Genomic DNA, 56,566 nt, shown 5'->3' with positions numbered 1-56,566 from the left:
GAACTGCCGCCCCCGATCGCCGAGGAGGCGATCGAGGTCGGTCCGTCTGAGGCGAGGGAGCCGGAGCCGCCGCCGACCGCCGCCTTCTCCCCGGCGCCGGTCTCCCTCTCCACCCGCGCGTCGATGCCCACCCGCCCGCCGAAGCCGACTCCCCGCCCGGAGCCGGTCGCCCTGCACTGGCTGGACTACGACGGCCAGCGTCAGCAGTACGCCGTGCTGCAGTCGGGCCAGTCGTACCGGCAGCAGACCTACGTCGGCCATCCGTGAGTGGTCACCGACGCCCAGGGCAACGGACTGGTGTGTCTCCTTCCCGCGGACCAGACGCTCCGGGCGGTGGTCAGGTAGGGGACTGGAGCGCTTCGGCGCAACGGCGACCCTGGCCGGGGGATGCTCAGGCGACGGGGCGGGCGAGGGCGGCGATGATGCGCCGGATCTCGGCGACGGCGAACGCCGCGATGTCGCGCTGGGTGGCCTCGGCCTGCGGATCGGTCTCCTCCAGGTCGCCGAGGACGACGATGTTCTCGTCGTTGAGGGTGGTCGCGGGGCCGGTGTAGTTGAAGCTCCCCGCGATGACGATCCGCTCGTCGATCACCATCAGCTTGTGGTGCAGCTTGCGGACCCCGGTGCCGGGCTTGTTCTCCCACAACTGCACACCCGCTTCCCGCAGCCCCGTGGTCGCCGCCCACTTCTGTGCCCCCTGCCCGCGGTCGAGCACACCACGGATCGGCAGGTCGGCCCCGACGAGCCGGACCATGGTGTCGTCGATGCCGGAGGACTGCGCAAACGTGAACATGGCGAAATCGATGCTGACCTCGGCCTTCAGCATCTGCTTCATGATCTCCATCTCGGGCCCGTGCCGCGGCGCGAAGAGCGGCTTGATCCGCACCCCGGCCAGGCGGAACTCCGCCGGCCTCGACTCATGGCGTTCATGCAACTCGCCGAAGGTCCCGGCCCGCATCCGCAGGAACTCGGCACGGTACTGGCCGGCCGCCTTCTGCCCGTGCAGGACCAGGACGTGGTTGAGGTTGTTCCCGGCGCCCGGGCCGGCGCCGTCGTTGGTGCCGGTGTCCGTCCGGGTGAAGTTCGTCGACCCGGTCAGCACCGCCGCCGTGGGCTCGCCATGGTCCCGGACGATGAACTTCTGATGGAAGATCGCCGGATTCAGGTCCGTGATGACGTCGATCCCGGCGCGCAGGAACGCCGAGTGGATGCTCCGGTTGGTCTCGTTCTCGCCGCCGGCCGGCCACGGATCGACCGGAGGTTTCTCCTCACTCAGGTAACCGCCCTCCAGGATGATCTGCACCCGCACCTTGCGGACCTTCGCCGCCAGGATCGCCCGAGCGATCGACTCGGAGTCGATCTCCTGCACGGCGATCAGCAGCGACTCGACGGCACCGTCGATGAAGGATCGGATGACCCCATCCAGGTCGTCCGGGCCGCCCAGCACCGTCGGCCCCGCATACAACTCAAGCCCAGCGACCTGCACGCCCATGGCGAACCTTCCTGGAGCAACGCGAATCCCGGCGTAGGACGAGTCTGACTGGTAGCGGCCCCGAAGTGAGTCGTCATGCCGACGAATGCCGCCCCGAGCCCGGATCCGGACTCTGCCACTGCCCGCCTTCCCGCTGTCCGCACTGCGCTGGCTGCGAACCGAGATGGGGAACCCGCACCAGCGAACGCGGGCCGTGTCGTGCCAGGCCGGTGGGCAGGTGCCGCTATCAGTTGGTTCGCGTACGTACCTGAACGCCTTCGGGTTGAGGACACCTCACCGATGACTCATGCTGGTCGATGAGGGAGCGCCGTGGAAAGGGGCGGATCATGGGGGCCCGGACGAGCACACTCACTCGCATCGCGACATCCGTCACGCTCATCCTGGCGGCCACGCTCGCCGGCGCGTCACCGGCACGCGGCACGGAATCCGCCGGTTCGGCGATACCCCTGGACGTGGCGACGATCTGGACGATGGCGCAGACACCCGACAACTCCCGGGTCTTCCTCGCGGCCGGCGACGACGGACTGTTCGTCGTGGACGCCGACGCCACGGCCCCGCGCCACGTCGACGGCATCGGGCGGGCGATGGGTGTGGAAATGGGAGCCGACGGCCGCACGGTTTGGGTGGGGCTGCCACGGGACCGCCAGATCGCGGCGGTGGACACGACCACCCTGACCGTCCGCGCCCGGTACGACGTGGGATCCGACCTGTGCCCGGGTGACGTCGCCCAGACCGGGCCGTACGTTGCGTTCTCGTTCTCCTGCATTCTCTACAACGACGAGTCGACGCCGCTGCCCAGCGGCGTCGGCGTGCTGGACACGCGAACCGGCGTGGTGCTGCGGGCGCCGGGCGACCCTTGGAAGGCCATCGTCGCTGCCTCCTCCGCAGTACCGGGGCGGGTCTTCGTTACCCAGTACCTCATGCACGAGGTGACCCTGGACCTGCTCGACCTGAGTAGCGGCAGCCTCCAGTTGACGCACTACCGAAAGTTGGGCATGGCGGATCCGACGGACCTGGCTGTGTCGCCGGACGGCAGTCTCGTAGCGGTTTCCGGAGCCGAGCACGCGACCGTCGCGACGTTCGCCACCTCCGATCTCAGCCCGAGCACCAGCTACCAGGCCCCCTGCCCCACCCGGGCGGTCGCCTGGTCCGCTGACAGCAGCAGGCTCGCCGCCAGCTGCAACCTCCCCGACACCAAGGTGCTGCTGTACGACCGCGGCAATTCCGATCCGGTGACCACCGCGAGACTGGAACTCGGACCGCGGCGGGCCCCGGACTACCGCGACCTCGTCCTTGATAGCGACGCCGGACGCGCCATCGTCGCGAGCCGCGCCGAGGAGGAAGGGCCGATGCACTACGTGGACCGGGTCGGCCTGCGGCCGGCCGCGGCCACGGTGACCGGCCCCGCGACCGCCACCTGCACCCGCACCGCCTCGTTCACGGCCAAACTGCTGCTGGGCGGGGTGCCCGCGCCGGCCGGCACGCCCCTGTCCATCTACCGCGAGCAGCCGTACAACAGCACGCTCCTGGGCACCTTCCCCACCGACAGCACCGGCACGGTGATCTTCACCGACGCGCCGCCCAGCAGCGGCGCCTGGTCGTACCGGGCGCACTTCGCCGGTAATCAGAACTACACGTGGACCGACGGGGCGTACAGCCTGCAGGTCGACAAGTTGCCCACGTCGCTGTCGGTCACATACCAGACCGGCAAGACCCGGCGTCACACCAATTACGGGTCGGTGGTCGTCACGCTGGGGCCGACCGTCGGGCACCGGTTGGTGACCGTCACCGCCACCACAGGCGCGGGCACCGTGCCGGTGACCAGCGCGTCCGTACCGACGGACGGGCCGCTGGTGGTGTCGTACCCGATCACCGGGCCGACCACCTTCACCGCCACGTACGACGGGAACATCTGGCAGCAGGCGGCCAACGCCATGACCACCGCGTCCCCCTGACCAGGCATCGCGAGCAGGGCTATCAGGTACATCCCAGCCGAGAGCCGGCTTCGATCGCCTTGATCTCCACCCGGATCACCTTGATGCCCCAGGACGGGGTCCTCTCGTCGAGCACCTCGGTCAGATGCACGGTGATCTCGTCACGGCTGACGCGCGCCCGCACCAGATCCATGGCGCCCATACGGATGCGGTGACGGCAGTGCCGGAGAAGCTGGATCAGTGGCATGACTTTTCGCAAGAGCGTGGCACCGGTGTCGATGGTGCTGTTCTTCTTCTGCGTGGTCGGCCTGGGCTTCCTGATCTACCAACTGGCGATCGTCCGTGACGATCGGACCTTCAACGCTTGGTCGTTCTTCCGCGCCATGTCCGTGTCGATACCCCTGAGTGTGGCAGCGGTGACGGTCAGCGCCGCATCCGTAGCCCGGCGGTCAGGGCACCCCGCATGTCGACATACCGAATGATCTGCTGCTGGACGCGGGCCAGGTCGGCCCGGCGCTCCTCGGGCGCCCGGACGTCGTTTACAGCGCTGGCCAGGTCGACCACCCGGGCCGCCGGCTGGTACTGCATCCAGGTGGCGTGCACCTCGACGCCGCTCACCTCCCATCGGCCCGACGCCGAACGGGTGAAGGTGAACTCTGGCACCACCGCCTGCTGGGTGCTCTCCTCAGAGCCGTACGTGGTCAAGTTGCCCAGCCCGTACGCCACCCACTTCGTGCCGATCTTTTCAAACGGCTGTACCACGTGTACGTGGTGACCGACGATGAGGTCGATGTCGGGTGAGGCGAGGAGATCCCGGGCGAGCTGGAGCTGGTCGTCGTTCGGCTTGTTCTGGTACTCCGTGCCCCAGTGCATCGACAGGATGACAATCTCCGCACCCTGGTCGCGGGCCCGCCGTGCCTCGGCTAGGACGGCGTTGCGGTCGGTGAGGTTCGCGACCCAGTCCTGGCCGGCAGGCCGAGGGATGCCGTTGAAACCGAAGGTGTACGACAACTGGGCCACCTTCACCCCGGCCACGTCGAGGACGTTGGGCCGCGCTGCCTCCTGCGCGCTGCGCGCGGTCCCGGCATGGCGTAATCCGACCCGGTCCAGCCTGTCCAGGGTGCGGCGGATACCCGGTAGACCCGTGTCGAGGGAGTGGTTGGACGCTGTCGAGCAGGTGTCGAAACCAGCCCATGCTGCGGCATCGGCCAGTTCGGGGGGCACGCTGAAGATCGGGTAACCGGTGAACGGGCCGGACGGCTCCGCCAGTGGGGTCTCCATGTGGCAGATCGCCAGGTCGGCCCGGCTCACCACCGGCCGTACCGCGGCCAGGACCTGGGTGAAATCGTGGCCGGCGCGTCCGGCGGCGCGGGCGTCGGTCGCGGCCTGGGCCGTCAACTCGGGATGTACCAAGAGGTCACCGGCGGCGACGACGGTGATCTGGGTTTTCGGCGCAGGCGACTGGCTGGCGGTCGAAGCTCCCCCGGGCGGCTTGGTGTCCGCACGGCCGGGTGGGCCGCCACAGGCGGCCACGAGTACGACCGACAGAAGCAGGCCAGACGACATTCTCCTCATATGAACTATTTTCGCGTCATCACTCGAGGCCCGGGGCGAGAAATCGGCAGCTCCGCCCCCCTCGGGCGACAAACCGGTCGGCTCACGGCAGGCCGAGATTCTTACTTCCAGCGGTATTGATCGCGGGCCTATGCGTAGTCGATCAAACCGGACGAGAGGTGATGTGACCTGGGCCGGGACCGGTCATCGATGGCCATCGGTGGTCGCCGCTGGTTCACCTCGGACGGCCTGGAGACGGCCTGATCTTGTCGGCCAGCATCGGCCGTCGCTGGACCGACTCGTACGTGTTGCTGCCTCGCAACCTGCCACCGCGCAGCAGTCGAGAGCGGCCGGAACGCAGAGATCGCGGCGTCGCTGCCGGAGCCGGCGGCGACCGGCAAGGTCACGAAGCTGCCCTGGTCCATCGTCGGCAAGCACTGGTGCGATGCCAACCGGTCAGCCCCTTGTGGAATTCCGACCGGGTGACGTGTGAAATGTGCGGGGGCCAGCTCCACGCCATCGGGGATGGAACGCTCTGCGGTCTTTCACGAGACCATATGACGGTATACCGGCACCACTTCGACCCAGCCCGGCCGAACGCATGCACCGCCTGTGTCGCTACCGCCCAGAAGATCGACGCCCGCTGGCCACTAGAGAAGCGCTGAGAAGCATGGGCACGCGGGGAGCACGCGATGGCAAGGCCACGCGGGACTCGTGGACTGAACGACACAGGGTTTAGGAAGGAGCTAGCCCCTCACCCGCCGCCGGGCTCCGCTAGCTGCGCGAACGCCAGCTGGCATGCTCGCTCTGTCTGTGATCATTCCGCACATTTTCCGGATCTTGTCGTCACTCGTCGGTGGGCTCTCATGCGTTGGCCCGCCTCGGCCCACCCCCGACAGTGAGCCGACAAGTCCCGAACCCCCGTACGAGGCACCAGTCAGCGCTCGCCAGCCCCCGCCAGCGGATCAACCCTCGCCGTTCGGACGGCCACGCACTGCTCCCGCGCCTCTGATCACGGCGAATACGGCGAGACCGAGACTGAGAAGGGCGACGACGGCCACCCATTGCAGGCGCAAACCAAGCATCAGCGGCACGAGCCCAAGCATCGACGGGACCGCCAGCAGGCACGCGGTCCCCATCAGCGGACTCAACACCATCAGTCCCACCTTTTCGCCCCGGACTGACCAGCAACCGTTTGCAGTACGGCGCTTGAGCCGCGCAGCCTCGAACAGCATGAGCAGGCCGGAAACGGCAAACATCCCAAGGAACAGCGTCTGCAACCAGCCGCGGTGGCCCCAGGCCTCGGTTTCGACCCGATCGCCGGCCGGCAGTTCGATCGCGACCGGGCTGCCCTCCCACAGCAACGCCTCTGCCTCTTCGTCATCGCCGAGTTTGCGGCTGCCCGAGGAGGGGACGTCGGTCTCGGCAAAGAACACGAACTCACCGTCCTGCTCCACCATCAGGTGCCAGTCGCTGCCGGGGCCACGGCTATGCCAGGGGCCGGACAAGGTGACCGGGATCCGCTCGAGACAGCCCTTCGGCGGATCGACATCCGGCTCCACCCGCACGGTCCACGCGGGGCACTCCACGGCTCGCCGCATCGCGACCGCGTCGCGGATGCCGTCTGGGACGTCGGCCAGCGCCAACAGTCCGACCACGCCCGCCAGCAAGCCGTAAAGCACGAGGAGCGCCGGCCGTGTCCAGAACGCTCGGCGCCAGAACTGCCAGCCGCGAGGAGGTGCCTTCGTTCGCCTGGCCACAGCAACCACCTCCCTCCCGATTGTGGCGTGCCGTTGCCCAGAGTGGAGGGTGTCGCCCTGATCTGCGCATTACGAGTCGGTACCCCGGCGCTGGTCCACCGCCTGGTCCTCGTGCCCGGCGTGATGTCTGCGTCGCGGTCGTCCTCTCTTGCTCGCCTGTTTGGCTGCTCGCTGGCTGCTCGCGCCGAAAGAGCCTCGTGCTGATCATGGCCACGTCGGTATCGGCCACGCCGGAGCAACCCTCACCGTCGAAGCCACCGACACCACCTTCCGCGTCCACGACGGCGACCACCTCCTCATTGAGGTCGCGCGCACCACCACCAAGGACATCGCCCGGTTCAAGGTCCGTAAACCCGAGCCTCCCCTGAGGACGCCAGGATGACGTGTCCTGGCCATCGACCGCCCGCCGACCGGAAAGGCATCAGCCTCCTAGAGGAAGCCGAGCTGACGCGCCGCATCCTGGTGAACCGAAACGAGCTCGGCAAGCCGGATCGGCTTGCGGGACACCGCCGGGAGATCCTTGCCCTCCCTGGTCCACGGCGGTGGCCACGCGCTGATCCCCTGATCCAGGGCAACGCTGGCCACCTCGGCTTCCCACCCCGGCCAACGCAGGCCCTCATAAAACCCAGTCACTGCACCGGCAAGCATCGCCTCCAGCCAGTCGCCATAGCCAAGCTCAAGATCCTGCCAAGCGAGATCCTCCGGGCCGAAATAGTGCACAGTCGGCCTCGCGCCCGGCCCCGCCTGCAACCACACAAACTGCCCGCCCATCACATCGAAAGCGACGACCAGACGACCAGCCCCGGGGACCATCTCGGCAGTCACATCCGGCAGCCCGTCATGCCCACCGCCGAGCACCCGAAGCCAACCGTGGTCAATCACCAGCCCGCCGCTATTGGCGACCACCGCCCCGAGCCACGACCTGGTCGTGATTTCTAGTGCTGTCAAGCAGGCCGCCGCCCGCTCGGGATCGGCCGCCAGCACCTCCACCGGATACGGAGCCGCTGCCACCAACGCCGAAATCTCGGCCCACGCAGACTGTCCCACCCCGTCAGCCTCCCAGGGGCAGCAACCGTGCGACGCTGAGGGCCTGCTGCAAGGCAAACAAGATCAGCGGCTTGGGCGAGATGCGAACGTCCCGACTATCCGCTTGTAGGCGATGAGCGGGTCTCGCTTTTCGCGTGACGTTGGCGTGACGGCGGCTGTCCGCTGGCAATTCCAGCGCGACCTGACCGTCAACCCTGGCGACGGCGCTACTCACCTTCGCCCACTCAGGCTGGTGAGAAGACGACCTGCCAGGCTCCGGTGATGTGCTCGGGCACGATCTCGATGGTCACTGAGTCGCCGGGGTTCAGGTCGAGGCCGAACTCACGCTTCCACGCGCCTCTCCTGTCGCCGAACATGCCGACGGCGCTCATCTGGTAGTCCCACCACTCGCCGGTCGTGATCTCCACGCCGTTGACGCGGACGTGGAGGAGCCCCGGCGTCTGGGCGAGCATGTCGACCGAGTCGATCGTCTTCCAGGTCAGGGTCCGCTGGACCGGACGCGTCGGGTCGGCCGGATCCGATCGGACGATGACGGCGTCCGGGCAGAGCCTCTCGGTGCAGCCGGCCATGAGCGTCTGGTGCAACGGGTCGAGTGGTCCTGATGGCCGGGGCGGCAGCGGGTACTGGTCGAACGGGATCCGCACACCGATCGCGAGCCCGAACGTGCCGCTGTCCGGGATCGCCACCGGGACGTAGCCCGTCTCTTCGACCCGGTGGGCTCCGGTGATCGTCATGACGAACGTGGCGGGCTTGCCGACCGCCACCTCCAGGCGCTCCCAGCCGTGCTGTCGAGAAGCGCCGACGCCACTGCAGCTGCCCCCGCCGAGGTCATGGCCGTTGACACTCAGCTTCTCCCAGGGTTCGACCTTCTCTCCGGTGCCGTCGCAGCGGCTGAAGATGACGAGATCGAGCGTGGTGGGCACGATGGTCAGCTCGATGCGGCGCTCCGGCAGCGCGGCGGACTCCGCAGCCACGACACGCGCGCCGTTGGCGTACTCCGGAAACCCTTCGATGGTGCGTACCGGCGACGGGCTGTCCGCCGGGGTGGGGGTGACGTCCGTGCGGAGCCCGGGCACGACGGCGGCCGCGGCGATGCCGGCCAGGGCGACCACCGCGCAGGTGGCCCAGGTCGCGATCCGGCGGCGCCGGCGCGCCACCACCTTGGCCTGTACGCCCTGCAGCCGCATGTGGTGCACGAGCTGGTCGGCCGAGTCGCCGGAACGCTCGTCGAGCACCTGCTTGAGATCGCTCAGATTCATCCCAGCATCCCTTCCGGCGTCAGCGTCTCGTCGAGGCGGAGCTTTGCCACGGCCCGGCTGGCCTGGCTCTTGACCGTGCCGACCGAACAGTCCAGGACCTCGGAGATCTCGACCTCCGAGAGGTCCTCGAAGTAGCGCAGCACGAGCACGGCGCGCTGCCGGCGGGGCAGCCGGCCCAATGCCCGCCAGAGGCGGTCCCGGTCGTCGAGGCCGGCGTGCGGGTCAGCCTCGGCAGCCGCCTCGGGGAGATCGGCCGTGGGTAGCTCACCCCACCACCTGCGCCGCCACGACGAGGCGTACGCGTTGACGATGATCCGACGCACGTACGGCTCCGGGTCACCGTCAATGCGCCGCCACGCCTCCCACGCCCGCGCCAGCGCGGTCTGCAGCAGGTCCTCGGCCAACGCCCAATCGCGGGTGAGCAGGAACGCGGTGCGCAACAGCCGCGGTGACCGGGTCACGACGAAGTCGTCGAAGCCCTCCGGTGTGATCACGTGCTCGCCCTTCTGCCCAGTCGGTCACGAGGTAGTACCGGCTGTGACCCGAAAAGGTTGCATGACCAACCGCCGCTCGTCTCAGCGGGTGGAGCTGGGTGCCCAGCTGAGTGCCGCCGGGCCGCGCAGAGGGGCGAAAAGCTCACGCCTCAACGGTGGCGACACGTGAGGTGAGCCGGACTCCGCAACTGCTCCTCGGCCAGGTCGCCAACACCGGCCCGCACCGGTACCGCGCTGTCTGGCCCGACCGGGAGGGCGTCGAGTGGTCGGCCGAGTTCACCACCGAGCGGGAAGTGGTCGCCTGCGTGGCGGCCAAGGCCGTCGGCGGGATGCGCTTCCACGACCTGCGGCACGCCTACGCCACCTGGCTGGTCCCTGACGGTGTCCCGGTCAATCTGGTCCAGCGAATCATTGGCCACGAGCAGGCGTCAACGACGCTGGATCGTTATACGCACACTCCGGCTGACTATGCCGCTCGGATCTTGGATGCCTTCACGCTGCCTGCCGACGACCTGCTGACTCCAGCGGCCGAGCCGCCCGCCGAGAGCCTGTGCGTGGGAGACCTGCCGTGGCCTGCGGTGGAGCGCTCAGCCAGAGAAGAGACGACCCCCGTCGGGGGGAGCCTGGTCGATGTTGTCGGCCAGTGTCAGCGGGTGTCGTTGCCTGTGGTCCCACCCTCGGTGTCATGCCGGCTGTGACCATTGGAGTCGGTCGCGCACCACAGCGTTCGCTGATTTTCTGCTGACGCGGCGCCTTCTGGTCCATAGCTCATGGCAGAACGGTTGGACACGGGCTGGTACGTCCCTGCGTGTCAGGGTGTCCATCCGCCCCCCACATTTCCTCCATCGAGCCGCGCCGCGCCAAGTTCGAGCGATAGAGCTGCCCGTCAAGCGTTTTGTCGCATAAACGTCAGCAGTATGGACGTGTGTGCCCGGCGGCCTCGCCATGGTCACGTTGGCGGCGGATCCTCGGGGCGCAGGCAGGCGGGCTGGTCGCATGATTGATATGGTTATTGACCACCCACATATTGCAAGTTACTTGCGGAACGCAGGCTGGCGGCGCTCCGCCGGCAGTGAGCTTGCCGAATTCTGGGTCAAGGACCAAGTTGAGGTTTTGGTGCCGAGAAGCCCACGCGCTCCAGATTTCGGTAAGCGAATCGATATTCTTGCGAACGACTTGCAGCAAGTCGAAGAGCGGTCAACCGAGGAAATCGAAAACGAAATCAGCCGTCAATTCCTAGATATCACAGATGTCAGAGCGGATCACGAGTATGGGGAGCAATGCATACCGCTTGATGCCGGACACAAGTTGTTCACTACTGCGAAGGACTAGTCGTATCGGCTGCCGCGTCGACCTTGCACCGACGGGGATACTACGGGCGGTCGATCCCGAGGAAGGCTCGTGAGCAAGCCAAGAGGACCGTTGTCGGGCACACTCGACCTGGGTCGTACGTTATTCCTATCATCAACCAGGCTCGCCAGCCCGAAGCGCCCTGGGACTCAGATCAGCCGCGATTGGTGGAATCCGTGGAAGAGGCGGCTTTTGAGCGGCGCGTCACAACGAATCTCGCGCGTGCTCTAGGCGTGCTCGAAGCAATGGCTATACAGACGAACAGGCCGTCCGTCCGTGACATTAATGAGGCGGTTGGCGAAGGGCTTTCTTTTGAAATGTGTCGGGCGATGTCCCGGCCACTGCAGGACGAAGTGGTGCATGAGGTTTCGGTGCCGATCGCATGGGCCCCCGGCGTGTCGGCCCCAAGAGGCGTAGCGCACGCGTCCGACTTCCCAAGGGAATGCTCCGATAGGTTGAAGGAAATCGCTACAGTCCTCCGGCGGGACCGTGTCGACAGCCATGAGGTTATTTACGGCGTCGTGGTTGGACTGAGGAGTCGGAGCGGCGATGAAGGCGGTCGCGTTGAAATCGAAACACTCGTAGACGGCGCTAAGCGTCTTGTCCGCCTCGACTTGAACGAGAACGACTATGAGACGGCTAGATCGACCCATAAGCGAGGCCCGGTGGTGGTCCGTGGCACCCTCCATCGAAATCCTGGAAGAACCGCCACCATGGACGTATTATCGTTCGAACCTGACTTATCGCTTCCACTTGGGAATGTGTGAGTCGGTAAAGACATGGCCGGTCGGAAAGCCCGGCCATTTTTAAATTTGTGCGTTGGCTATCGCTCATGCCCTACCAAGCTGCATCTGCATGAGATGAGGCTACCGACCGCCGGTAGCGCCACTCGCACGTTGAAGCGGAACTTAGAGCCACTGCCCGTCAACCAACGGGAACGCCCCTGGACACCTGCTCAGGCGGCGTCTGGGACTGCCATGGCTGTTCGCTGTTTGACGACGTTTCACGGTGTCTTGTGCCCCCTGTGTGCCCCCGGGTTTCTCTTGATCCCGCGGATGCCGACGCCGAGAAGCCCTCCGCCGACGGGGCACAGCGGAAGGGCCCACGAGAGCCAAGCGGTCTCGACCACGTCCAGGACCACGACCAGAGCAGCGTCCCCCATCAGCGCGCCAACTATCGCCGAGAGAAGGTACCGCGAGTCGCTGCCAAGGCATGTCAGCCAGTAGAGCATGGGGCATCAAACCCCTCGTTTGTAAGTTCTAGGCGCTTCGTCCGGCGGGGTCCGCCGCAAAAGCTGCGCAGGTCCAGCCACCGCAGCCTCGCCGATCGAGAAGCTGACGTCCGGCAGTACCCGTAATGCCCCAGCGTGCGGAATTGTCAGCCGATCTCAGCCAAGCAGACCCGGATCAGGCGGGTCAGCCGTACGCTCCCGAGAGTGAAGTGGTCACGACTCCTCGTTGCGCTGGGGGCTATCCTGACGCTGACCGCGTGCGTTACCGCGTCAACACCGCCCGCCCACTCCGCCACGGTTGCGCCGTCCCGACCGCCGGCCGGACCTGCCGAGATCACGTTGGCCTTCGCGGGCGACGTGCAATTCGCCGACCGTACGGCTCGCCTCCTGAGTAACCCGGCGACCGCGTTCGGGTCGATCTCGTCGACGCTGTCCGCCGCAGACGTCGCGATGGTCAACCTGGAGACCGCGGTCACGACGCGCGGCACCCCGGAGCCGAAACGATTTCACTTTCGGGCGCCAGTGAGCGCGTACGACGCGCTGAAGGCGGCCGGGATCGACGTGGTGACGATCGCGAACAATCACACGCTGGACTACGGACGGGTCGGGCTGGCCGACACCGTGGATGCGGCCAAGGCCGCCCGGTTTCCGACCGTTGGAGCGGGCGACAACGCGGCAGCGGCGTTCGCTCCGTGGATCACCGAGATACGCGGTACGAAGATCGCGTTCCTCGGCTTCAGCCAGGTCTTCGAACTGTGGACGTCGTGGAAGGCAACCGACAACCAGGCCGGCATCGCGATGGCACGGGACCTACCACGCGCGGTCGCGGCAGTGCGGGCCGCGCGGAAGCAGGCCGACGTTGTCGTCGTCTACATGCACTGGGGCCAGGAGGGCGACTCGTGTCCGACCGACGAGGCGCGCGCACTCGCCGGTGAGTTGGCGAAGGCGGGCGCCAATATCATTGTCGGTGCCCATGCCCACCTGTTACTCGGCGACGGTCGGATCGGCAACACCTTCGTCCAGTATGGACTGGGCAACTTCCTGTGGCGCAGCGACGACGCGTACAGCAACGATACCGGCGTGCTAAGGGTGACCCTACACGGCTCGGCGGTCGAAAAGGCAGAACTGGCGCCGGCGCTGATCTCCCGACAAACCGGACAACCAGAGCTGGCCCATGGGAAAGACGCGACCCGGATCTCCCAGAAGTACAACAACCTACGCGCCTGCGCCGGACTCGCCGCGACGGGATCTGCCTCGGCCCAACCCGGCGGATGACCCACGGCTTCGCCGACTGGCTGATGTTCGGCCGGGAGATCCTGGCGCACAACGACCCGGTCCACCTCGAGAAAACCGTCAAGTTCAACGAGCTGCTGGCCAACAGCGCCGTGTAGAGCACCGCCCTGGACCTGATGGCAGAGGTCAACGCGCTGATCGCGGCTGGCCGCCGGGTCGACCCGGACGACTTGGCCGTGGTCACACCGATTATCACCAGCAAGATCCGCCGGTTCGGAAACTGGAAACTCGACCCGACCCGGCCGGCGTCCGGGCCGGTCGCGCTGGCCCTGCCGGACCGGTTGTGAGGCTTGGTGGCCATCACCGTGTGCGACCCTCGCCCACGTGATGAGCGCCGAGTACGCGGCGTCGACGTGGGGAGCGTCGACCCGGTACCAGATCAGGCCAGGGAGTCGAGCAGGGCGGTCAGGGCCTGCTGCTCGGTGGTCTGGTTGGGGTGGCGGGCGCGTACCGCCTTGAGAGCCGTGTCGATGCGGCCGTCGAGGAATTGCCAGGCGGTCGGGTCCTTGGGCTCGAGGGTGGGCTGGTCGTCGTCCCAGGCGGTCTCCAGGTCAGTGATCCGTTTGGTCGCGCCGGCCTGGTCGCCGGCGCGGACCTTGTCGAGGGTGTCCTGGGTGATGCTACGGAACTTGGCGATCTCCGACGGTGGGAAGTGTCGGGTGGCCTGCCCCGGGGCGAGTGAGACCGTGGACGCGGGTTCGGGCGCCTCCTCCTCCGCGCTGGTGCGCGTGTGTGGTTGGGCGGCCGCCCAGCCGAGCAGCAGCGCGGTGGCGAGCGCGACGATGGCGAAGTAGCCGAGCATGACGTGTTCCCTGCGCGGACGGGTGGTGACGGTCGGGGTGTGCGACGCGTCGTACTCCTCGATGACGTCCTTGTGCGTGACGGTCAGGTAGATCACGGTGGCCAGGATCGCGGCCAGGAAGATCACGCTTGTCGTCGCCGTACCGAGACCAAGTCCGCCGTCGGCGCTCGGCGATGCCAGCCAGTCGCCCAGGTTCGCGCCCAGCGGCCGGGTCAGGATGAAGGCCAGCCAGAACGACAGCACCGGGTTGGCCCCCAGGCGCCACCCGATGAAGATCAAGCCGATCAGCCCGGCGGGCAGCAGCACCGCGGTGCCCGGAGCCCATCCGGTCAGCTCGATCGTCCAGTCGCCGACCGCGGTGCCCAGCGCGAAGGTGACCAGAACAGCGAGCCAGTAGAACGCCTCCCGGCGCAGGGTGACGATACTGTGGATCGACAGGGTCCGTTCCCGGGCGTACCAGACACCGAACACCACGGCGAGGACCGCCGCGAACACGCTCGTGCTCAGCGCGAGCGGGACCTGCAGTTCGTCGGTGAGGAGGTCGGTATACAGCGTGCCCGTGACGCTGACCACCACGACCGTCAGCCAGTAGACCGGCGGCCGGTACCGGCTCAGCCGCAGCTGCCAGACCAGGACCGCGGCCAGGACAACGGTGAAGATCAGCGAGGTGGCTTTCAGGCCGACGCCGAGCTCGAAGTTGATCCAGTCCGCGAAGCTCTCACCCACCGTGGTGGACAGGACCTTGATGATCCAGAACCAGATGATGACCTCAGGGACCTTGTTCTGCAGCGTCCCCTCGGGCGCGCGCCCCGCCTTGGCCGTCCGTGATCTGTTCATAATGGGTCAATTTATTCCAGACCTGGCAGCCGTGGTGGCTAAACCAAGCGGTGAAGCACGCGCCCGGACCAGCCACCACCGCCGCCGCACCCAGCCGATCCATCAACCAGCATCTACATAACGAACCCGGGCTGCCGTACTAGGTGCAGGTCACACAGCACGAACAAACCACGACGTTCAACGAGTGGTCGGCCCGCCTTCCCTTATCGCCCCGCCGACGTCACCGGTAACAGAGGAGGCACGGCGCTAACCTCTTTGTTCCGATCCCCGCTTCCCCTAGCTAGGCGTCTGCCAGAACGCTGCGTCCGGCATCGTCGCGCAACAGAGCCAACGCGGGCGTTGAGCGTCTTCGCACCGGAGCTCTCCCCGGTCGGCCCTGCCATCCCTGACTGCCGTCACTCTTCCCTGGGAACGCGGCTGGCCGGGTCCCCGTGGTAGGGACCCGGCCAGCGGTCGGATGGTTATGAGGTCACCAGTTGTTGGCGACGATGTGGGCGGCCTGCTTCTCCCACTGGGCGTAGGCGAACGGGTACGCCGAGACCTGCACCGTCTGGGCGGCCTTGGTCAGCGGCATGTCCCGCCACCCGTCGACCTGCTTGAGGCCCTTCAGGAACGCGGTGGTCGCGTACTGCGGGTCGGTGATCTCGTCGGGGCTACCCCACCCCGCGGACGGGCGCTGCTGGAACAGGCCCAGCGAGTCGTGGTCGTTGGCGTCACCCAGGTTGCCCAGGTTCTTCAACTTCGACTCCTGCATCGGTAGCCACCGCGATCACTGCGGCCCGCTTGCCCATGCCGGACTTCTTCGTCGCCGCGATGATCTCCTGCGCGTTGGCCTCCTGCGCATTGCTCAGGGCGATCCGCGACTGCTTACCCTGCGTGCCGTGCGGGATCAGCTTCGCGCTGCTCTTACGCGGCTTGTGCGCGCCCGACTTGTCGGCCTGCACTGCGGCGGTGTGAGCGCCGGTGTGCGGCGCGGCCAGCGCGCTGGTGGCCGGACTGGCGGCTACTCCAGCGGCCACACCCAGCCCGGCAACGGCCAGGACACTCTTACGCAGAATCGTATTCAGGTTCATGATCTAGCTCCATTCGGGGTCGACGCCACCAACCCCGCAACGCGGGCAGGGCTGGAAGCGCGAGCACCGTTCGGCGCTCAACCGAAAATGGGGGAAGGACCTCACCGGGTCGCGGGGCCACCGCCTCGCACGCTGGCGGGACCATGTGTAACGACCGGCCGGCCAGGGTCATTCCACCGGGCGGCAGGCCATTCGGCCGTACGGATGTGCAACGCCCACCAGGCCGGCCCGCATTCCGGGCCCCTGGCGGGACCCTGTCTGACGACCGGCCGGCCGGGATCATTCCACCGGGCGGCAGGCCATTCGGCCGTATGGATGTGCAACGCCCACCAGGCCGGCCCGCATTCCGGCCCCGGCCTGCCCCGAAACCCGACAGCCGGCACCAAATCGCACCACTCTGCGGCCGAGAAGGCAGAGGAGGGGCCTTTGCCGGCTCAACGAAGATTGAGAGTCAGACCCGGACGGCAGTTTGGGACCCGCACCCCCCCGAATCCGAAAAGAAGCACTTCGGCTTCACGTTTGGCGACTCGAACCTGGTAGGCCGAATCGACCGCGTCAAGATTACTGTTTGCATTTATTCACCCGGCGCGCAATTGCGGTACGTCCGTCAATTACAAAAAGAGTGATGCATCTTAGTGGCACTTTGCCTTCAATGCACCGAGCTCTATGAGGCGCCGCACTGAGATTTGGGGGTCACTGACGCAATATAGCAGCCTGGCTTTTTGGGCTATCCCGATGCTCCTATGGAGGTCAAGTGGTCAGGGCGGTGAAGTCGGCGAGCAGGGCGGTGTAGATGTCGCGGACGATGTAGCGCTTGAGGCAGCGGAGGATCTCTTGCTTGCTGAGGCCTTCGGTGATGCGTCTGTGGACGTAGGCCTGTGTTCGCTGGTCGTAGCGCATGCGGCACAGTGCGATGGTGTGCAGGGCGTGGTTGGCGCCGCGGTCGCCTCCGCGGTGGAGGCGGTGGCGGCGCACGCGTCCTGAGCTGGCGGGGATGGGTGCTGCGCCGCAGAGGTGGGCGAGGGCGGCTTCGGAGTGCAGCCGGTCGGGGTTGTCGCCGGCGGTGGTGAGCAGTTGAGCGGCGACGTCGGGGCCGACGCCGAACAAGGCCGTGGTGCGGGGTGCCGCCTTGCGGACGATGGGTGTCAGCTGCCGGTCGAGGGTGGTGATCTCGTCGGTGAGGGCGGTGACGCGGCGGGCGAGTCCGGCCAGCGCGGCGGCGGTGGCGTGTTCCGGCTGGTGGAGTTTGGCCGGGTCGTAGGTCAGGCTCGTGCACCGGTTGACCAGCACGGCGGCGCTGAGCTTGGTCAGCTGCGCTCGCAGGGATTCGGGGGCGGCGGCGACCAGGCCGCGCATCTGATTCAGGGCGGCGGTGCGGGCCTTGACGGCTCCTCGTCGGGCGACCCGCAGGGCGCGGATGGCCTCGACCGGTCCGGTGCGGGTTTTCGGGGCGCCCTTGGCGGTTCCGGCGAGGGTTGCCCGGGCGGCGGCGATGCCGTCGATCGGGTCGGACTTGCCCTGTGCGCGGCGGGCGCGGCGATCGGGTCGGTCCACTTCCCTGACAGTGATCTTCTTGCTGGTCAGATAGCGGGCCAGGCCAGCGCCGTAACTTCCGGTGCCCTCCACGCCCACGGCCGTTACCCGGCCGAACGAGCGCATCCACGCCAGCAGATCCGCGTATCCCGCGGTGGTCGCCGGGAACTCGGCGTCGGCCAGGAGCCCGCCGGTGCTGTCGATTACGGCGGCGTGGTGCGTGTCGCGGTGGGTGTCTACACCACCCATAATTGATCGCTTCTTTGCTGCCATGCTGGTGAGGTCCGCCTTTCTCGTCTGCGTCGAGAATCTGTGGACACGTCACCGGTCAGGCAGACGGACAACACAGTGGTGGGCGCCTCTCGCACAGGCTCCTATCAGGTCACGACGCCTGACCGGTGACATGCAGCTCGCGAGGCCACCGAGCTGGCCGACGAATCGAGATGAGGACAGCAATCGTCGGTCTGCCGGTGAGTCAGACCAGCCCGGCGACCCACCCCACCATCCTCACTGTCTGCCATCGACCCGCCCTCCTGGGGAGCGGGCCGCCGCCCGGCCCGCCACGTCAAACGGACCTTGACAGCTCGTACGGGCGCTGGCGGGTCGGGCGGTGGTCTGCTCGGCTCGCCCGGGTCGACGGCAGGCGGGATGGCCTACCGCAACCACCCACGGACCGCGACCCGCCGGCGGAGCCCCGGCCATCCTGAAGCCGGAGCGCCCCCGCCGGAGGCGCCCTAACCGCAACCCTGCGACCGCCGCCAGCTCGCCGACGCGGCCGGCGTGCGCTCCCCTACGCCGCGCGGGCTCTTGGCCGCGCGGCCCGGCCGGCTGCCGGCCCACCACACCACCGGTCAACGGCCTGTCGTTCTGCGGCGGCCCTCCGGGCTCCCCCGCGCTTCGCGCCAGCCGCCGGGCGTCAGGCGTGACGGCCGCAGAGCGGCAGCGGCAGCGGCTGGCGCGCGCCCTGGCGACGGCGCGTGCGGCCCGTTGCGGGCCGCCTTGAAGACGTACAGAAACTTTGAACCAATTCGCCGGCGGCCGGCTGGCCGGTCTCAGGACCTGCATCGCAGATCGGTCTCAGGACGTGCGTGACACCCGCCCGGTTCTCAGGCCGTCACGAGTTCGACGGCATCATGCAGTCCGATACGACCAGGGCGTTCGACTGTTGCCCACACGCCGAACGTCAGGTCGTGGTGTTCGGCAACCGTCCTCAGGAGGTGGCCATGCTCCGGGGCGCCCTCTTGCGCAAGGTCGATCATGACGCATCGGGTTAGCCGGCCGCGTGGCCGCAACACCACGTCGGAACCGATGCGGACGGCTCGCCCGAGCCAGCCATCCTCTGGGAAGTCGCTGCCTGGAACGTCGACGAGCAGGTTGGCCCGGAACCGCACTGGGTCGACGGGTTCCCCCACCAGGTCATGGAGTCGCTGTAGGGCGGCGGTGCTGATCAGGCTTACCGGGCCCTCGTCGTGGTGCATGACCTCCGCTTCCCGCTCGATCGTCACGCGACGGGCCAGTACTTCGCTTACAGCCTCGTGCCCCGCGGGCTCATCCGCAGCGAAGCGACGTCCGTCGGGCAGCTCCACGACCGGCGCTGAATCGCCAGAATGCCCGCGCAGCGTGAACAGGCCAGGCATCCGACGGAAGCGACGCGTGTTCTTCCCGCTGCCCAACTTCCCGTCGGCGTCACGCACCGCCCACAAGCGGTCACCAACCAGTCCGCGCTCGTCGACCTCGACTGTTGCGAGCTGCTCACCGAGCAGTGACTTGATCGGATACCGGCGGATCTCGGCTAGCTTCATCGACCTCACTGTAGATCGCCCCGACCGAGCAAGATCTCTAGCCGGACCTGTCACCCACGTCCCGAGACAGATCTGTCACGGACGTCCTGAGACCCGACATCGCCGGCGGCCGGCCGGCTCAGTTCGCGTAGACCGCCGTGGCGTCGTCGCTGCCCTTGTTGCGGGGCCACTTGGTGCCGTTCGGGTCGGCTGCCTCTATCGCTCGGACCCGTCGAATCAGCCCGGTCGGGCCATGTTCGTCCAGGACGTCCAGCACTCCTCGCCAGTCGAGCAGGTCGAACATCGTGACCAGGCGTGCGGCGCCATCGGTCAACACCGCCACCCGCCGAACGGCCGCCAGCGGGATCTGCCCGGTGATCGCGTGCGTGACGACGGTGGGATCTGCGGCAGCGACCCAGAAGCCTCCTGGCTGGTTCCTCAGCGCCAGCTCGGCGTGCTTCATCCGCAGTAGGGCTGCCTGCTTCTGTGCGGAGCCGAACGGGTATCGGTTGGCCTCGGCTCGTTCGGCCTGGGCGGTGGTGTCGACCCGGTCATCGTTGAAGACCTCGATGCCATCGGTGGTCTCGACCACCACGGTCGTGTCGCCGAGCACGTGACGTCAAGCCGGTCACAATCAGCCGGAAGGACTTCTTCGGCAAGCTCCTCCCGGCCGTGCCAGCCCGCCACCGCGCGATCGTCTGCGCTGCCGCCGGGGCGGGCCTGCGCTGGGGAGAGTGCGCCGGGTTGGCCTGGTCGTCAGTTGACCTCGATCGCGCCCTGCTGCGCGTGGTCCAGGTCGCCGAGGAAACCCACGGCGGGATCCTGCTCCGCCCATACCCGAAGAGTCGGGCCGGAGTACGGACTGTTCCGCTGCCGAGCTTCCTGGTGTCCGCGCTGCGCCAGCTGCGCACCGAGACCAGCGACCAGGACCCGCGAACGCTGGTCTTCCGCGACCGGGTCGGGCGCCCGCTGCGCCGGTCGAACTTCCGCCGACGCGTCTGGCTGCCCTCGCTGGTCCGCGCCGGCATGCTCGGCCAAGTCGTCAACACCGGCCCGCACCGGTTCCGCGTTGTCTGGCCGGATCGGGAGGGCGTCGAGAGGTCGGCCGAGTTCACCACCGAGCGAGAGGCAGTTGCCTACGTGGCGGCCAAGGCCGTCGGAGGGATGCGCTTCCACGACCTGCGGCACGCGTATGCCACATGGCTGGTCACCGACGGCGTCCCGATCAACCTGGTGCAGCGGGTCATGGGCCACGAGCAGGCGTCCACGACGCTGAATCGCTATACGCACACTCCGGCCGACTACGCCGCTCGGATCTTGGATGCCTTCACGCTGCCTGCTGACGATTTGCTGACGAAAGCGGCTGAGCCGCCCAGCGAGAGCCTGCCCGACAGCATGGGAGAGCGGCCGTGACCTGCGGCGGAGCGCTCAGCCAGAGAAGGGACGACCCCCGTCGGGGGGAGCCGGGTAGGGCGTACCGACGGCTACGGCTGAAAGTCAGCGACTGCCGATACGTGCACCGTGTCGGCCGTCCGGTGAAACCCAGCCGCAGCCGTTGTTGTAGCGTTCGCTGCCTTTCTGCTGCCTCCAGCAACCCGGGTCGGTGTGCGGCAAACTCGCCCATCCACCACCCCACCCGGCGAATCATCGAAGCGCGTGGGGCCACGTCAACGTACCCGCTGTCGGCGGTCCAGTGGACGGCCGAGACCTCACTGTGCCGGTCAACGACGACGGGTTCCCGCCTGACGAACTCGATCAAACTTGGGCTGTGGGTGGAGTACGGCGGCGAGCTGCTGAACACGGACGTGAAAGGCATCTATGCACGCGAGTCGATAGCTGGAGCCGGGCCGCCCTGGGTCTACCAGTGGCTGCCACATCTCGCCGGCAGAGCTTGACCTGTTCGTCTATAGCTCCTTGACCTGTTCGTCTATAGCTCATGGCAGAGGGGCTGCTTCAGATCGCGTGCGACGTCAACCGGCAGGGTTGAGCCTCGCCTCGCCTGCTGGGTCCAGTGGGTTGCTGTTTACCCGTGAGCGCGGGTTTCACAACTGGATACCGGCGCCCCCTTAACAGCGGCGCCCGCCTGTCCGAGGTGGGTAACCTCCTCGTGGCCTATGTCGACCTGACCACCGAATCGGTGCACTTCCACGCAAGGGCGCCAAGGACCGACGGGTACGGTTCGCGCCCAAGACCGCATGGGCCCTCAGCCGCTATCTACGGGCCCGGGGACAAGCACAAGGGCGCCGCACTGCCTCAGCTGTGGCTGGCCGAGCGCGGCACGGCCCCCTTGACCCCGAACGGCATCAAGATCCGGCTCAAGCGGCTCGGTCACACCAGGGACCCTGGACCCTCAGCCACGTTTGACCCACGCGAGGGCGGGGAGACGGGCGCATGCCCCTCATCGACATGCCCAGTGAGCAGGCCCAGTCGCTGTTCTGGGAAGGAATGCAGGAAGTGGCTGAGGCTGCCACGCGACACCGGGACGAGGAGCTGTTCGATGCGCTGCGCAAGATCGGAAAGGCGGCGGTGTCCCAGGGCATCGAGCCGGTGCCGCAGGGCGGGCGGTTCCTCCGGTGTCCGGTGTGCGGTTCCGCGCCCGGCCAGCTCTGCCTTAGCACGCCCGGTCACCCTCTGAAGGACCATTTCCACCCGGAGCGGGTCGACCTAGTAGGGAAGATCCTGACGGGCGAAGTAGCGATGGAAGCGGTGATCCAGTGACGGGCTGTTCTTTAGGGATTTCATTCGCGTTGCGTAACACGTCATCAGCATGGCACCAACGAAACCGGCTCCTCGCGAGCCGCGTGCAATGAGGTGATCTCAGCAATGAACCGGTGCCTCTCGACGTTTCGCACACGTTTTCGCTGTCGGCTGTGCCGAATCTGTGCCCGATGATCTTCTGATACCCACTCGGCGCCGCTGCGCTCAATGGCCATATGTGCTTGCTGGATACTTCCGGCATGGGGACGCCCTACACTCCTGCGGCCAGGTTCCGCCGCACTCAAGCTGAACGCGTCGATCAACTGCTGTCATGGAAGCGGTCGGACCAAGCGTTCTTCGCCGTCGGCGCATGCCATGTGCTCGCCTGGGTCGCCGTCGAGCGGTACGCCTCAGCCGGTTTCGGCATCATGGGCCTACGTCAGCTCGGTGAGCCCTACGTCAGTCACGTGATCATCAGCAACGGCCGCTGGGCCTTCGACCACGATGGCTGGACGCCCCTGCCCGAGCTGCTGCGCGCCAAGCAGTACGCGCACGACCCGCTGCCACACGCCCGGAGGTACCTGCAACAGCGGCCCCGCCCACCGGAGGTGGTGTGAACCCCGGACGCCTTATGCAAAGGCGGCTCGAAGCAGTGGACGCTCGCCGGCCAATGTCGAGGACTAGCGCCGAACTCAAGGACCTTGTCGTCCTGTACCAGCCGTCGTCGGTTCTTGTCGCGCGTCTTGCTGACTTGTTGCTGACCGCCGTCCTGCTGCGCAGCCTGCCCAATCCGCTCACCGTCGCCGAGGTCGCGACCATCCGCGACGCCCGTCCCGCCGGACCACCACCCACTCCGGACACCGAACCGCTGCGGGTCGAACGCCGCGTTAGCAGCCGCGGAGCCCTCGTCATTGCCGGCCAACGCATCCACGTCGGCATCCGCCACGCCGGCGCAACCCTCACCGTCGAAGCCGCCGACACCACCTTCCGCGTCCACGACGGCAACCAGGTTCTCACCGAAGTCGCCCGCACCACGACGAAGAACATCGCTAGATTCAAAGCCCGCAAACCAGAGCCCCCCACGCGCCGGAATCGCCGAGTCGGTTCGGAGCATCACCACTCCCCCTCCGGGAAGTGCGTTGACCTGACGAACGATCCCTCCTCAAGCAGGATCAGCCGATAGTCACCGGACCGCTTCAGCGCCTCGTAAAGGCGGTCGGCGAGCGCCCTCCCCTCCGCATCATCGACCGCATCGACGATGACCTCGCAGGGGTGACTCTTGAACGGCTCCGTGGGATTGTCGATACCGTTCACTGCGAACTCGTCGTTCACATAGATCCGGTGGTCACCCAACTCCCCCCAGAAACGGCGACTCCCCTCTGGCATCTCTCGCAGGTGCATCCCCAGAACGTCTCGCACATCCCGCAGCAGCCGCTCAAGGCCGAGGAAATCCTCCGTGCGGCCCACCAGGATCTCGAACTCACTCATCGACTGCCGACCGCTCATTGGTAGGAGTCAGGCCGGTCGAGAAGGCGCCCCAACCAAACTGCCCGCCCATCACGTCGAAGGCGACGATCAGACGACCAGCCCTGGCATCCAACTCGGCAGCCACATCCGACAGCCCCTCGTGCCCAGCGCCGAGCACCCGAAGCCAGCCGTGGCCGACCACCAAACCACCGCTGTTGGCAACCACCGAGCCAAGCCATGACCTGGTCGTAACTCCCAGGACCGTCAGACGCGCGGCCGCCCGCTCAGAGTCGACCGGCAACACCTCCACCCGATCGGGAGCTGCTCCCACCCCCGACGAAGCCTCGACCCACGCAGACTGTTCCACCCCCACAGCGTCCCAGGGCCATCGACCATGCAACGCTGAGGGCCTGTGGCAAGGCAAACCGAGATCGTCTAGCCGGACGTGTCACGCACGTCCCGAGACAGATCTGTCACGGACGTCCTGAGACCCGACACCGCCGGCAGCCGGCTGCCTGGTCTCGGGACCTGCGTGATGACAGATCGACTCAGGTGCTCGCTCCCGGCCCGGCCGGGCCGGTGCGCCCTGCCTGCTCGTCCACCATGTACTGGGCGTACCAGGCCGGCCAGTCCGGGTCAGGGCGCCCGGTCTCTTCCTCGTAACGGCCGTGCGCAGTCTCTGCACGCCGCAGCGCGGCTGCCAGCTCGGCCACCGAATCATAGGTCGCCTGCATGCGACTACTCCTCCTCCGCGAGAAGCGCCGGTCCGGCACTCACCACAGCCGGCCCGGAAAGCGCGTGGTGACCTCTTGGAGGAACCAGCCATTGCCGTCCGGGTCGTTGAACGAGGCGAACGAGAAATAACTCTGCCGGTCCGGAGCCAGGCCAGGGACCCGTCCTTGGGCGTTCGCGCGGGGCATGCCACCGCCCGCGTCATGGAATACCTCGCTCACGTCGACGTCGCGGCCAGCCAGCTCGGCCCGGGCCGCCTCGATGTCGTTCACCACGAGGCACAGGCCCTGGACGGAGCCGGGCGCGGCCGTGGTGAGGCTGGGGCCCAACATGATCGAGCAGTCCGACCTGGGCGGTGTCATCTGCACCACCCGGGCATCCCCCTCGCCGATGTCGATATCCTCCCGCCAACCCAGCGCCTTGTAGAAGTTCTTGGCCCGGTCCACATCGGCGACGGGCAGCACGATGAATTCCAGCTTCATGTCCACGCTGTCGGCTCCTCTCCCTGCGATGGCAGCGACGCATCAACGCCTTCGGTTCCTGTGCCCTCGGCTGGCCTGCGCCCATCCTCAACCAGCTCTCGCCCAAAATACCCAAAAAACTACAAAACCCTCGAAGTCCCCATGGATGTGACAGCGCCAATGGAGTCTTCGGGCAGGCGAACAGCTTGGCCGCGGTCAGGGCATTTGAGGGCGCAGCCCGACGCCGTTCCGTGGGAAGTTCTACGTGTGGGGCCGGATGGCACGCCTACGCCACCTGGCTGGTCACCGACGGCGTCCCGATCGACCTGGTGCAGCGGGTGATGGGCCACGAGCAGGCGTCCACGACGCTCAATCGTTATACGCACACGCCGGACGAATACGCGGCCCGCGTCCTGGCCGCCTTCGACAGCTCTGCTGCCTCCCTGCTGCCTCCCGCCGGGGAAACGCCCTCGGAGAGCACCCTCGACGGGGACGGAGAGGAGCTGTGACCTGCGGCGGAGCGCTCAGCCAGAGAAGGGACGACCCCCGTCGGGGGGAGACGGGGGTCGTCGGAGGTTCGGCTCCGGGGGGGTCGAGCCGAACCCACTCAGCGGTCACGGGGGGTGCAACCGCCGAGGGCTTGGGTCACGAGACGCGAACTCTCGTCGCGAGCACAAGCATGCCGCAATGGACCGGTATACGTCGAGTGGCGTGCGCTGCACTCGTCGCCAATTTGTGATCGGAGAGTGTGACCGTCGTCACTCTCAGCAGAGATCGGTGCGTCCCGACCGGGCCGGGAGGCCCCGGGCACCCGCCGACGGCGGAGCGTCGGGCTAGACTTTCGCGCCGTGGGCCGAGGTGCCGCTTTCTTCGATCTGGACAAGACCGTCATCGCCAAGTCGAGCGCCCTGGCGTTCGGTCGGCCGTTCTACCGGGACGGCCTGATCACCCGGCGTGACGTGGTCAAGTCGGCGTACGCGCAGCTGATGTTCCGGCTGGGCGGCACCGACGAGCAGACCATGGCCCGGACCCGGGACTACCTGGCCACGCTCTGCAAGGGCTGGCAGGTGGAACAGGTCCGCCAGATCGTCGCGGAGACGCTCCACGAGCTGATCAACCCCTACGTGTACGCCGAGGCGGCCGCCCTCATCGAGGAGCACCAGGCCGCCGGGCGGGACGTCGTGCTGGTCTCCGCCTCCGGCGAGGAGATGGTCCGCCCGATCGGTGAGCTGCTCGGGGTGACCGACGTGATCGCCACCCGGATGGCGGTCGAGGACGGCCGGTACAGCGGCCAGGTCGAGTTCTACGCGGCCGGCCCGAGCAAGGTCGACGCGGTCGGCGAGCTGGCCACGGAGCGCGGCTACGACCTGGCCGACTCGTACGCCTACTCCGACTCGTACAGCGACCGGCCGCTGCTGGAGTGCGTCGGGCATCCCAGCGTCGTCAATCCGGACCGGGCGCTGCGCAAGCTGGCGGTGGAGAACTCGTGGCCGGTGCTGGAGTTCCGGCACCCGGTGCCGCTGGGCCGGCGGCTGCGCGATCGGCCCGCCGTGCCGGTCGCCGCGGCGGCGCTCGGCGTGGGCGTCGGGGTGGCCATCGGCATCGCCTGGTACGGCCGGCACCGCCGGGCCAAGGTCGCCCCGGTCGCCTGACCGATCCGCGCGGATCGAGGCGCCGAGCACCACGCGCCGCGGATCCTGCGGGCAACCGCGGCGGCGGGTTCAAGATCAGGACGCGGCGAGCACCTCGTCGCCGATGAGCTCGATCTGGTCCGCGCCGATCTCCACGGCGCTCATGTAGTGGCGGAGCCAGGAGCGGAGCCCGTCCGGGGTGCCGGTGGCGAATGCGCCGGCCGCGCCGACGTACTCCGGTTCCCGCTCCTGGTGCCCGACGTCGACGGCGACCAGCCCGCGCGGGTCGAGGCCGCTGGCGAGCAGCACCAGCCGGGCGGCGGCCCGGGCCACCACCCCGGACGGCCCGGCGAAGGGGCGCAGGTTCAGCAGCTCGCCGTGCACGACAGCGGCCAGCGCCAGCGGGGAGACCTTCGTGCCCCCGGCGACCAGGCCGGCCAGCCCGTCGAGACGCGCCGCGACCACCGGGTCGGCCACCGGCCGCCCCAGCTCGGGCTCCGCGACGACGTCGCGGGCGGCGAGGACGTGCAGCTTGGCGAGGGCCTGGCGCGGCGCCTTCGGCCAGAGCTCGCTGAGCCCCGGCAGCGCCCCGGCGACCCGCAACGCGCCCTGGAGCACAGGGTCGGTGACCGTGCCGGCCCGGACCGCCTCGCGCTCGTGCGTACGCCCCTCCAGGGCGGCGCTGGCCACCGCGGACCGGAGGCTGACCTCGGCCGCGACCTGGCCGCCGTGCCGGCGCAGCGCGCGGTGCCGGTGCGCCTGGTCGACCCGGTCGCGGGCGCGCTCGACGGCGGGCGCGATGTCGGCGAGCGCGAGCAGCGGGGCGAGCGGATCGGTGGTCACCCCGCCACGCTAGCGACCCGCCCGGCCCGGCCGGCCGTCACCCGCCGACCGGGCGACCCGGACCACCCGCGGCCGTGCCCGGCCCGATGATCAAGCCGGCTCTGGTGAACGCCGCGGTGATCAGCGGCCCGAACACCGCAACGGGCCGAAAACCGGGCGGCGACACGCCCGCGGACCGGGCGGGCCGCCGGGCGCGCGGTGCAGGCCGCTGGGCGCGCGAGGGGTAACCGGGCTGTCGCGGGCGCGCGGCGCCACGACTAACCTCAGGCGGATAGGAGATGCAGGTCACGCGACGAAGGAGTCACCGCATGAGCGAGGCATTGGCCAACTTGTTGAACGAGACGCGCCAGTTCCCGCCGCCGGCCGAGCTCGCCGCGAACGCCAACGTCACCGCCGAGGCGTACGCCGAGGCGGCGGAGGACCGGCTCGGCTTCTGGGCGCGCCAGGCCGGGCGGCTGGCCTGGGCGAAGCAGTGGGACCAGGTGCTCGACTGGTCGAACCCGCCGTTCGCGAAGTGGTTCGTCGGCGGGCAGCTGAACGTGGCGTACAACTGCCTGGACCGGCACGTGGAGGCCGGCCTGGGTGACAAGGTGGCGATCCACTGGGAGGGCGAGCCGGGCGACACCCGCACGGTCACCTACGCCGACCTGTACAAGCTCACCTGCCAGGCGGCGAACGCCCTGACCGAGCTGGGCGTCACCGCCGGCGACCGGGTGGCGATCTACCTGCCGATGATCCCGGAGGCGGCGGTGGCGATGCTCGCCTGCGCCCGGATCGGCGCCACCCACAGCGTGGTCTTCGGCGGCTTCTCCGCCGACGCGCTGACCAACCGCATCCAGGACGCCACCGCCAAGGTGGTGATCACCGCCGACGGCGGCTACCGGCGGGGCAAGCCCTCGGCGCTGAAGCCGACGGTGGACGAGGCGGTGGCGAAGTGCCCGTCGGTGGAGCACGTGCTGGTGGTCCGCCGCACCGGCGAGGACGTCGCCTGGTCGGCGAAGGACCACTGGTGGCACGAGACGGTGGAGACCGCCGCGCCGGAGCACACCGCGCAGCCGTTCGACGCCGAGCACCCGCTCTTCATCCTCTACACCAGCGGCACCACCGCCCGCCCGAAGGGCATCCTGCACACCACGGGCGGCTACCTCACCCAGACGTCGTACACCACGGACGCGGTCTTCGACCTGAAGCCGGAGACGGACGTCTACTGGTGCACCGCCGACATCGGCTGGGTGACCGGGCACTCCTACATCGTGTACGGCCCGCTCTCCAACGGCGCCACCCAGGTCATGTACGAGGGCACCCCGGACACTCCGCACAAGGGCCGGTTCTGGGAGATCGTCGACAAGTACAAGGTCACCATCCTGTACACCGCGCCGACGCTGATCCGGACCATGATGAAGTGGGGCGAGGACATCCCCGCCGGCTACGACCTGGCGTCGCTGCGGCTGCTCGGCAGCGTCGGCGAGCCGATCAACCCGGAGGCGTGGATCTGGTACCGCCAGCACGTCGGCCGAGGTGAGCTGCCGATCGTGGACACCTGGTGGCAGACCGAGACCGGCGCGATCATGATCTCGCCGCTGCCCGGCGTCACCGCGGCCAAGCCCGGCTCGGCGATGACCCCGCTGCCCGGCATCGTCGCCGACGTGGTGGACGACCAGGGCCGGTCGGTGCCGAACGGCGGCGGTGGCTACCTGGTGCTGCGCGAGCCGTGGCCGTCGATGCTGCGGACCATCTGGGGCGACGACAACCGGTTCATCGAGACCTACTGGAGCCGGTTCGCGGGCCTGTACTTCGCCGGCGACGGGGCGAAGAAGGACGACGACGGGCACATCTGGCTGCTCGGCAGGGTCGACGACGTGATGCTGGTGTCCGGGCACAACATCTCCACCACCGAGGTGGAGTCGGCGCTGGTCAGCCACCCGTCGGTGGCGGAGGCGGCGGTGGTCGGCGCGACCGACCCGACCACCGGGCAGGCGATCGTCGCGTTCGCCATCCCGCGTGGCACCGTGGACACCGCTGGCGAAGCCGGCGAGCAGCTCATCGCCGAGCTGCGCAACCACGTGGCGAAGACGCTCGGCCCGATCGCCAAGCCGCGGCAGATCATGCTGGTGCCGGAGCTGCCGAAGACCCGCTCCGGCAAGATCATGCGCCGGCTGCTGCGGGACGTGGCGGAGAACCGGTCACTGGGCGACGTCACCACGCTCCAGGACTCCTCGGTGATGGAGCTGATCTCCTCCGGCATGCAGGGCGGCAAGTCCGACGAGGACTGAGGCCCGACTCTCGGGATCATCTCGTGGGCGGGGGCGGCACGGCGTGCCGTCCCCGCCCGCTTCCGTGTCGGCCCTGCCGAACGGAAGGGCTCCGGCGGGCCGTCGTCGCGGCCGCGAACCGTGGGGTCGCTGGCGAGCCGCCATCGTCCACGGGCACGACGGACCGTCACACAGACAGATCAAGGGTCAGGAGCCGGGCGCCGCAGGACAACCCCTGTTTCGCCGGGCCGCACCGTCTTCAGCGCCGGTTCTCCGACGTCCGCTGTTCCACACCGCCGCGCATCGATCGCATCGGGGTGACACATGTGATCGGCTCACGACGACGGCCGATCGGTCGACTTCGACCCGCCCGGACGGATGGACCGTCGCTTCATTACTTGCTGTTCGGCAATCTTTCTGTCTATGTTCGCCCGGATCGGGCCGACTGTGGCGGGCGCCACTACATCGGACTCTCCGATCATCCCTCCCTCACGCCCCCAGGATTTGGAGCGGCATGAACACCACACCTCATCGGCGGCGGCGACGCATACTCGTCGCGCTGCCCGCCATCGCACTCGCCGCCACGTCACTGACCGTGACCGGCAGCGCGGCGGCCCAGACGTCCGGCCAGGCCCGAGCCACGATCGGGGCGGACGACTTCTACATCAACTACGCCGAGCCGGAGGTGCAACCGGACACGGCCGGCAAGGAGCTCAAGGGGAAGGACGGCATCTTCACGTCGGCGGCGGACGAGGCCCGGACCTACGACCGCAAGTTCGCCGGGGGCAACCCGGTGGCCGCGCGGGAGCTGGCCAAGCTGGAGGCCAAGGCGATCAAGACCGGGCAGAACCCGCGTCAGATCAAGCAGGCCAAGGGCACCCAGACCGCCAAGCTGCTGACCCTGCTGGTGGAGTTCAACGACCACGCCAACGACGACTTCACCGGCGTCATGGTGCCGAAGACGGTCTTCGAGGACCGCACCTGTGTCCCGGGCACGGTGCAGAACGGCCCGCTGCACAACGGCATCCCGGACCCGGCGTCCCTGCCCCACGAGGACAACAACTCGATGTGGGTCAAGGACTTCTCGCCCGAGCACTACGACAAGATGCTCTACACCAAGGAGGGCATCACCGAGCGGGTCCGCACCGACCTGACCGGGCCGGACGGCAAGCCGGGCATCAGCCTGGCCGGCCGGACCATGCACAACATGTACCTGGAGATGTCCAAGGGTGCGTACACGGTCGACGGGCAGGCCAGCCCGTGGATCAAGGTGCCGCACTCGGAGGGCTGGTACGCCGCCTCCCGCTGCTTCCAGGACGAGAACGGCAACTGGGTGGCCGGACGCCAGCAGTCGATGAACGGGCACCCGGACAACCCGCTCGGCGCGGGCAAGCTGGCCACCGACGCCATCGACACGCTGGCCAAGATGGACCCGACCTTCCCGTGGGCCGACTACGACATCGAGGACCAGGGCGACCGCGACGGCGACGGCAACTTCAACGAGCCGGACGGCGTGATCGATCACCTGGTGCTGGTGCACGCCGGCCAGGGCAAGTCCCGTGGCGGCGGCGACCAGGGCGTCTACGCCGTCTGGGCGCACTCCTCGGCGGTGGCCGGCGGCTACACCATCCCGGGCACCCAGCTCAAGGTGTCGAACTACATCGTGCAGCCGGAGGACGCCGGCGTCGGTGTGTTCGCCCACGAGTTCGGGCACGACCTCGGCCTGCCGGACCTCTACGACACCTCCGGCAACGCCGACTCGGATGTCGACTTCTGGGACCTGATGGCCTCGGGATCGCACTCCGGGGAGATCTTCCAGGCGCTCCCGACCCACATGGGCCTCTGGGACAAGTGGGTGCTCGGCTGGGCCGACCCGCTGACCGTCACCCCGGGTGCCGACCCGAAGGACGTGCAGCTGGGCCAGACCTCGCGTACCCCGGTCGGCACCAAGGACGGCATCAAGGTCAACCTGCCGAACAAGGTGATCACCATCGCGCAGCCGCACAGCGGCGGCAACATGTGGTACAGCGGCGCCGACCAGGACTGGGCCGACGTGAAGCTGACCCGCCAGGTCAGCGTTCCAGCGGCGGCCGACGCCAAGTTCTGGATGTGGAACAACTACGTCATCGAAGAGGACTGGGACTACGGCTTCGTCGAGGTCTCGACCAACGGCGGGGCGAGCTGGTCCGAGCTGAAGGTCTACGACGCCAGCGGCAAGCTGGTCTCCACCGACGACGGCGACCCCGACCCGAACGGCCGGCTGGCCGACTACGGCGGCAAGAAGTACGGCCTGACCGGTGACAGCCACGGCTGGCGGCACGACTACGTCGACCTGTCGGCGTACGCCGGGCAGACCGTGCAGCTGCGACTGCGCCAGGCGACCGACGCCGGGTTCCTGGAGCGCGGCTGGTTCGCCGACGACTTCTCGGCCACCGGCGGCGGCGCCACGACCTGGAGCGACGACGTCGAGAACGGCGCCAACGGCTGGACCCAGACCGGCGGCACCTGGACCGACACCACCGGCGCGGGCTGGCACACGGACTCGGGCACCCAGGTCAAGGCGCACTACTACCTGGCCGAGTGGCGCAACTTCGACGGCTTCGACAACGGCCTGAAGTACGCGTACGACACGGTGTACTCGCACGAGGCGTGGAAGGTCGACAAGCTCTCCTACAACGCTCCCGGCATGCTGGTCTGGTACCGGGACACCACGTGGGGCAACGTCAACCACGCCACCGCGCAGCTGACCGCGCTGCCGAGCTACGGCGCCAAGGGTGGCCTGCTGATCGTCGACTCGCACTTCGACCCGTTCCGTCGCCAGGGTGAGGCGGCCGCCAAGGACCCGTCGGCGCTGGACAACCTGCCCAGCCGTCCGCAGTCGGCCAACGCGGCCTTCTCGCTGAACAAGACGTACCCGTTCAAAGAGTGCCTGGAGGCGGCGGACGAGCTGTACAGCGAGTACTGCACCAACTTCGGCGCCCAGCCGGCCGTGCCGGCCTTCACCGACGCCAAGGGCTGGTACCCGGGCATCGAGATCCGGAACGGCTCGCCCTTCGCCCGGGACAGCGACGCCTCGGTGGTCATCCCGTCGAAGGGCAACGCGAAGTACACCACCCGGGTCACCAACCCCGACGGCACGCCGGCACCGGCGTACTACGGGGCGACCCTGGGCGGCGGCGCGATCGTGCTGGGTACCGGCAACCCCGGTGACCAGGGCGTGAGCTACGGCGTCTCGATCACCATCCTGAAGACCGCGAAGGACAACTCGTACGCCACGGTGCACGTCACCGCCGCGACTCCCTGACCTGGGCGGCCCGTCGACCGACGGGACACACGGCGGGGCCCGGCTGGAGCACACTGCTCCGGACGGGCCCCGCTTTCTTCTTACGCCGCCCGACATCCGGTCGACTCCTGGTGTGACATTTTCGAGCCCTCCAGCGCTCCCCTACGGGGACCCCATAATCACCGTCACGCTGGGTGGTCGTGGCCGAAACGTAATGTGAACGGGCGCCGAATGGCCTTGCCCTTTGGTCCTGATTTGCCCGTGAAAGATGGCGGCACGTCGGGTAATTGCCGCGTGACAACGATGCAAACCTCTGTCATTGTGAGTGACGCATGACATGACAGTGATGGCCTTGGCTGCCGCTGTCATGTAACAGTTCCACAAAGGAGGAGGACCTTTGAGGAGACGAGTCACGGCGGGCCTGGCTTCGGCCGCGGCCACGCTGCTGGCAGCCGGTGTCGTCACGGCCCCGGCTTCCGCCGCCCCGGCGGCGGAGCCCACCCCCGGCGCCGACAAGGCGAAGCACGGCAAGGACAGCCTCCCCGATCCGAAGGCGGATCAGCAGCGGGAGGTCAAGAAGCAGGCGATCGCCGACCTGCTGACGGGCAAGGCCAAGCTTCAGACGCGCAACGGCTCGAAGGTCATCCAGGTCAAGGACGACCTGTTCGTCGAGTACCAGCAGGCGCCGAAGACCGACCCCATCTTCACGATGCTGGTCAACTTCGGCGACAAGACCGACCCCCGTACCGGCGGCACCGCCGGCCCCGTGGTCAACCAGATCCCGGAGCCGGACCGCAACTGGGACGGCAGCGCCACCGACAACAACAGCACCCTGTGGCGCTCCGACTTCCACCGCGAGCACTACCTGGACATGTTCTACGGCGAGGGCGAGTCGTTCAAGGACTTCTACCTCAAGCAGTCCGGCGGCCGGTACACCGTCAGCGGTGACGTGAGCGACTGGGTCACCGTTCCCTACAACGAGGCGCGGTACGGCAGCAACGCCATCTCCGACGCCGACGGCTCCTGGAACTTTGTCAAGGACAGCGCCACGTCCTGGTATGACACCCAGATCAAGGCCGGCAAGACGCCCCAGCAGATCAAGGACTACCTGGCCCAGTTCGACATCTGGGACCGGTACGACTTCGACGGCGACGGCAACTTCAACGAGCCCGACGGCTACCTCGACCACTTCCAGGCGGTGCACGCCGGCGAGGGCGAGGAGGCCGGCGGCGGCGCCCAGGGCGAGGACGCCATCTGGTCGCACCGCTGGGCCGCGTTCCCCAACCTCGAGGGCAAGGCCGGCCCCGCCGGCAACCTCGCCGGTGGTGTACAGATCGGCGACACCGGGATGTGGATCCGTGACTACACCACGGAGCCGGAGAACGGTGGTCTGGGTGTCTTCACCCACGAGTACGGTCACGACCTCGGTCTGCCGGACCTGTACGACACCGCCGGCGGCGACAACGGCGTCGGCTTCTGGAGCCTGATGTCCTCGGGTTCGTGGCTGAGCCACGGCACCGACGACATCGGTTCGACCCCGGGTTACATGGACCCGTGGTCGAAGCTCTTCCTCGGCTGGCTGAACCACACCACAGTCGACTACGGCAAGGGCAGCACCCAGGTGACCCTGGGCCCGGCCGGTGACAGCGACGGGCCGAAGGCCCAGGCTGTCGTGGTCAACCTGCCCTCGCAGACCCAGACCACGAGCTACAACACGCCGTTCGGCGGGGCGTACGAGTGGTGGGGCGGCAGCGCGGACGACCTGAACACCTCGCTGACCCGCACCCTGGACCTCGCCGGCTCGACGTCCGCGTCGATCACCGCCAAGGCCCAGTGGGACATCGAAGAGGACTACGACTACCTCTACGCCGAGGTCTCCACCGACGGTGGGGCCAGCTGGCACGCGCTGAGCAACTCGCTCATCGACGCCGGCGAGACCGGTGTCGACGGCTCCACCAGCGGTAACTGGGTCGACCTGACCTACGACCTGTCGGCGTACGCCGGGCAGACCGTGCAGTTCCGCTACCGCTACGCCACCGACGGCGGCGTGCACCTGGCGGGTCCGTTCCTGGACAACATCTCGCTGACCAAGAACGGCACCGTCGCGTGGACCGACGACGCGGAGGCCCTCGCCGCGGAGTGGACCGCCAAGGGCTTCACCCGGATGACCGGCTCGGTCACCGCCACGTACCCCCGCTTCTACATCGCCGAGAACCGGACCTACTTCGGTTACGACGACACCCTGCGGACCGGTGGGTACAACTTCGGTTACGGCAACACCCGGCCGGACTTCGTGGAGCGGTACGCGAACCAGCCTGGCCTGCTGGTCTGGTACGTGAACTACGCGTACGGCGACAACAACACCTCGGCGCACCCGGGCTACGGCCTGAACCTGCCGGTGGACGTCCGTCCGGGTCAGATCAAGGCCGGCAACCAGGGCACCATCAGCAACCGCCGCAACGGCTACGACGCCACGTTCAGTCTGTACGGCAAGCCGGCCCAGACCTTCCACAAGAACGGCGTGGCGGTCACGGTCCCGGCGCTCGACCCGAACCCGCTCTTCACCGACAGCGGGGCGAACAAGTACTGGAACACCAGCAACCCGTGGAACTCGGTGAAGGTGGCCGGCACCGGCACCAAGATCGAGATCCTGCAGCAGGGCACCACCCCGACCAGCGACATGATCGTCAAGGTCACCAACTGATCGGGTAGCACGTCCGGAGGGGCCGGTGGCGGCGACGCCACCGGCCCCTTCCGCATATCCGGCGATCGAAGGGCGTCACTGCACTTCGACATAGCGCCGTTTCCCCTGCTCATCACCCTCGATGGCCGGATCCGATGTGACGGTGAAAAGCATTCCCAACAAAAAGTCGCTACAAATCGACGGACCTGTCTTCCCACCCGTCACGGGAATGTCTATGTTCACCATTGGTCCCACTCGTGGGACGACTTCACCGGCCCGTACCCCCGTTGGGCCGGTTCCCTCACACCGGAGGTACCACGTGCGCAAAGTCGCAGTGGGTCTGCTCGGGCTTTCGCTGACGGCGGCAGGTCTGGTGGCGGGCACGTCCGCCAGCGCCGCGCCGCAGCCGAAGGTGCCCGCGGCCGCCCCGTCGATTGGCGAGCAGAAGGCCCCAGCCGATCACGATCTGCCGGACAAGCTCGAGGACAAGCGCCGCGCCCTGCGGCAGGAGGGCCTGAGCGAGGTCCTCTCCGGCCGGGCGAAGCCGCAGAACATCAACGGAAGCACCGTCGTCAAGGTCGGCGAGACCGCCGGCGGCGCGGCGGCGGCGGCCGGCGCCCGGACCGCAGCACCGGGCCGAAACGGCATGAAGGACCAGTACGTCGAGCTGGCCCGGAAGCGGACCGACAAGATCTTCGTGATCCTCGCCGAGTTCGGCGACGAGCGGGACCCCGCCTACCCGGACAAGGACGAGAACTCCGACATCCCGGGTCCGACCCGGTTCGACGGGCCGCGGCCCAACGAGATCCCCGCGCCCAACCGGGCGGTCGACAACTCGACCGTGTGGCAGCCCGACTTCAGCCCGGAGCACTTCCGCCAGCTCTACTTCGGGACCGAGCCGGGAGACGAGTCGCTCAAGCAGTACTACGAGGCCCAGTCGTCCGGGCGGTACAGCGTGGACGGCACGGTCACCGACTGGGTGAAGGTCAAGTACAACGCCGCGCGGTACGGCCGTTCGGACGACCCGATCGCGGACGACGACACCGACAACCCGGCCAACGACCCGGCGGTCTGCGACAGCAGCGTCTGCCAGAACACCTGGGACCTGGTCCGGGACGCCGCCAACCAGTGGGTCGCCGACCAGAAGGCCAAGGGCCGCACCGCCGCCCAGATCAAGGCCGACATGCAGTCGTTCGACCAGTGGGACCGGTTCGACTACGACCAGGACGGCAACTTCAACGAGCCGGACGGCTACATCGACCACTTCCAGATCGTCCACTCCGGCGGCGACCAGGCCGACGGCGACCCGCACCAGGGCGAGGACGCCATCTGGAGCCACCGCTGGGCGGCCTACAACACGTCGCAGACCGGTCCGGCGAACTTCCCGATCGGCGGCACCCAGATCGGCGACACCGGCGTCTGGATCCGTGACTACACGATCCAGCCGGAGAACGGTGGCCGCAGCGTCTTCTACCACGAGTACGGCCACGACCTCGGTCTGCCGGACGACTACAACGTCCTCAGCGGTGGCGACAACAACAACGAGCACTGGACCCTGATGGCCCAGAGCCGGCTCAGCGCCAAAAACGACGGCGGCATCGGCGAGCGCGGTGGCGACCTGGGCGCCTGGAACAAGCTCCAGCTCGGCTGGCTCGACTACGAGGTGGTCAAGGCCGGGCAGAAGCGCACCATGACGCTCGGCCCGCAGGAGTACAACTCCGCCAAGCCGCAGGCCGCCGTGGTGGTGCTCCCGCAGCGGGAGTACACCTTCGACAACGGCAAGCCGTTCGAGGGCACCAAGCAGTACTTCTCCGGTAACGACGACGACCTGGACAACACCATGACCAGGACGCTCGACTTCACCGGGAAGTCGACGGCCGCGCTGTCCATGAAGGGCCGCTACTCCATCGAGTCCGGCTTCGACTACCTCTTCTTCGAGGCGTCGCTCGACGGCGGCCAGACCTGGTCGGCGCTGCCCGGCACGGCGAACGGCAAGGCGCTCCCGCCCATCTCGGGCAGCGACCCCCGGCCCGCCCTGAGCGGCAGCAGCGGCGGCAAGTGGGTCGACATCAACATTCCGATGGACGTGGCGGCCGGGAAGGTGGTCCAGTTCCGGTTCCACTACGTCACCGACGGCGGGCTCTCCGCGGGCGGTTTCTTCGGTGACGCGATCACCGTGACCGCCGACGGGCAGGCCCTGCTCAGCGACGGCGCGGAGAACGGCGCCGGTGACTGGGCGCTCAAGGGCTGGAGCATCGCCGAGGAGACCTACACCAGGCTCTTCGACAACTACTACATCGCCGGCAACCGCACGTACGTCTCGTACGACCAGTACCTGAAGACCGGCCCGTACTACTTCGGCTACGCGAACACCCGGCCGGACTGGGTCGACCACTACGCGTACCAGCAGGGTCTGCTGATCTCCTACTGGAACCTGCGGTGGGCGGACAACGACACGTTCGCACACCCGGGTGAGGGTCGAAACATGATCATCGACGCGCACCCGCAGCCGATCTACAACCTGACCGGCAACCCCTGGCGGGCCCGGGTCCAGGTCTACGACGCGCCGTTCAGCCTGAAGAAGGCGGACTCGTTCACGCTGCACATCAACAGCCAGCCGCAGTACATCCGGGGTCAGGCCGCGCAGCCGCTGTTCGACGACACCAAGCAGTACTGGTACCCGGAGCTGCCGAACCACGGCGTCAAGCTCCCGGCCACCGGCACCAAGGTCCGGGTGCTGGAGCAGAGCGGCACCTCGGTGAAGGTCCGCTTCTCCTGACCCTTGCAGGTCATCTCAGCAGCACGTGGTGCCCGGGCAGGCCTCCTGCCCGGGCATCGCCGCTTCCGGCCCCGCTCGACCGTGACCCGCGTCCCGGACAATCCCCTGATCCTCACCACCTGCGGAATCGTCGCCAGGACGCCGGGCCCTAGGCTGTGGCACATGACCGAGCAGCGTGGCGGGCCCGTCGACGAGTCCTGCGTCCTGCCCGAGGGGCCGTGGACGCACCGGTTCGTCGGCGCCAACGGCAGCCGCTTCCACGTCGTCGAGGCCGGCACCGGCCCGATGGTGCTCTTCCTGCACGGCTTCCCCGAGTACTGGCTGGCCTGGCGGGACCTGCTGCCGGCGGTGGCCGACGCGGGGTTCCGGGCGGTCGCGGTCGACCTACGCGGTTACGGCGCGAGCGACAAGCCACCCCGGGGGTACGACGGCTACACCCTCGCCGCCGACGTGGCCGGGCTGATCCGGGCGCTGGGCGAACGGTCGGCGACCCTGGTCGGCGCCGGGGCCGGCGGGCTGATCGCCTGGACGGTCGCCTCGTTCCACCCCACCCTGGTCCGGCGGCTGGTGGTGCTCGGCGCCCCGCACCCGCTCCGGCTGCGCGCCGCGATCTTCGCCGACCCGCGCGGCCAGTTCGCCGCCGCCACCCCGGCGCTGAAGTTCCAGCTCCCCCGGTACGAACACGTGCTCACCAGGGACGACGCCGCCGAGGTCGAGGCGATTCTGCGGCGCTGGGGCGGCCCACAGTGGGTGGACGGCCCGGACTTCGCGGCGTACGCCCGGTGCTGCCGCGAGGCGATGCAGATCCCGCAGGCCGCCTTCTGCGCGCTGGAGGGCTACCGCTGGGCGTTCCGGTCGGTGCTCCGGCTGCACGGCTACCGGTTCGTCCGGCTGATGCAGAAGCCGCTGGTCACGCCGACCCTGCAACTGCACGGCGCGCTGGACCCCGCCTCCCTGCCGCGCACCGCGCAGGGCTCCGGCCGGTATGTCACCGCCCCGTACGAGTGGCGGCTGCTCGACGGGGTCGGCCACTTCCCGCATGTGGAGGCGAAGGACGTGGTGCTCGGGGAGATCCTGCGCTGGACGAAGTCCTGACTCAGACCCGCTGCTCGCGCAGGTCGGCCACCTCGTTCGCCGGCGCCCACCCCTGGTAGACCCCGAAGTCGAAGGCCTCCAACCCCATCGCCCGGGCCACCGGCCAGCGTCCGCCGGTGTACTCCACCCGCAGCCAGCCGTCGTGCTCGGCCAGCACGATGAACGGCTGCCCCTGCCAGGTGCAGGTGGTCCGGACGTACGCCAGGTCGTCGACCTCGGCGACCGGGACCACCCGGACGTACCGGCCGGGGCGCACCTCGTCGAAGCCCTCACGCGGCTCCGGCTGGTAGAGCCGGACGTCGTCGCCGTCCGGGCTGGCCTGGTACTCCCGGCCCTGCCAGCGGGCCACGTAGCCGTCGCGGGTCACGACTCACCGACCCGTCGCCAGAGCAACGCGTCGCCGTCCAGGATGGCGACCACCCGCTCGGTGCCGTCCGCGCCGATCCGCCAGAGCTGCGCGCCGTGCGGCAGTCGCGCGCTGTCCACCTTGAACTCGGCGACCACGTCGCTGCTCTCCCCGGGCGCGAACCCGTTGCCCCGGAACGGCGGTCGCTCGATCACCCAGCCCTCCATCGCCCGCATCGCGGCCTCGTTCTGCCCACCGTACGGGATACGGTAGAGGCTCGGCCGGTACGCCGGCCAGCGGAGCACGTAGATCTCCTCGGCGTCGCGGGAGAAGGGCGAGTCCGGGTGGCCGAGGCCGAGCGCGTCGTACAGCTGCGCCGGGGTGGTCAGGTGGGCCAGCTCGTTGGCCCGGTGCACGAAGCCGGAGACCCGGTCGTAGCCCCGCTCCAGGTAGTAGGCGAGCTGACTCGCGGCGACCGCCTTCTGCATGCTCACCGGGCGGGTGGGGTCCTGGGCCGGCGGGGCGTGCCGGGTCGAGGTCACCGGCGCCGGCTCGGCGGCGGGCTGCTCCGGCTCGCTCTCCAGGTCGTCGCCGAGCCCCACCTCGGCGGCCCAGTTGGCCAGCCCGAGGACCTGCTCGCCGGGGTACTTCGCCCCGACCGGGGTCCCGGGGTTGACCGCGAACGACCAGCTCTCGTCCGGCCAGCGGCGGATGAGCTGGACGAACTTGACCCGTACCGTCTCGACCGGCCCGTCGGCCCGGGCCGCGAGCCGCTCCGGCGAGGTGTAGACCACCACGTACGTCTCGCCGTCCAGTTCCTCGGTCCGCCAGACGAAGCCCGGGTCACCCGGACGGCTGCCCGGCGCCGAGTCCGGTGCGGCGGGCAGCAGCACCCGGGCCAGCAGCAGGGTGGAGAGGAAGGTGTCCGTGCTGCCGCTGCCCGCCGCGCCGAGCAGGTCCTCCTCGACGTCGTTCGCCGGCACGAAGTCGACCGGCGCCGGCTCCTCGCGCCGCGGCGTGCCGGCTGCGATGGGCTGGTCGACGAGCGGTCCGGCGCCCGCCGCGGCCCCGGTCGCCGCCGGCTCGGCCGGTCGCGTGGTCGGTCTGGCGGTCTCGACCGACCGGACGTCAGGCTCCCCGGGCGCGGTGGCCGGCTGCGCGGGCGGCGGGGTCGCCTCAAGCGGCGCGGTCCGTTCTGCCGCGAACGGGGTCGCCTCAGCCGGTGGTGCGGCGAGTTCGGCCGGCGGCGCGGTCTGCGCGTAAAGCGGTACGGTCGCCTCGGCCGGCGGCGTGGTCGGCGCGAACAGCGACGCGGTCGGCTCGGTCGCGGGCGTGGTCGGTCCGGTCCGCGGTTCGACGGCGAACGAGACAGTGGGATCGGCGGCGCCGGCCCAGGGCTCGGCCGACCGGTTAGCCTCGGCGGAGACCACCGCAGCCGGGGCGACGGGGCCGCTCGGCACCTCGTACGGCTCCCGTCGTGCGGTCTCCGCCGGCTCCGTCCCGGCCGGACGGTGGTCGGCCCACCCCGCCGGTTGACCGCCCGCCGGCTCGGTGAGGTCGCGGGACTCGATGACGGTGCCCTCGATGACGATCGGCGAGAAGGTCCGCCGGGGCGCGGGCGGAGCCGAGACCGGCTCGGCGACCGACGGGGGCGGCTCCTCGGCCTCCGCCCCGGCGACGAACGGCTGGGCGGCCGGGCCGGTGCGGCCGGCGGGGGCGAGGATCGGCTGGGTCTGCTCGTCCGCCCCGGACCCTCCGGCGGGCGTCGGGCGACGACGGGGCAGGGCCTCGGTGGGGTCCCCGCCGGCGGCCGGGTCGGCCGGGCGGAAAGCCATGGTCGGCGACGCAGCGGGCGACTCGGGCCGCGGGCGCGGAAGCCCCGGCGCGGGCTCGGCGGGCGCGTCGACCCGGAACGCGCGGGTCGCCTCCTCCGGCACCGGCTCGGCGAGGGGTCGGCGACGCGGGAACGGCTGGCCGCCCCGACCGAGGCGGGACGGCGGCACGGGCGGGTCACCCGTGCGGTGCGACTGGTCCAGCGGCGACGACCGCCGGGACACCCGCCCGGACGCGGGCTCGAAGAAGGACCGGGCGGGGGTGGGCGCCGGGTCGTGACTCCCGCCGTTCACGGCCGCCGCCCCGGGCCGGCCGGAGGTCGGGCCGGAGCCGAACGGGTCCTGGTCGTCGGGGCGGCGCCGGAGGTCGTTGAGCCAGCCGGAGAGGCCTTCGGCACCGTTCTGCGTCCCCGCCGCGGGCGGGGCGAGGTGGGCACGGTCGACCGGTTCGGTCGGCTCGGCGCCGTTCCGGCCGGTGGGTGCGCCGTCCCCCGGCCGGTCGCCGGAGCGCCGGTCACCGGTGTCGACCGAGGAGCGGGCCGGCTCGCCGCCGGCCCGCCCGGGCGATGTCGGGTGGGCGGCCGCCGGTCGGGCGTCCGGTGCCGCCGGCTGCCGGGTCACCTGGGGAACGCCGGGCGCGGCGGCCGCCGGCGGAACCGGGGGCCGGGCCGGCGCGGTCGGGATCGGCACGGTCGACGGCTCCGGCGCAGCGGGCGGCGGAGCCGGAGCGGACCCGCCGAAGGCCGGGGAGACCGGCGTGCCGGGGGCGGCCGGGGAGACCGGCGCGTCCCGACCCGGCACGGTGGCGCTGGCCCGGGCGCGGACGGCCGTCTCGACCCGTTCGAGGCGGGCCCGGGCGCCCATGGTCCGGCCGGGCAGCCGGACGTCCCCCCGGGAGAGCTGCGCGACGAACCACGCGGGCAGATAGCCCTCAATCGGCAGCCCGGGGTTCACCGCCAGCCACCACTCATGGTTCGGCCAGTCCGCCGCGAGGGCGGCGTACGGGACGCGCCGGGTGGTGCCCGGGTTCTCGCCCAGGCAGGACCGCAACGCGGTGACCGACGTAAATGCCAGCACGTGCGTCCGGCCACCGGTGGTCCAGGTCCCCCACCCCATCGGCGCCTGTCCGGCGGGCCCCTCCGCAGAGACCGGCAGCAGCAGGTCGACGCGGGTCAGAATGCGGAAGTAGAGCTCCTGGTCCTGGGCGCGCAAGGCGTCCCGCATCGCCACCTCGGCCTCGGTAGCCGGTTCCCATCCGGTCACGGCCACCTCTCCTCCCGCGAACAGGCCATAGGTATCGCGTACAACCTACAAGGTAGTAACAAGATCACAATGGCTGGCCATCGTCGGTCCACCGGCCCGGCGCGGAGGCGTTAACATCGCGTTCCGGAGTCGCCACGATACGGAGGCGGTCGATGTCCCGGCCCATCGCGTGCCCGGCCCTGGCCGTCCTGGCGGCGGTCGTCACCACCGTCCTGCCGGCCGCGCCGGCCACCGCCCGGGCCGCGCCGGCCTGCTCCGCGCCGCCCGCGCCGGTCCGCCCGGTGGTCGACCAGCCGTGGCCCCAACAACGGTACGCCCCGGACCGGCTCATCCCGTTGGCGACCGGCGCCGGCGTGGTCGTCGCGGTGGTCGACTCGGGGGTGGACCGGCGGCACCCGCAGCTGGCCGGCCGGGTGCTCGACGGCGTCGACTTCCTCGACCCCGGCGGCGACGGCACCCGGGACTGTGCCGGCCACGGCACCGGGGTGGCGAGCATCGTCGCGGCGGCGCCCCGCCCGGGGGTGGCGTTCCGCGGGCTGGCGCCGGACACCCGCATCCTGCCGGTGCGGGTCAGCGAGCAGCAGGTGGTCGACGGGCGGGAGTCGGGGCGGACGGTCGGCGCGGCCGACTTCGCCCGGGCGATCCGTTGGGCGGTCGACCACGACGCCGACGTGCTCAATCTCTCCGTCGTGCTCTACGCCGACAATCCGGCGGTCCGCTCGGCGATCGCGTACGCGGTCCGCCGGAACGTGGTCGTGGTGGCCGCCGCGGGCAACCTCCACGACAGCGGGGACCCCCGCCCCTACCCGGCCACTTACGACGGGGTGCTCGGGGTGGGCGCGATCGGGGCGGACGGCGTGCGGGCGGCCTTCTCCCAGGCCGGCCCGTACGTGGACCTGGTCGCGCCCGGCGGCGACGTGCTGATGGCCGTCCCCGGGCAGGGGCACCACCGGGCGGCGGGGACGAGCTACGCGGCGCCGTTCGTGGCGGCCACCGCGGCGCTGCTGCGGCAGTACCGCCCGGAGCTGACCGCGACGGAGGTGGCCCGCCGGATCGTCGACAGCACCGACCCGGCCCCGGGGCGCGGCGACGGCTACGGCGCCGGGGTGCTGAATCCGTACCGCGCGGTCACCGAGACATCCGGGCCGGTGGCGGGCCGGCCCGGAGAGGCCGCCGCGCTCCCGGTGGGCGGCCCCGATCCGGCGGCCGCGTCGCACCGGGCCCGGCGGGCGGCGGCACGGCACCGGGCGCTGCTGGTGGCCGGCGTGGCCGGGGCGACGGCGACGGCGCTGGTGCTGCTGGCGGTGGTGCTGCCCCGCGGCGCCCGCCGCCGCTGGCGCCCGGCCGGCCCGGCCTGACCCTGCAGCGGAAGCAGGGCCGGAGCCGGTCGGGGACGTGGCGGAGCCGGTCGGCGACCCGGACGGCGGCGGGATCGGGCGGGCTGCCCGACGCCGCCGCCGCGCGGCCGTCACTGGAACAGGTTGACGTTCCGCTTCTCGGTGTCGAGATAGTCGGCGGCGGAGTCGTCCACCGCCAGCTTGATGTCGCGCAGCATCGCCTGCAGGTCCTGCGAGGCGGACCGCCATCTCGCCTGCCTCTGCTCGTACGCCTCCCGGGCCGCACCGTTCCAGCTCGCCACCAGCGGCGCGGCGTCCCGTTCGAGCTGCCCGAGCTGGCTGTCGAGCGTGTTCAGCGCCTTCTGGATGTCCGCGCCGGCCTGCTGCAACGCGGCGAAGTTGACGACCAGCACACCGTGGTCCATCGGATTCCCTCCCGGTGGGTCAGAGCGGCAACTGGATGCCGCGGTTGGTGCCGGCGACCCGGCTGGCGGCCTCGGTGTCCGAGACGTCGTACTGCTGGCCGGCGGTGCGGATCGCGGCGGCGGTCTCCCGCAGGGCCCGCTGCAGCGCCGCCTGGTCCTGCGACCACTGCTGCTTGACCTGCTCGAACGAACGCCCGCCGGCGCCCCGCCAGGCTTGCTGCAACACCTCCAGCTCGGCCATCAGGCCGCTCAGCATGGTCTGCAACGACTGGTCCACCTGCTCGAACTTCGCGGCGGTCTGCTGCATCACCGCGGCTTCTGCCTGGGTCTGGGACACCCGGACGTCACCTCGTCTCCTCGGTCGGGCTGGTCGTGGAACGACCACCGTGGACGGTCCGTGGCGCGGGGCCGGCGTCGTGGGGCGGGACGGCTGCGCGCTCGACGGAACTCGTCGCTGACGGTAGCCGCCCGACTGCGGTTGTGCCACCCCCTCGGCATCCCCTGTGGACAACGGCCGTAACAGTGAACCCTTACGATGAGCCACGCCATCGTCACCCGAGGATCGGCGGAGGAGGAGCGGTGACTGCGACCAGGACCGCACTCCCGGCTCCGGCGACCCGCCAGCCCCTGCCACCACAGTGGATGCCGGCCGGCGCGCGACCGCTCTCCGGCCTGCGGGCCGGTCAGATCGTGGCGGCACAGCTGGCCGTGGCGGTGCTCGTCGCCGCCGTCGGCCGGGGGGTGGCCGTCACCGCCGCCGCCCTGCTGCTGGCCGCCCTGCTGCTGCCCGCCGCCTGGGTCCGGGTCCGCGGCCGCTGGCTCTTCGAGTGGCTGGTCGTCGGCCTGGCCCACCTCACCCGCCGGCGCTCCCTGCCACCGGCCGCCGGCCCGGCCGCCCTGGTGGATCTGGTGTCCCCCGGTGCCGAGGTGCGCTCCGCCGAGCTGGCCGGCGGCCCGGCCGCCGTGGTCGACGACGCCGCCGGGCTGACCGCGCTGCTGGAGATCGGCGACCCGGCCGACCTGCTCGGCGACGGTCGGCGCACCCTGCCGCCGCCGCTGTCCCTGCTGCCGGCCCCGAGCGCGGAGAGCCCACCGGTGCGGGTCCAGCTCCTGCTCTCCGCGTCGCCGGCCCCGGCCACCGGTGCCGGCACCGCCGGCACGTCGTACCGGCAGCTCACCGACGGGCGGCTGGCCGCGCGGGACCGGGCCGTGCTCGCCGTCCGGGTGCTGCGCGTGGACGGCTGGTCGGACGAGGAGCTGCGCCGCGCGCTCTCCGGCACGGTCCGGCGGATCGTCCGCCGGCTCGGGCCGCTGACCGGCCGGCCGCTGGGCGGGCCGGCCGCGCTGCGGGTGCTCGCCGAGCTGGCCCACCACGATGCCGGCGCGCCCACCCGCGAGTCCTGGCAGACCGTGGGGGCCGGTGGGCTGCTGCAGGCCGCGTTCCGGCTGCGTCGGTGGCCGGATCCGCGTACCGACGCCGGGCGGCGGCTGGTGTCCCGGCTGCTCGCGCTGCCGGCCACCGCCACCACCGTCTCGCTCTGCGTCGGCCCGCGCGCCGGCGCCGACCCCGCGCCGGTGCCGGCCGAGCTCACCGTACGACTGGCCGCCTGGACGGCCGCGGAGTTGGCGGTCGCCGACCGGGCGCTGCGTCGGCTCGTCGCCGACCTCGGCGGCGAGGTCCGCCGGCTCGACGGCGAGCAGCTGGGCGGGCTGGCCGGCACCCTGCCGCTGGCGTCGGCGCGAGCCGACGGCACGGTGGGCGGGCCGGCCCTGGACGCGCTGGAGCTGAGTCTTGGCGAGGCGGGGCTGATGGTGGGCGCGAACCGGCACGGCGGGGCGGTCACCGTCCGGCTGTTCCGTCCCGAGCCGACCCGGGTGCTGCTCGTCGGCGGGGTACGGGTCGCGCAGCTGCTCGTGCTGCGGGCGCTGGCCCTGGGCGCCCGGGTGGTCGTGCAGACCGCCCGACCGCGGGCCTGGGAGCCGTTCGTCCGGGGGGTCGGCGCGCCCGGCGGGGCGGTGCCGGTGATCCCGCCCGGGCGGCCGGTGGGCGGGCCACCGGGATCGCCGTTGCAGCCGCTGCTGCTCGTGGTCGACGCCGGCGCGGCGCCGGACGGGGCCGGGCCCGAGGCGGCCTGGCAGTCCACCCTGGTCGTCCGGGACGGGCTCACCCCGGCGGACGTGGACGCACTGGCCCGGGCGGACCTGGCGATCCTGCAACCACTGGACCCGGGTGAGGCGACCCTGGCCGGGGGCGCCCTGGGGCTGGGCGGCTCGGCGGAGTGGCTGACCCGGATCCGGGACGACATGGTCGCGGTGGTCAACCGGCGGGCGCTGCGCTGGGCGCTGCTCTCCCCGACGCCGATCGAGTCGCAACTGGTCGGCCGCCCCGCCCGCCGCTGACGACCCGGCCGCCGAACGGCGGATTCGTCGATCTTCACGGCTTCCGCCGGTGGACGGTCCGTGGCACGATCCCCGCCATGGGTTTTCTGAAGGGTCTTCTGATCCGGCTGGGCTCGACGGCGGTGGCCTTCTGGCTGGCCACGCTGCTCATCCCGGGCATCTCGCTGAATTCCGACTCGGTCACCGAGACGATCACCACCCTCGTGCTGGTCGCGGTGATCTTCGGGGTGGTCAACGCCGTGCTCCAGCCGATCATCAAGACCGTCGGCTGTGGCTTCTACCTGTTCACCCTCGGCCTGATCGCCCTGGTCGTCAACGGGCTGCTCTTCCTGCTCACGAGCTGGATCGCCGACCAGGCCGGGCTGCCGTTCCACGTGGACGGCTTCTGGCCGGCCGCGGTGCTCGGCGCGCTCTTCGTCGGCATCGTCACCTGGATCCTCGGCGCCGTCCTCGACCGCGACTGACCACCCGACCCATCCGATTCCCGCCCGCCGGCCAGTCCAGCGGGCGGGAATTGGCTGGTGAGGACCGGATGGGCCGGGACTAGCGTCACCGGGGTGTTCACCCTGACCCGCCCTGACGGTTACCAGCTCAGCACCGACCCGGACCGGATCGACCTCGACCTCGTGCACCGGTGGCTCTCCACCGACGCGTACTGGGCGCTCGGGCGGGACCGGGAGATCGTCGCGCGCGCCTTCGCCGGCTCGGTCGGCTTCGGCGTCTACCGGCCCGGTGACGGGCGCCAGGTGGCGGTGGCCCGGGTGGTCACCGACCGGGCGACGTTCGCCTGGCTCTGCGACGTCTACGTCGACCCGGCGGAGCGCGGGCGCGGGCTGGGCACCTGGCTGGCCGGCGCGGCCCGCGACCACCTGGCCGGGCTGGGCGTACGCCGGATCGTGCTGGCCACCGCCGACGCGCACGAGGTGTACGCCAAGGTCGGCTTCGCCCCGGTCGAACCCGACCGGTGGATGCAGCTCGACCAGCGGGTGAACCCGGTCACCGGAAAGGATCAGCAGGCCGCTTCGCCACTTACGGTGGAGGCGTGAACCCGATCCGCCTCGGCTACCTCTACGGGCTCGGCGCGTACCTGCTCTGGGGCTTCTTCCCGCTCTACCTGAAGCTGCTGCGCCCGGCCGGGCCGATGGAGATCCTCGCCCACCGGATCGTCTGGTCGGTGGCCTTCGTGGCGCTGCTGCTCGCCGCGATGCGCAACGTCGGCTTCCTGCGGGCGCTGCTGCGCCGGCCCCGGGCGCTGGCCGGCATCGCCGCCGCCGCCGCGCTGATCGCGGTCAACTGGGGCACCTACATCTACGGGGTGAACTCGGACCGGGTGGTGGAGACCGCCCTCGGCTACTTCATCAACCCGCTCGTCTCGGTGCTGCTCGGGGTGCTCGTGCTGCGGGAGCGGCTGCGGCCGGCGCAGTGGGCGGCGCTGGGCGTCGGCGCGCTGGCGGTGGCCGTGCTCACCGTCGACTACGGCCGACTGCCCTATCTGGCGCTCACCCTGGCCTTCAGTTTCGCCTGCTACGGGTTCGTGAAGAAGCGGCTGGGGCTGCCGGCCGCGGAGGGCCTCTTCGTGGAGTCGGCGGTGCTGGCGCTGCCGGCACTGGCGTACCTGGGGTGGCTGAGCCTGCGGGGCGACTCGACGTTCGGACACGTCTCGACCGGGCACACGGTGCTGTTGGTGCTGGCCGGGGCGGCGACCGCCATCCCGCTGCTGCTCTTCGCCGGCGCGGCGAACCGGCTGCCGCTCTCCACGCTGGGCATGCTGCAGTACCTCGCCCCGATCCTGCAGCTCGGCTGCGGGGTGCTGATCTTCCACGAGCCGATGCCGCCGGCCCGGCTGGCCGGCTTCGCCCTGGTCTGGCTCGCGCTGATCGTCTTCACCGCCGACGCCGTCCGCCACTCCCGCCGTACCCGCGCCGAGGCGCGGACGCCGGCCCCGGTCGCCGCCGGCGCCCGCTGATCGCGGATCAGCGGGCGTCGTAGGCCAGCACGGGGGTGTTGTCCCCACGGAGCAGTTCCAGCCGGACCAGCTCGCCGCCGGTGAAGCGGGTGGCGCCGGTCAGGCGGACGTCCTCGCCGGGGGCGGCCAGCCAGGAGCCGATCTGCTCCGTCGCGCCGTCCGGGCCGTGCGCCACCAGCCGGAAGGTCCACGCCTGGCGGTGCCCGCCCCACTGGTCGTAGCCGCAGTGCATGGTGACCTGGGTCCCCCAGTCGGTGCGGGTCAGCCCGATCTCGGCGTGCACGGGCACCGCGCCGGCGACCGGCCGCATGGCCACCATCGGCACCTCCGCAGGGGTGGCGGCGTCCGGACGGGCCAGGGTCACCCCGACCCCCACCAGCACGGCGAGCACGGCGGCGGCGAGCGCGGTCAACGCGTACCGTTGGCGGGACCGAGACCGCTCGCGGCGCCGGCGCTCCCGCGCGGCGTCGAGCAGCGCGGGCACCCGGGAGGTCTCGGACGCGGCCGGGAGGAACTGCTCCAGCCCGGCCGGGTCGAGCCGACCGAGGAGCCCGGGCAGGACGGCGATCTCGGCGACCGCCTCCCGGCAGGCCGCGCAGCCGGCCAGGTGCCGCTCGTAGGCGGCGCGCTCGGCGGGAGCGAGAGCGCCCAGCACGTACGCGCCGTCGTCGTGCGCGAACTCGCACCGGGTCATCGGGTCACCCCCATCTCGGCCAGGACCAACCGTAGTGAGCGCAGCGCGTAGTGGGTGCGCGACTTCACCGTGCCCGGCGGCACGCCCAGCCGGGCGGCCGCCTCGGCCACCGACCGCCCCTGGTAGAAGCACTCGACCAGCACCTCACGGTGGGTCGGGCTGAGCTGGTTCAACGCCTCGGCCACGGTCCACGCCTCCACCGCGCGCTCCGCTTCGTCGACCGTGTCGGCGGGCTCGGGCAGCTCGTCGGTGTAGACCTCGCCGACCCGCGTGGACCGGCGCCGCCAGGCGTCGATCGCCAGGTTCCGGGCGGTGGTGAAGAGCCAGGCGCGGACCGAGCCGCGGGTGGGGTCCAGCGCCTCCGGGTGCCGCCACGCCCGCAGCAGCGTCTCCTGCACCAGGTCCTCGGCCCGCGACCGGTCGCCGTTGACCAGCCGGAGGGCGTGCGCGAAGAGCGCGTCGGCGTGCTCGTCGTGCAACGCGCGCAGCAGTTGGGCGTCGTGGTCGCTGATGGCGCTCTCCTCCCTTTCGACGGCGAGTCCGGCAGGCGGGTTCGTCCGTGCATACGTGCGGTGCCCCCGATCGGTTCAGCGCAGCTCGGGCCGCAGGTGTTCACACCCGGTTCACATCCGGGCCGACCCACGCTCACCGCGCCCTGGCAGCGTCCGACCGGTACGCGCGCGGGTGATCCCAGCGTGCCACGACGTCTTCTCAGGAGGCCTCTCCCCATGAGCGACCGTCCCCGGCTGCTCCCGCTGCTGGGCGCCAACCGCCACGGCAGCCGCGACGCGATGACTTGTTTGTACCGCTGCGGCAACGCCTGTGACCACCCGGTACCCAACTCCTCCGACAACCCGTACTTCGGGGATCTGGTCGACGCCGAGGTCTCCCGGCGCGGCGTGGTCCGGGCCGGCGCCGTGGGCGCGCTGGTCCTCGGCTTCGGGGGCGCGGCCGTGGGCGCGCTGGCCGGCGCCGCTCCGGCCGCCGCCGCCCCGACCGCGCCCGCCGTGCCGGACGCGGCCGAGGCGGCCGCCGCGCCGGTCGGCGTGGGCAGCGGCGCGCTGACCTTCAAGCCGATCCCGCCGAACAAGCTCGACGCCCTGGTGGTGCCGAACGGGTACGACCACGCCGTCGTGATCAAGTGGGGCGACGCGGTGGTGCCCGGCGCGCCCGCGTTCGGCGTGCACGCGCAGACCGCCGCCGCGCAGGCGATGCAGTTCGGCTACAACAACGACTTCGTCGGCGTGCTGCCGATCGACCGGAAGCGGGCGCTGCTCGTGGTCAACCACGAGTACACCAACGAGGACCTGATGTTCCCCGGCTTCACCGGGATCGACGCCCTCTCGGTCGAGCAGCTGCGCATCGCGATGGCGGCGCACGGCATGTCCGTGGTGGAGCTGGAGCGGGCCGACGGCACCGGGCGGTGGCGGCCGGTCGACCACGGCCGGCGGCCGTACAACCGGCGGGTCACCGCGCTGGCCACGAAGTTCGAGGTGACCGGCCCGGCCGCCGGCTCGGCCTGGCTGCGCACCGCCGCCGACCCGAAGGGTCGTACGGTGATCGGCACGCTGAACAACTGCTCCGGCGGGGTCACCCCGTGGGGCACCGTCCTGTCCGGCGAGGAGAACTTCAACCAGTACTTCGTCGGCGGCGACGGCGCGCCGGAGGAGCTGAAGCCGAAGCTGGCCCGGTACGGCATCCCCACCGACGTGCGCTACCCGAGCGGCAGCCGCAAGTGGGACCGCGCCGACGAGCGCTTCGACCTGGCGAAGCACCCGAACGAGGCGCACCGGTTCGGCTGGGTCGTCGAGATCGACCCGTTCGACCCGGAGAGCCGGCCGCGCAAGCACACCGCGCTGGGCCGGTTGAAGCACGAGGGCGCCAACGTCATCGTGGCGCAGGACGGGCACGTGGTCGCGTACATGGGCGACGACGAGCGGTTCGACTACCTGTACAAGTTCGTCTCGGACAAGAAGTTCATGCCGGGCAACTCGTGGGTGGCCCGCAAGCACAACCTGACCCTGCTGGAGTCCGGCACGCTCTACGTCGCCCGGCTGGCGGGGAACAGCGCCGCCGAGATCGACGGTTCCGGGAAGCTGCCGACCGACGGGGCGTTCGACGGCCGCGGCGAGTGGATCAAGCTGGTCAGCGGCAACCGGTCGTACGTGGACGGGATGACCGCCGCCGACGTGCTCACCTTCACCCGGCTCGCCGCCGACAAGGTCGGCGCCACCAAGATGGACCGGCCGGAGGACGTCGAGCCGAGCCTGCTGACCGGCAAGGTGTACGTGGCGCTGACCAACAACACCGACCGGGGCAAGGCCGGCAAGGCGCCCGCCGACGAGGCGAACCCGCGCAACCTGAACAAGCACGGCCAGATCCTGGAGCTGGTCGAGGACCGCGGCGACAACACCGCCGAGACCTTCGCCTGGTCGCTGCCGATCGTCTGCGGCGACCCGACCGACCCGGCCACCCACTTCGCCGGCTACGACAAGTCGCAGGTCTCGCCGATCTCCTGCCCGGACAACGTCGCCTTCGACGCCACCGGCAACCTCTGGATCTCCACCGACGGCAACGCGCTGGGCAGCAACGACGGCCTCTTCGCCACCGCCGTGGAGGGCCCGGAGCGGGGGCATCTGAAGCAGTTCCTCACCGTGCCGCTCGGCGCGGAGACCTGCGGCCCGTTCATCACCAAGGACAACCGTTCGGTCTTCGTGGCCGTGCAGCACCCGGGTGAGATCACCGGCGCGTCGGTGGAGAAGCCGGCGTCCACCTGGCCGGACGGCGACTTCGCCAAGCCCGGCGTGGTGGTCACCTGGCGCCTCGACGGCGGCCCGATCGGCAGCTGACGTTCCCCGTGGCGGCCCGGCGCTGGACCGCCACCCGAAGGGCCCCGCTCCCCGCCAGGGACGGGGCCCTTCGCCGTCGCCCCGACCGGGCCGAGGTGCGGCAGGGCGCGATGTCCCGGCGAGCTGACGCCGCGACCGGCCGCGACCGGCGGTGCCGGTCAGCCCTCCGCGGCGATGCCGTCGGCGACGGCCCGGGCGACGGTGAGCAGCTTGGCCCGGACCACCCGGGCGGAGGTCATCATCTCGCTGGCCGGCAGCGCGCATGCGAGCACCAACCGGCGCTCGATGTCCTTGTCCGGGGTGATGAGCACGGCGGCGCAGGCCACGCCCTGCCGGAACTGCCCCAGCTCCAGCTGCATGCCGCGCCGGTCCCCGGCGGCCAGGTCGGCCTCGAACGCCTCGGTGGTGGTCAGGGTGGCGCTGGTGAACGGCCGCATGCCGTACTCGCGCAGGTAGCGGAAGCGCTGCTCGGCGGTGAGGGTGGCGAGCAGGCTCTTGCCGAGCGCGGTGGCGTGCGCGCCCTCGTCGAAGCCGGGCACCAGGTCCTCCAGGTACGGCGAGCGCGACCCCTCGGCGACCGCCGTGACGGCCACCTGGCCGCCGACGAAGCGCCCAAGGTAGTGGCTGTACCCGGTGTCGACCGCCGCCCGGCGCAGGGACTCACCGACGGCCGGCGGCCCACGGAAGGCGGTCACCAGCTCGCGGTAGCGGTCGGCCACCTCCAGCCCGACGATGTACGTCCCGTCCTCGCGGCGGATCACGTAGCCCTCGTACGCCAGGGTGCGCACCAGGTGGTAGGTCGTGGCCACGGTCAGCTCGCAGCGGCGGGCGATCTGCTTGACGGTCAGGCCCTTCGGCGCACGGCCGACCGACTCGAGCACTCGAAGCGCGCGGGACACGCTCCGGATCAGGTCCGAAGGTTCCGCCAAGGGGTCGCGCACAACCACCTCCGCCGCCGGGGACTTACACCATATGAAAAACAGGCCGAGTGTGGAATGCCTGTTCGGATCGAGGATGCCAGATCACCAGGCACAGCCCGTGCACCGACAGACACGATCCGCTGCCAAAACGTGACCGGCGTAGGTTTGCCTGACCATGACCGACACCGTTCTCGACCCGGCGCCTCCCGCGCCCCGCCGGACCGTCCGGGCCAGCGCGGGCGCCATCGCCACCACCATCGCCTGCGTGCTGCCCGTCTTCCTGGTCGGCGGCCTCGCCGTGCAGATGGGCCACGACCTCCACTTCTCCCCCGCCGGGCTGGGCCTCGCCGTGTCGGTCTACTTCGGGATCAGCGCCCTCGCCTCCGTACCCTCCGGGGCGCTGGTCGAGCGGTACGGCCCGGCCGTGGTCGCCCGCGCCGGCATCCTGCTCTCCGCCGGCTCGCTGCTGGCCGTGGCGACGCTGGCGCGGTCGTACCCGGTGCTGGTCGCGCTGCTCGGGCTCAGCGCCGCCGCGAACGCCCTCGGCCAGCTCGCCAGCAACGCCGCGCTGGCCCGGCACGTCCCGGCGCACCGGCAGGGGCTGTCGTTCGGGGTGAAGCAGGCCGCGATCCCGGTCTCCACGCTGCTGGCCGGCGCGGCGGTGCCCACCATCGCGCTGACCGCCGGCTGGCGGTGGGCGTTCGTGGCGGCGGCCGTGGCCGCGCTGGCCGCGCTGCCGGCCGTACCCCGGCAGGAGGGCGGGCGGCCGGCGCGGGCCGCCGCCACCCGCGCCGGCCGGGCGACGTGGGCCCTGGTGGTGGTCGGACTGGCGGCGACGTTGGCCGCGGCGGCGGCCAACGCCCTGGGCACCTTCGTGGTGGACTCCTCGGTCGGCCGGGGGCTGTCGCCCGGCCTGGCCGGCCTCACCCTGACCCTGGGCAGCGCCGTGTGCGTGGCGGCCCGGGTGGGCGCGGGCTGGCTCGCCGACCGCCGGGCCGGCGGGCACGTCGCCCTGATCGCCGGGATGCTGGTGGTCGGCGCCGGCGGGCTGGGCCTGCTCGCGCTGGCCGGCCCGGTGCCGCTGATCGCCGGCGTCGTGCTCGGCTTCGGCCTCGGCTGGGCCTGGCCCGGGCTGATGAACTTCGCGGTGGTCAGGCTGCACCCGCAGGCCCCGGCCGCCGCCACCTCGATCACCCAGACCGGGGTGTACGCGGGCGGCTGCCTCGGCCCGCTCGCCCTCGGCACCGTCGCCGCCCACCTCGGCTACCCCGTCATGTGGGCCGTCGCGGCGGCGTCGATGCTCGTCGCCGCCACCCTCATGCTCACCGGCAGCCGCCTCCTCACCCACCCCTGACGCCCGCCCCGGTCGGGCGGGATGGGGCCGGGGGCCGGGGGGTCAGCTGGTGCGGTCGGCGATGTAGTCGCAGAGGGATTCGAGGGCGCGGCGGGCCGGGCCCTCGGGGAGGGGGGCGAGCTGGGCCCGCGCATCCTCGGCGTAGCTGCGGACGGTCTCCCGCGCGCGCTTGAGCGCCGGGGACTCGCGGAGCAGGCCGAGCGCCTCGGCGTGGAGCGCGTCGTCGACCAGCGGGCCGGTGGACAGGATCTCCCGCAGCCGGACGGAGGCGGCGTCGGAGTCGTCCGCGGCGAGCGCGTAGAGCACCGGCAGGGTCGGTACGCCCTCGCGCAGGTCGGTGCCGGGGGTCTTGCCGGACTGCCTCGATTCGGAGGCGATGTCGAGCAGGTCGTCGGAGAGCTGGAAGGCCACCCCGATCGTCTCGCCGTACCCGCCCAGGGCCTCGATGTGCTCGGGGGACGCCCCGCCGAACATGCCGCCGAAGCGCGCCGAGGTGGCGATCAGCGAGCCGGTCTTCTCGGCGATGACGTGCAGATAGTGGGCGACCGGATCCTCGCCGCCGCGCGGGCCGACGGTCTCCGCGATCTGACCGTGGACCAGCCGGGCGAAGGTGCGCGCCTGCAGGCGTACCGCCTCGGGGCCCAGGTCGGCCGCGATGTCCGCGGCGCGGGCGAAGAGGTAGTCGCCGACCAGGATGGCCACCGAGTTGGTCCAGCGCGAGTTGGCGCTCGGGGCGCCCCGCCGCACGGCCGCCTCGTCCATCACGTCGTCGTGGTACAGCGTCGCCAGGTGAGTGAGCTCCATCACCACGGCGGCCGGTACGACCTGCGCGTCGGCCGGATCGCCGAACTGCGCGCTCAGCGCCACCAGCAGCGGGCGGAACCGCTTGCCGCCGGCCTCCACCAGGTGCCGGGCAGCCTCGGTCACGAGCGGGTCGGCGCTGGCCACGCTGGCCCGCAGCTCACCCTCGACGTCCTCCAGCAGGCCCAGCACGGAGGCCTCGACGCGGGGATCGGCGAGGTGCAGGCCGAGCGCGCCGAACTGACCCGTGCCCTCCGGACCCCGACGACCGCCGGAGCCGGTGGCACCTGAACGCTCGCCAGCCGGAATCACCACGTCTTCAACCATGCCACACCCGCTCGACCTGCCCCGGACAGGGGGATACGGACCGGGGGCCGGTACGCCACGGCGTACCGGCCCCCGGTGGAACGACGTCGGTCATCGCACGAATTCGGCGGCGCCGTTGGCCAGGTCGAGCAGCGGCGCCGGGGCGACCCCCAGGACCAGGGTGGCCAGCACGCCGATCACCAGGGCCGCCGAGGTGAGCGCGCCCGGCACGATCACCGTCGGGGTGGCGTCGCCCGGCTCGGAGAGCCACATCATCACCACGACCCGCAGGTACGGGAAGGCCAGCACCATGCTGGTCAGCACGCCGGCGATCACCAGCCAGGCCTGGTTGGCGTCCAGCGCCGGGGCGAAGACGGCGAACTTGCTGGTGAAGCCGCTGGTCAGCGGGATACCGGCGAAGGCGAGCAGGATGAAGGTGAAGATCGCCGCGAAGAACGGCGAACGCCGGCCCAGCCCGGCCCAGCGGGACAGGTGGGTGGCCTCCCCGTCCGCGTCCCGGACCAGGGTCACCACGGCGAACGCGGCGAGCACCGAGAAGCCGTACGCGACCAGGTAGAACATCGTGCCGGAGAGCCCGTCCCGGCTGGGCGCCAGCACGCCCACCAGCAGGTAGCCGGCGTTCGCGATCGACGAGTACGCCAGCAGCCGCTTGATGTCGGTCTGGGTGACCGCCAGCACCGCGCCGACCA

Annotated in this window: 52 protein-coding genes and 2 pseudogenes (2 of these 54 only partly in view); 27 read left to right on the top strand and 27 right to left on the bottom strand. The window is 70.3% G+C overall.

The annotated features are described in order from the left end of the window. Positions 1–267: the 3' portion of a VHL beta domain-containing protein gene (locus tag ACTWO6_RS02150; RefSeq protein WP_446217955.1), read on the top strand. It extends 66 nt beyond the left edge of the window; only the last 267 of its 333 coding nucleotides appear in the window; its start codon lies off the left edge, out of view; it ends in the stop codon at positions 265–267. 124 nt (positions 268–391) lie between these two features. Here the strand turns inward: ACTWO6_RS02150 and ACTWO6_RS02145 are convergent, their stop codons facing one another. After that, on the bottom strand, positions 392–1,492 hold the full coding sequence (locus ACTWO6_RS02145) for a phospholipase D-like domain-containing protein (RefSeq protein ID WP_446217954.1): 1,101 nt from the start codon (positions 1,490–1,492) through the stop codon (positions 392–394). Positions 1,493–1,962: 470 nt separating this feature from the next. Here ACTWO6_RS02145 and ACTWO6_RS02140 point away from each other — a divergent pair, with 470 nt between their 5' ends. After that, the gene (locus ACTWO6_RS02140) at positions 1,963–3,447 is read left to right on the top strand and encodes a YncE family protein (RefSeq protein WP_446217953.1); all 1,485 of its coding nucleotides are present in this window, start codon (positions 1,963–1,965) and stop codon (positions 3,445–3,447) included. A gap of 49 nt (positions 3,448–3,496) precedes the next feature. Here ACTWO6_RS02140 and ACTWO6_RS02135 read toward each other — a convergent pair. Next, a pseudogene (locus ACTWO6_RS02135) lies at positions 3,497–3,625 on the bottom strand (SPFH domain-containing protein); the annotation flags it as partial. 46 nt (positions 3,626–3,671) lie between these two features. Here ACTWO6_RS02135 and ACTWO6_RS02130 point away from each other — a divergent pair. After that, positions 3,672–3,908, top strand: a complete 237-nt coding sequence (locus tag ACTWO6_RS02130) for a hypothetical protein (RefSeq protein WP_446217952.1) — start codon at positions 3,672–3,674, stop codon at positions 3,906–3,908. Here the strand turns inward: ACTWO6_RS02130 and ACTWO6_RS02125 are convergent. Beyond that, on the bottom strand, positions 3,850–4,824 hold the full coding sequence (locus tag ACTWO6_RS02125; RefSeq protein ID WP_446217951.1) for a CapA family protein: 975 nt from the start codon (positions 4,822–4,824) through the stop codon (positions 3,850–3,852). The two genes, ACTWO6_RS02130 and ACTWO6_RS02125, sit on opposite strands and share 59 nt — an antisense overlap. A 1,121-nt stretch (positions 4,825–5,945) precedes the next feature. Continuing rightward, on the bottom strand, positions 5,946–6,740 hold the full coding sequence (locus tag ACTWO6_RS02120) for a hypothetical protein (protein WP_446217950.1): 795 nt from the start codon (positions 6,738–6,740) through the stop codon (positions 5,946–5,948). Positions 6,741–6,900: 160 nt separating this feature from the next. On the opposite strand from ACTWO6_RS02120, the gene ACTWO6_RS02115 reads away from it, so the two are divergent. After that, positions 6,901–7,122: a hypothetical protein gene (locus ACTWO6_RS02115; RefSeq protein WP_446217949.1), complete on the top strand. Its 222-nt coding sequence runs from the start codon at positions 6,901–6,903 to the stop codon at positions 7,120–7,122. 47 nt (positions 7,123–7,169) lie between these two features. Here the strand turns inward: ACTWO6_RS02115 and ACTWO6_RS02110 are convergent, their stop codons facing one another. From ACTWO6_RS02110 to ACTWO6_RS02100, 3 genes are all read right to left on the bottom strand, one after another. After that, positions 7,170–7,787 (bottom strand): DUF2625 family protein, encoded by a 618-nt coding sequence (locus tag ACTWO6_RS02110; protein ID WP_446217948.1) that lies wholly within the window; start codon positions 7,785–7,787, stop codon positions 7,170–7,172. Between the two features lie 224 nt (positions 7,788–8,011). After that, the gene (locus tag ACTWO6_RS02105) at positions 8,012–9,046 is read right to left on the bottom strand and encodes a hypothetical protein (protein ID WP_446217947.1); all 1,035 of its coding nucleotides are present in this window, start codon (positions 9,044–9,046) and stop codon (positions 8,012–8,014) included. After that, a complete protein-coding gene (locus tag ACTWO6_RS02100; RefSeq protein WP_446217946.1) occupies positions 9,043–9,540 on the bottom strand; it encodes a SigE family RNA polymerase sigma factor in 498 nt (165 codons plus the stop codon). The genes ACTWO6_RS02105 and ACTWO6_RS02100 overlap by 4 nt, the downstream gene beginning before the upstream one ends. A 155-nt stretch (positions 9,541–9,695) precedes the next feature. Here ACTWO6_RS02100 and ACTWO6_RS02095 point away from each other — a divergent pair, with 155 nt between their 5' ends. The 3 genes from ACTWO6_RS02095 to ACTWO6_RS02085 all read left to right on the top strand — a co-directional run bounded on the left by ACTWO6_RS02095 (position 9,696) and on the right by ACTWO6_RS02085 (position 11,657). Continuing rightward, a complete protein-coding gene (locus tag ACTWO6_RS02095; protein ID WP_446217945.1) occupies positions 9,696–10,238 on the top strand; it encodes a tyrosine-type recombinase/integrase in 543 nt (180 codons plus the stop codon). A 298-nt stretch (positions 10,239–10,536) separates the two neighbouring features. Then, positions 10,537–10,872 carry a hypothetical protein gene (locus tag ACTWO6_RS02090; protein ID WP_446217944.1) on the top strand — a complete coding sequence of 112 codons (336 nt, stop codon included), beginning with the start codon at positions 10,537–10,539 and terminating at the stop codon, positions 10,870–10,872. 194 nt (positions 10,873–11,066) lie between these two features. Then, the gene (locus ACTWO6_RS02085; RefSeq protein WP_446217943.1) at positions 11,067–11,657 is read left to right on the top strand and encodes a hypothetical protein; all 591 of its coding nucleotides are present in this window, start codon (positions 11,067–11,069) and stop codon (positions 11,655–11,657) included. A 236-nt stretch (positions 11,658–11,893) separates the two neighbouring features. On the opposite strand, the gene ACTWO6_RS02080 is transcribed toward ACTWO6_RS02085, so the two are convergent. Further along, on the bottom strand, positions 11,894–12,121 hold the full coding sequence (locus ACTWO6_RS02080; RefSeq protein WP_446217942.1) for a hypothetical protein: 228 nt from the start codon (positions 12,119–12,121) through the stop codon (positions 11,894–11,896). Positions 12,122–12,325: 204 nt separating this feature from the next. Here ACTWO6_RS02080 and ACTWO6_RS02075 point away from each other — a divergent pair, with 204 nt between their 5' ends. Both ACTWO6_RS02075 and ACTWO6_RS02070 read left to right on the top strand, forming a co-directional pair. Continuing rightward, on the top strand, positions 12,326–13,396 hold the full coding sequence (locus ACTWO6_RS02075) for a CapA family protein (protein WP_446217941.1): 1,071 nt from the start codon (positions 12,326–12,328) through the stop codon (positions 13,394–13,396). A gap of 134 nt (positions 13,397–13,530) precedes the next feature. Beyond that, positions 13,531–13,701, top strand: a complete 171-nt coding sequence (locus ACTWO6_RS02070) for a hypothetical protein (protein WP_446217940.1) — start codon at positions 13,531–13,533, stop codon at positions 13,699–13,701. A 92-nt stretch (positions 13,702–13,793) separates the two neighbouring features. Here ACTWO6_RS02070 and ACTWO6_RS02065 read toward each other — a convergent pair whose 3' ends face one another. From ACTWO6_RS02065 to ACTWO6_RS02045, 5 genes and pseudogenes are all read right to left on the bottom strand, one after another. Further along, on the bottom strand, positions 13,794–15,053 hold the full coding sequence (locus ACTWO6_RS02065; RefSeq protein WP_446217939.1) for a hypothetical protein: 1,260 nt from the start codon (positions 15,051–15,053) through the stop codon (positions 13,794–13,796). Positions 15,054–15,522: 469 nt separating this feature from the next. Beyond that, positions 15,523–16,120: pseudogene (locus ACTWO6_RS02060) on the bottom strand (hypothetical protein). A 756-nt stretch (positions 16,121–16,876) separates the two neighbouring features. Next, positions 16,877–17,932 (bottom strand): IS110 family transposase, encoded by a 1,056-nt coding sequence (locus ACTWO6_RS02055; RefSeq protein WP_446217938.1) that lies wholly within the window; start codon positions 17,930–17,932, stop codon positions 16,877–16,879. Between the two features lie 833 nt (positions 17,933–18,765). Next, positions 18,766–19,461 carry an MOSC domain-containing protein gene (locus ACTWO6_RS02050; RefSeq protein ID WP_446217937.1) on the bottom strand — a complete coding sequence of 232 codons (696 nt, stop codon included), beginning with the start codon at positions 19,459–19,461 and terminating at the stop codon, positions 18,766–18,768. A gap of 118 nt (positions 19,462–19,579) precedes the next feature. Then, a complete protein-coding gene (locus tag ACTWO6_RS02045) occupies positions 19,580–20,053 on the bottom strand; it encodes a hypothetical protein (RefSeq protein ID WP_446217936.1) in 474 nt (157 codons plus the stop codon). A 59-nt stretch (positions 20,054–20,112) separates the two neighbouring features. Here ACTWO6_RS02045 and ACTWO6_RS02040 point away from each other — a divergent pair, with 59 nt between their 5' ends. The 4 genes from ACTWO6_RS02040 to ACTWO6_RS02025 all read left to right on the top strand — a co-directional run bounded on the left by ACTWO6_RS02040 (position 20,113) and on the right by ACTWO6_RS02025 (position 23,320). Next, positions 20,113–20,853 (top strand): tyrosine-type recombinase/integrase, encoded by a 741-nt coding sequence (locus tag ACTWO6_RS02040; RefSeq protein ID WP_446217935.1) that lies wholly within the window; start codon positions 20,113–20,115, stop codon positions 20,851–20,853. A 978-nt stretch (positions 20,854–21,831) separates the two neighbouring features. Beyond that, the gene (locus ACTWO6_RS02035) at positions 21,832–22,158 is read left to right on the top strand and encodes a zinc finger domain-containing protein (protein ID WP_446217934.1); all 327 of its coding nucleotides are present in this window, start codon (positions 21,832–21,834) and stop codon (positions 22,156–22,158) included. A gap of 239 nt (positions 22,159–22,397) precedes the next feature. Continuing rightward, a complete protein-coding gene (locus tag ACTWO6_RS02030) occupies positions 22,398–22,754 on the top strand; it encodes a hypothetical protein (protein ID WP_446217933.1) in 357 nt (118 codons plus the stop codon). A 53-nt stretch (positions 22,755–22,807) separates the two neighbouring features. Then, on the top strand, positions 22,808–23,320 hold the full coding sequence (locus ACTWO6_RS02025) for a hypothetical protein (RefSeq protein WP_446217932.1): 513 nt from the start codon (positions 22,808–22,810) through the stop codon (positions 23,318–23,320). On the opposite strand, the gene ACTWO6_RS02020 is transcribed toward ACTWO6_RS02025, so the two are convergent. From ACTWO6_RS02020 to ACTWO6_RS02005, 4 genes are all read right to left on the bottom strand, one after another. After that, positions 23,251–23,625 carry a hypothetical protein gene (locus ACTWO6_RS02020; protein ID WP_446217931.1) on the bottom strand — a complete coding sequence of 125 codons (375 nt, stop codon included), beginning with the start codon at positions 23,623–23,625 and terminating at the stop codon, positions 23,251–23,253. The two genes, ACTWO6_RS02025 and ACTWO6_RS02020, sit on opposite strands and share 70 nt — an antisense overlap. Next, entirely contained in the window at positions 23,618–23,971 is a 354-nt protein-coding gene (locus ACTWO6_RS02015; RefSeq protein ID WP_446217930.1) for a DUF2625 family protein, read from the bottom strand. Before ACTWO6_RS02015 ends, ACTWO6_RS02020 begins: the two co-directional genes overlap by 8 nt. 181 nt (positions 23,972–24,152) lie before the next feature. Next, the gene (locus ACTWO6_RS02010) at positions 24,153–24,338 is read right to left on the bottom strand and encodes a hypothetical protein (protein ID WP_446217928.1); all 186 of its coding nucleotides are present in this window, start codon (positions 24,336–24,338) and stop codon (positions 24,153–24,155) included. 39 nt (positions 24,339–24,377) lie between these two features. Then, positions 24,378–24,818 (bottom strand): VOC family protein, encoded by a 441-nt coding sequence (locus tag ACTWO6_RS02005; protein WP_446220531.1) that lies wholly within the window; start codon positions 24,816–24,818, stop codon positions 24,378–24,380. Between the two features lie 230 nt (positions 24,819–25,048). On the opposite strand from ACTWO6_RS02005, the gene ACTWO6_RS02000 reads away from it, so the two are divergent. Then, positions 25,049–25,306: a tyrosine-type recombinase/integrase gene (locus ACTWO6_RS02000; RefSeq protein WP_446217926.1), complete on the top strand. Its 258-nt coding sequence runs from the start codon at positions 25,049–25,051 to the stop codon at positions 25,304–25,306. A 339-nt stretch (positions 25,307–25,645) separates the two neighbouring features. Continuing rightward, positions 25,646–26,449 (top strand): HAD family hydrolase, encoded by an 804-nt coding sequence (locus tag ACTWO6_RS01995; RefSeq protein ID WP_446217925.1) that lies wholly within the window; start codon positions 25,646–25,648, stop codon positions 26,447–26,449. Positions 26,450–26,524: 75 nt separating this feature from the next. Here the strand turns inward: ACTWO6_RS01995 and ACTWO6_RS01990 are convergent, their stop codons facing one another. Beyond that, on the bottom strand, positions 26,525–27,271 hold the full coding sequence (locus ACTWO6_RS01990; protein ID WP_446217924.1) for an oxidoreductase: 747 nt from the start codon (positions 27,269–27,271) through the stop codon (positions 26,525–26,527). Positions 27,272–27,579: 308 nt separating this feature from the next. Here ACTWO6_RS01990 and acs point away from each other — a divergent pair, with 308 nt between their 5' ends. The 5 genes from acs to ACTWO6_RS01965 all read left to right on the top strand — a co-directional run bounded on the left by acs (position 27,580) and on the right by ACTWO6_RS01965 (position 39,363). After that, positions 27,580–29,544 carry an acetate--CoA ligase gene (gene acs, locus ACTWO6_RS01985; protein ID WP_446217923.1) on the top strand — a complete coding sequence of 655 codons (1,965 nt, stop codon included), beginning with the start codon at positions 27,580–27,582 and terminating at the stop codon, positions 29,542–29,544. A 493-nt stretch (positions 29,545–30,037) separates the two neighbouring features. Continuing rightward, positions 30,038–32,827, top strand: a complete 2,790-nt coding sequence (locus ACTWO6_RS01980) for an immune inhibitor A domain-containing protein (RefSeq protein WP_446217922.1) — start codon at positions 30,038–30,040, stop codon at positions 32,825–32,827. Between the two features lie 376 nt (positions 32,828–33,203). Continuing rightward, positions 33,204–35,510, top strand: a complete 2,307-nt coding sequence (locus ACTWO6_RS01975) for an immune inhibitor A domain-containing protein (protein ID WP_446217921.1) — start codon at positions 33,204–33,206, stop codon at positions 35,508–35,510. Between the two features lie 313 nt (positions 35,511–35,823). Continuing rightward, positions 35,824–38,268, top strand: a complete 2,445-nt coding sequence (locus tag ACTWO6_RS01970) for an immune inhibitor A domain-containing protein (protein WP_446220530.1) — start codon at positions 35,824–35,826, stop codon at positions 38,266–38,268. A 162-nt stretch (positions 38,269–38,430) separates the two neighbouring features. Continuing rightward, positions 38,431–39,363, top strand: a complete 933-nt coding sequence (locus ACTWO6_RS01965) for an alpha/beta fold hydrolase (protein ID WP_446217920.1) — start codon at positions 38,431–38,433, stop codon at positions 39,361–39,363. A 1-nt stretch (position 39,364) separates the two neighbouring features. Here the strand turns inward: ACTWO6_RS01965 and ACTWO6_RS01960 are convergent, their stop codons facing one another. Together ACTWO6_RS01960 and ACTWO6_RS01955 are read right to left on the bottom strand one after the other, a co-directional pair. Further along, positions 39,365–39,730, bottom strand: a complete 366-nt coding sequence (locus ACTWO6_RS01960) for a hypothetical protein (protein WP_446217919.1) — start codon at positions 39,728–39,730, stop codon at positions 39,365–39,367. Further along, positions 39,727–42,804, bottom strand: coding sequence for an SseB family protein (locus ACTWO6_RS01955; RefSeq protein WP_446217918.1), 3,078 nt, complete (start codon positions 42,802–42,804; stop codon positions 39,727–39,729). The genes ACTWO6_RS01960 and ACTWO6_RS01955 overlap by 4 nt, the downstream gene beginning before the upstream one ends. A gap of 152 nt (positions 42,805–42,956) precedes the next feature. On the opposite strand from ACTWO6_RS01955, the gene mycP reads away from it, so the two are divergent. Beyond that, a complete protein-coding gene (gene mycP / locus ACTWO6_RS01950) occupies positions 42,957–44,162 on the top strand; it encodes a type VII secretion-associated serine protease mycosin (protein WP_446217917.1) in 1,206 nt (401 codons plus the stop codon). A gap of 110 nt (positions 44,163–44,272) precedes the next feature. Here the strand turns inward: mycP and ACTWO6_RS01945 are convergent, their stop codons facing one another. Both ACTWO6_RS01945 and ACTWO6_RS01940 read right to left on the bottom strand, forming a co-directional pair. Then, positions 44,273–44,566 carry a WXG100 family type VII secretion target gene (locus ACTWO6_RS01945; RefSeq protein WP_446217916.1) on the bottom strand — a complete coding sequence of 98 codons (294 nt, stop codon included), beginning with the start codon at positions 44,564–44,566 and terminating at the stop codon, positions 44,273–44,275. 19 nt (positions 44,567–44,585) lie between these two features. Next, complete coding sequence (locus tag ACTWO6_RS01940; RefSeq protein WP_109803084.1) at positions 44,586–44,903, bottom strand: WXG100 family type VII secretion target; 318 nt, start codon at positions 44,901–44,903, stop codon at positions 44,586–44,588. A 305-nt stretch (positions 44,904–45,208) separates the two neighbouring features. On the opposite strand from ACTWO6_RS01940, the gene eccE reads away from it, so the two are divergent. The 4 genes from eccE (at position 45,209) to rarD (ending at position 48,932) form a co-directional block, all read left to right on the top strand. Further along, positions 45,209–46,966, top strand: a complete 1,758-nt coding sequence (eccE, locus tag ACTWO6_RS01935) for a type VII secretion protein EccE (protein WP_446220529.1) — start codon at positions 45,209–45,211, stop codon at positions 46,964–46,966. A gap of 77 nt (positions 46,967–47,043) precedes the next feature. Further along, entirely contained in the window at positions 47,044–47,430 is a 387-nt protein-coding gene (locus tag ACTWO6_RS01930) for a phage holin family protein (protein WP_446217915.1), read from the top strand. A 93-nt stretch (positions 47,431–47,523) separates the two neighbouring features. Continuing rightward, positions 47,524–48,012 carry a GNAT family N-acetyltransferase gene (locus tag ACTWO6_RS01925; RefSeq protein WP_446217914.1) on the top strand — a complete coding sequence of 163 codons (489 nt, stop codon included), beginning with the start codon at positions 47,524–47,526 and terminating at the stop codon, positions 48,010–48,012. After that, positions 48,009–48,932 (top strand): EamA family transporter RarD, encoded by a 924-nt coding sequence (gene rarD, locus ACTWO6_RS01920; protein ID WP_446217913.1) that lies wholly within the window; start codon positions 48,009–48,011, stop codon positions 48,930–48,932. Before ACTWO6_RS01925 ends, rarD begins: the two co-directional genes overlap by 4 nt. Positions 48,933–48,939: 7 nt before the next feature. Here the strand turns inward: rarD and ACTWO6_RS01915 are convergent, their stop codons facing one another. Next, on the bottom strand, positions 48,940–49,626 hold the full coding sequence (locus ACTWO6_RS01915; RefSeq protein ID WP_446217912.1) for an anti-sigma factor family protein: 687 nt from the start codon (positions 49,624–49,626) through the stop codon (positions 48,940–48,942). Then, complete coding sequence (locus ACTWO6_RS01910; protein ID WP_446220528.1) at positions 49,623–50,117, bottom strand: sigma-70 family RNA polymerase sigma factor; 495 nt, start codon at positions 50,115–50,117, stop codon at positions 49,623–49,625. The genes ACTWO6_RS01915 and ACTWO6_RS01910 overlap by 4 nt, the downstream gene beginning before the upstream one ends. Before the next feature lie 237 nt (positions 50,118–50,354). On the opposite strand from ACTWO6_RS01910, the gene ACTWO6_RS01905 reads away from it, so the two are divergent. Further along, positions 50,355–52,475: a PhoX family protein gene (locus ACTWO6_RS01905; RefSeq protein WP_446217911.1), complete on the top strand. Its 2,121-nt coding sequence runs from the start codon at positions 50,355–50,357 to the stop codon at positions 52,473–52,475. A gap of 158 nt (positions 52,476–52,633) precedes the next feature. On the opposite strand, the gene ACTWO6_RS01900 is transcribed toward ACTWO6_RS01905, so the two are convergent. Continuing rightward, positions 52,634–53,416: an IclR family transcriptional regulator gene (locus tag ACTWO6_RS01900; protein WP_446217910.1), complete on the bottom strand. Its 783-nt coding sequence runs from the start codon at positions 53,414–53,416 to the stop codon at positions 52,634–52,636. 154 nt (positions 53,417–53,570) lie between these two features. Here ACTWO6_RS01900 and ACTWO6_RS01895 point away from each other — a divergent pair, with 154 nt between their 5' ends. Then, complete coding sequence (locus tag ACTWO6_RS01895; protein ID WP_446217909.1) at positions 53,571–54,749, top strand: MFS transporter; 1,179 nt, start codon at positions 53,571–53,573, stop codon at positions 54,747–54,749. Positions 54,750–54,791: 42 nt separating this feature from the next. Here the strand turns inward: ACTWO6_RS01895 and ACTWO6_RS01890 are convergent, their stop codons facing one another. Both ACTWO6_RS01890 and nuoN read right to left on the bottom strand, forming a co-directional pair. After that, a complete protein-coding gene (locus tag ACTWO6_RS01890; protein ID WP_446217908.1) occupies positions 54,792–55,877 on the bottom strand; it encodes a polyprenyl synthetase family protein in 1,086 nt (361 codons plus the stop codon). 90 nt (positions 55,878–55,967) lie between these two features. Then, positions 55,968–56,566: the final stretch of an NADH-quinone oxidoreductase subunit NuoN gene (gene nuoN / locus ACTWO6_RS01885; RefSeq protein ID WP_446217907.1), read on the bottom strand. Its footprint extends 955 nt past the window's final position; the window shows 599 of its 1,554 coding nt (coding positions 956–1,554); the start codon falls outside the window, past its right edge; it ends in the stop codon at positions 55,968–55,970.

The organism is Micromonospora sp. IBHARD004, assembly GCF_052814115.1.
Note: the sequence above shows the minus strand (reverse complement) of the source record. Positions and strands in the feature narration are given on the sequence as shown.

Bases quoted from the DNA above. Each gene is read 5' to 3' on its own strand.
- ACTWO6_RS02020 (WP_446217931.1), bottom strand. From the start codon at position 23,625: ATGAGTGAGTTCGAGATCCTGGTGGGCCGCACGGAGGATTTCCTCGGC.
- ACTWO6_RS02030 (WP_446217933.1), top strand. From the start codon at position 22,398: ATGGGGACGCCCTACACTCCTGCGGCCAGGTTCCGCCGCACTCAAGCT.
- ACTWO6_RS02090 (WP_446217944.1), top strand. From the start codon at position 10,537: ATGATTGATATGGTTATTGACCACCCACATATTGCAAGTTACTTGCGG.
- ACTWO6_RS02010 (WP_446217928.1), bottom strand. From the start codon at position 24,338: ATGCAGGCGACCTATGATTCGGTGGCCGAGCTGGCAGCCGCGCTGCGG.
- ACTWO6_RS02105 (WP_446217947.1), bottom strand. From the start codon at position 9,046: ATGAATCTGAGCGATCTCAAGCAGGTGCTCGACGAGCGTTCCGGCGAC.
- ACTWO6_RS02070 (WP_446217940.1), top strand. From the start codon at position 13,531: ATGGCAGAGGTCAACGCGCTGATCGCGGCTGGCCGCCGGGTCGACCCG.
- ACTWO6_RS02035 (WP_446217934.1), top strand. From the start codon at position 21,832: ATGCCCCTCATCGACATGCCCAGTGAGCAGGCCCAGTCGCTGTTCTGG.
- ACTWO6_RS01980 (WP_446217922.1), top strand. From the start codon at position 30,038: ATGAACACCACACCTCATCGGCGGCGGCGACGCATACTCGTCGCGCTG.
- eccE (WP_446220529.1), top strand. From the start codon at position 45,209: ATGCCGGCCGGCGCGCGACCGCTCTCCGGCCTGCGGGCCGGTCAGATC.
- ACTWO6_RS01930 (WP_446217915.1), top strand. From the start codon at position 47,044: ATGGGTTTTCTGAAGGGTCTTCTGATCCGGCTGGGCTCGACGGCGGTG.
- ACTWO6_RS01905 (WP_446217911.1), top strand. From the start codon at position 50,355: ATGAGCGACCGTCCCCGGCTGCTCCCGCTGCTGGGCGCCAACCGCCAC.
- ACTWO6_RS02130 (WP_446217952.1), top strand. From the start codon at position 3,672: ATGACTTTTCGCAAGAGCGTGGCACCGGTGTCGATGGTGCTGTTCTTC.
- acs (WP_446217923.1), top strand. From the start codon at position 27,580: ATGAGCGAGGCATTGGCCAACTTGTTGAACGAGACGCGCCAGTTCCCG.
- ACTWO6_RS01945 (WP_446217916.1), bottom strand. From the start codon at position 44,566: ATGGACCACGGTGTGCTGGTCGTCAACTTCGCCGCGTTGCAGCAGGCC.
- ACTWO6_RS02065 (WP_446217939.1), bottom strand. From the start codon at position 15,053: ATGAACAGATCACGGACGGCCAAGGCGGGGCGCGCGCCCGAGGGGACG.
- ACTWO6_RS01895 (WP_446217909.1), top strand. From the start codon at position 53,571: ATGACCGACACCGTTCTCGACCCGGCGCCTCCCGCGCCCCGCCGGACC.
- ACTWO6_RS02145 (WP_446217954.1), bottom strand. From the start codon at position 1,492: ATGGGCGTGCAGGTCGCTGGGCTTGAGTTGTATGCGGGGCCGACGGTG.
- ACTWO6_RS01965 (WP_446217920.1), top strand. From the start codon at position 38,431: ATGACCGAGCAGCGTGGCGGGCCCGTCGACGAGTCCTGCGTCCTGCCC.
- ACTWO6_RS02140 (WP_446217953.1), top strand. From the start codon at position 1,963: ATGGCGCAGACACCCGACAACTCCCGGGTCTTCCTCGCGGCCGGCGAC.
- ACTWO6_RS01890 (WP_446217908.1), bottom strand. From the start codon at position 55,877: ATGGTTGAAGACGTGGTGATTCCGGCTGGCGAGCGTTCAGGTGCCACC.
- ACTWO6_RS02025 (WP_446217932.1), top strand. From the start codon at position 22,808: ATGTCGAGGACTAGCGCCGAACTCAAGGACCTTGTCGTCCTGTACCAG.
- ACTWO6_RS02050 (WP_446217937.1), bottom strand. From the start codon at position 19,461: ATGAAGCTAGCCGAGATCCGCCGGTATCCGATCAAGTCACTGCTCGGT.
- mycP (WP_446217917.1), top strand. From the start codon at position 42,957: ATGTCCCGGCCCATCGCGTGCCCGGCCCTGGCCGTCCTGGCGGCGGTC.
- ACTWO6_RS02055 (WP_446217938.1), bottom strand. From the start codon at position 17,932: ATGGCAGCAAAGAAGCGATCAATTATGGGTGGTGTAGACACCCACCGC.
- ACTWO6_RS01915 (WP_446217912.1), bottom strand. From the start codon at position 49,626: ATGACCCGGTGCGAGTTCGCGCACGACGACGGCGCGTACGTGCTGGGC.
- ACTWO6_RS02005 (WP_446220531.1), bottom strand. From the start codon at position 24,818: ATGAAGCTGGAATTCATCGTGCTGCCCGTCGCCGATGTGGACCGGGCC.
- ACTWO6_RS02080 (WP_446217942.1), bottom strand. From the start codon at position 12,121: ATGCTCTACTGGCTGACATGCCTTGGCAGCGACTCGCGGTACCTTCTC.